Below are 55,895 nucleotides of genomic sequence, written 5' to 3'. Positions count from 1 at the left end.
TGTGCACGGACGGGCTCATAGAGACCGGCGGCCACGATCTCGACACGGGCTGGGAGCGGATCCGCGAAACCCTGGAACGGCACACCGGGGACAATCTGGAAATCCTCGCCGACGCACTGGTGCAGGCCGCGCACGGTCCGCCGGAGCACCACCACACCGGGCCGTTCTCCGACCGCCGCGAGGACGACATCGCCGTCCTGCTGATGTCCCGCGCGGGCGAGCCCGTACGGGCGGGCGCCACCCGGCACATCGCCCTGGCGATCGCGCAGGCCCAGCCGGAGCGCGTCTCGGCGGCCCGCAGCCAGCTGCGGCAGCTGCTGCACGACTGGGCGGACAGCGAACAGGTCGACTCGGCCGCGCTGATGGTCTCCGAGATGGCGACGAACGTCCTCATCCACACCGACGGCGACGCGACGCTGACCGCGGACGTCACCGGCGAGCCCGGCAGCCGGCGGCTGCGGGTCGAGGTCTCCGACGACAGCGACGAACTGCCGCACAAGCGGCGCCCGGGCGAGATGGCCTCGTCGGGGCGCGGGCTGCTGCTGATGGAGATGCTCGCGGACATGTGGGGAGTGGATCCGCGGGGCTCCGGCAAGTCGATCTGGTTCGAACTCTACGAGTCACGCGGCGGATCGAAGGACCGATCCGCCGGGTCCGGCGAGCCGGGCGACGACGCCGAGGGGCCGTCGTCCGATCTGCTGTCCGACTTCCTGGCCGACCTCGCACCGGACGAGCTGCTGGAGCCGGACGGCCCGCAGGCCGATGGCGCGCAGGGTGACGGAACACGGGATGACAGCGCGCAGGGTGACGGCGCGCGGAGTGACAGCCCGCGGAGTGACAGCCCGGGTGACGGCACACGGAGTGGGGACCGGCCGGGAGACATCCCGCCGGGAACGGAGTCCGGATCGGCTCACGCGTCCCCGTCGGGTGCCGGGCCGGGCGCAGGACCGGGGCCGGCTCCCGGGTCCGGGTCCGACTCCGGGTCCGACTCCGGCGGGTAGCGCTTCCGCAGTTCGCCGATCACCCCGAAGGCCGCAGCCGCCACCGGCACGGCGAGCAGCATCCCGAGGAGCCCCGCGATGCTCGCACCGGCCGTCAGCGAGATCATCACCATCGCCGGGTGCATCTGGACCGTACGGCTCTGGATCACCGGCTGAAGCACATGCCCCTCCAGCACCTGCACCAGCAGCACCACGCCCAGCGCCCAGAGCGCGATCGCGAACCCCCGGTCGGCGAGGGCCACCAGCACGGCGACAGCACCGGAGATGAACGCGCCGAGGTACGGGATGTAGGCCCCGACGAACACCAGCGCACCGAGCCCGACCGCACCCGGCACCCCCAGGATCAGCAGCCCGACCGTGATGCAGAGGGCGTCGATGAGCGCGATCAGTGTCGTGCCGCGCATGAACCCTTCGACGGCCTCGAAGGCCCGGCGGGCCATGGCCTCGATGGTGGCTCCGGCCTTGCCCGGAGCGATGGCGTACGCCAGTCCGCGGGCGTGGTCCGAGTCGCGGAGGAAGAAGAAGGTGAGCAGCAGCGCCAGCACGCTGGTCGCGATGAGCGTGCCGATCAGGCTCAGTCCGTTGAGCAGCCCGCCGGCGGCGTTCGCGCCGAACTTGCCGAGCAGACTCTTGGCGTTGTCGGCGATGTTGGTGATGCCGTCGCCGGTCGCCACCCCGAAGTGGTCGGCGATCCACTTCCCGGCGTCCTTCAGCGACGCCACGATCTGGTCGCCGGTGTCGATGAGCGCGGTGATGACGATGTACGCGGCCCCGCCGACGACGGCGACGAGCACGGCGCAGGTGAGCCCGGCCGCGAGCGACCTGTTCAGCCGCATCCGGACCAGCCACCGGTGGACGGGCCCGAGGAGCGCCGTACCGAGCAGGGCGAGCATCACGGGGGTGACGGCGGTCTTGAGCGTGACACAGAGCCAGACCCCGACCGCTGCCACGCCCGTGACGAGCAGCGCGACGACACACCAGGCAGCCAGCCGGCGGGCGTGGGCGGGGAGAAGCGGCTTCTGGGTATGCACGCCCCCAGCCGATCACGGGAGCCCGGCGACGGCTCGTTCGCCGGGGCCGGGCGGGTGGTTGGGGGAATCGCCCCCCAACCACAACCCGCGCATGCACTACATCCCGTGCACCGCCGGCACCGTCCCCAGCCGGCCGCGCTGGAAGTCCTCGAAGGCCTGCTTCAGTTCGGCCTCGCTGTTCATGACGAACGGCCCGTAGTGCGCCATCGGCTCCCGTATCGGACGCCCGCCCAGCAGGACGACCTCCAGGTCCGGGCTCTTCGCGTCCTGGGCCTCGTCCGCGCGGACGGTCAGCGAGGAGCCGGTGCCGAAGACGGCGGTCTGGCCGGTGCGGACCGGGCGGCGGTCCGTACCGACGGAGCCGCGCCCGGCCATGACGTACGCCAGGCCGTTGAAGTCCTCGCGCCACGGCAGCGTGACCTCGGCGCCCGGCCGTACCGTCGCGTGGATCATGGTGATCGGGGTGTGGGTGATGCCGGGGCCGTCGTGGCCGTCCAGCTCGCCCGCGATGACCCGCAGCAGCGCACCGCCGTCGGCCGATGTGAGCAGCTGGACCTGGCCGCCGCCGATGTCCTGGTAGCGCGGGGCCATCATCTTGTCGCTCGCCGGGAGGTTCACCCAGAGCTGGAGCCCATGGAAGAGCCCGCCGCTCACGACCAGCGACTCCGGCGGCGCCTCGATGTGCAGCAGGCCGGAGCCCGCCGTCATCCACTGGGTGTCGCCGTCGTTGATCGTGCCGCCGCCGCCGTTGGAGTCCTGGTGGACGAAGGTTCCGTCGATCAGATAGGTCACGGTCTCGAAGCCGCGGTGCGGGTGCCAGGGCGTGCCCTTGGGCTCTCCGGGTGCGTACTCCACCTCGCCCATCTGGTCCATCATGATGAACGGGTCGAGGTACTGGTAGTTGATCCCGGCGAACGCGCGGCGTACCGGGAACCCCTCGCCCTCGAAGCCTCCCGGCGCGGTCGTCACCGCCAGCACGGGTCGCGGCACGGCGCCCTCCGGCGCGTGGACGCGCGGCAGGGTCAGTGGATTCTCGACGGTGATGGCAGGCATGACGGCCCTCCTGGCGGGATGCTCGGCATTCAAAGTAGTTGAATGGTGAACATCTAGCAAGCCATGCGCATTCCCGGAGCGGGCCGGAGCCCGTGGTTCAGCGTGGTTCAAGCCAGAGATTGACCGGATCACCCCGGGTGCGACGAGCCCTCAGCCGCACGTCCGCCGCAGCGACGAGCCCTCAGCCGTACATCCGCCGCATCGCGAAGTCGACCATCTGCTCCACGGCCTTCGCGTCGAAGACCATCCGGTGCTCGCCCTCCATGTCGAGGACGAAGCCGTACCCGGTGGGCAGCAGGTCGATGACCTCGGCGCCGGTGATCACGAAGTACTTGGACTCCTTGCCGGCGTACCTGCGGAGTTCCTTGAGCGAGGTGAACATGGGGATCACCGGCTGCTGGGTGTTGTGCAGGGCGAGGAATCCGGGGTTGTCGCCGCGCGGGCAGTAGACCTTCGACGTGGCGAAGATCTGCTGGAAGTCCTCGGCGGCCATCGAACCGGTGGTGAAGGCCCGCACGCCGTCGGCGAGCGAGGGCGGCGACGGCTCGGGGTACAGCGGCTGGTCACCGTAGCCGGGCTGCGGCGCGGTGTACTGCTGCTGGGCGCCCTGGTTCGGGTTCGAGTCGTAGCCGTACATGCGCGCAAGAGTACTGAGTAAAGGGGCCCCGCCGCAGGGGCGGTCTCGTCACACTTGCCCGATAGGGGTTGCGTCTTATTACTGGCGGGTAGCATCATCGTAGCTACTTGCTGGTATTCGTTACAGGTACGCGTTACGAGAGGGCTGTCGCCATGGGGCACTACAAGTCGAATCTCCGCGACATCGAGTTCAACCTCTTCGAGGTCCTCGGCCGCGACAAGCAGTACGGCGCCGGGCCGTTCGCAGAGATGGACGTCGACACCGCGAAGAGCATCCTCGACGAGGTGGCCCGGCTCGCGGAGAACGAGCTCGCCGAGTCCTATGCCGACGCCGACCGCAACCCGCCGGTCTTCGACCCGGAGACCAACACGGCACCCGTGCCTGACACGTTCAAGAAGTCCTACCAGGCCTTCATGGAGTCCGAGTACTGGCGTCTCGGCCTGCCCGAGGAGATCGGCGGCACCACCGCGCCGCGCTCCCTGATCTGGGCGTACGCGGAGCTGCTGCTCGGCGCGAACCCGGCGATCTGGATGTACTCCTCCGGTCCGGCCTTCGCCGGAATCCTCTTCGAGGAGGGCACCGAGGAGCAGAAGAAGATCGCGGAGATCGCGGTCGAGAAGCAGTGGGGCTCCACGATGGTCCTCACCGAGCCGGACGCCGGCTCGGACGTGGGCGCCGGCCGGACGAAGGCCGTGCAGCAGGACGACGGCTCCTGGCACATCGAGGGCGTGAAGCGCTTCATCACCTCGGGCGAGCACGACATGTCCGACAACATCATCCACTACGTGCTGGCGCGCCCCGAGGGTGCGGGCCCCGGCACCAAGGGCCTCTCGCTCTTCATGGTGCCGAAGTTCGAGTTCGACTGGACCACCGGCGAACTGGGCGAGCGCAACGGCGTGTACGCGACGAACGTCGAGCACAAGATGGGCCTCAAGGCGTCCAACACCTGCGAGATGACGTTCGGCGACCGTCACCCGGCCAAGGGCTGGCTGATCGGTGACAAGCACGAGGGCATCCGCCAGATGTTCCGCATCATCGAGTTCGCCCGGATGATGGTCGGCACCAAGGCCATCGCGACGCTCTCGACCGGCTACCTGAACGCCCTGGAGTACGCCAAGGAGCGCGTGCAGGGCCCCGACCTCGCGCAGTTCATGGACAAGTCCGCGCCGAAGGTCACCATCACGCACCACCCCGACGTGCGCCGCTCGCTGATGACGCAGAAGGCGTACGCCGAGGGCATGCGCACCCTGGTCCTCTACACGGCATCCGTCCAGGACGCGATCCAGGAGAAGGAAGCCGCGGGCGAGGACGCCAAGGCGCTGCACGGCCTCAACGACCTGCTGCTGCCGATCGTGAAGGGGTACGGCTCGGAGAAGTCGTACGAGCAGCTGGCCCAGTCGCTCCAGACCTTCGGCGGCTCCGGCTACCTCCAGGAGTACCCGGTCGAGCAGTACATCCGGGACGCCAAGATCGACACCCTCTACGAGGGCACGACGGCGATCCAGGGCCAGGATTTCTTCTTCCGGAAGATCGTCCGCGACCAGGGCGCCGCGCTGAACACCCTCTCCGAGGAGATCAAGAAGTTCCTCGCGGGCGGCAGCGGTGGCGAGGAGCTGACCGGCGCCCGTGAGCAGCTGGCCAAGGCCGCGGTGGATCTGGAGGCGATCGTCGGCGCGATGATCACCGACCTGACCTCGACCGGCGAGGACGTCAAGAACATCTACAAGGTGGGGCTCAACACCACCCGCCTGCTGCTGGCTTCGGGCGATGTCGTCGTCGCGTACCTGCTGCTCAAGGGTGCGGCGGTGGCCGCCGAGAAGCTGCCGACCGCCTCCGCGAAGGACGTCGCCTTCTACCAGGGCAAGATCGCGGCCGCGAAGTTCTTCGCCGCCAACGTCCTGCCCGGCGTGAGCGCGGAGCGCGCCCTCGCCGAGACCGTCGACACCTCGCTGATGGACCTGGACGAGGCTGCGTTCTGAGCAGTACTGGCTGAGCAGCAGTACTCGCTGAGCAGGTCAGGCCGAGCAGCGGTCCGGCTGAGCAGTTCTGGGCAGCCCAGCGGCGGCGTGGTCCCCGGTCTCCGGGGGCGCGCCGCCGCTGTGTGTTCTCGCGGGCGTCCGCTCCGGGCGCGGGGGCCTGCGGGAGCGGGCAGTTGCGGCGATCAGCACATGCTGCAGGATCTCGCCCAGCAGCACGGGCTCCCTGGTGTCGGCACCGTATTCGACCATGCGCCGATAGTCGCACCCCCCACTGACAGCGGCCGGAATCCGTCCCGCATGTCCCCTGCGCCCACCGGCCCCACAGCCCCGTTCCGTTCCGGCGGGCGGGGCCGCCGCCGCGGTCGTTAGGGTGGCTGCCATGAGCACATCCGCCCGCTTCGACCGCGGCCACACCGACGACCTGATGTCCTTCCTCACGGCCAGCCCGTCGCCCTATCACGCCGTGGCGAACGCCGCCGGGCGGCTGGACAAGGCAGGCTTCAGGCAGGTGTCGGAGACCGACGCCTGGGACGCGTCCGCGGGCGGCAAATACGTGTTGCGGGGCGGGGCGATCATCGCCTGGTACGTGCCGGAGAACGCGGCGGCGCACACCCCGTTCCGGATCGTCGGCGCCCACACCGACTCCCCGAACCTGCGCGTCAAGCCCCTCCCGGACAGCGGCAGCGACGGCTGGCGCCAGGTGGCCGTCGAGGTCTACGGCGGCACCCTGCTCAACACCTGGCTCGACCGGGACCTGGGCCTCGCCGGTCGGCTCACCCTGCGCGACGGCAGCCACCGGCTGGTCGACGTGGACCGGGCGCTGCTGCGCGTACCGCAGCTCGCCATCCACCTGGACCGCTCGGTCCACACCGATGGACTCAAGCTCGACAAGCAGCGCCACATGCAGCCGGTCTGGGGCCTCGGGGAGGTCCGCGAGGGCGACCTGATGCGATTCGTCGCCGATGAGGCCGGGGTCGCGGCCGACGACGTGACCGGCTGGGACCTCATGGTGAGCCCCGTCGAGGCGCCCTCCTACCTGGGCCGCGACCGGGAACTCGTCGCGGGCCCCCGGATGGACAACCTGCTCTCCGTGCACGCCGCCACCGCCGCACTGGCCGCCGTCGCTTCCTCCGACAACGAACTGACGCACATCCCGGTGCTGGCCGCCTTCGACCACGAGGAGAACGGCTCCCAGTCCGACACCGGCGCCGACGGGCCGCTGCTCGGCACCGTCCTGGAGCGCTCCGTCATGGCCCGCGGCGGCACGTACGAGGACCGGGCCCGCGCGTTCGCCGGGTCGGTCTGCCTCTCGTCCGACACCGGTCACGCCGTACACCCCAACTACAGCGAGCGCCACGATCCGACGCACCACCCGCGCGCCAACGGCGGCCCGATCCTCAAGGTCAACGTCAATATGCGGTACGCGACGGACGGCAGCGGCCGGGCGGTGTTCGCCGCCGCGTGCGAGAAGGCCGGGGTGCCCATGCAGCACTTCGTGTCGAACAACTCCATGCCGTGCGGCACGACCATCGGCCCGATCACCGCGGCCCGGCACGGCATCAGCACCGTGGACATCGGCGTCGCGATCCTCTCCATGCACAGCGCGCGCGAGCTGTGCGGGGCCGACGACCCGTATCTGCTCGCCAACTCCCTGACGGCGTTCCTGGAGGGCTGAACCCCGCGCCGCCGCCCCCGCTCCCCACTGAATTCCGTTGCTCCGAAGCTGCGTTGATTGGCCGTACAGGTCCCGGGTACGCGACCTGTACGGACCCAACAGCCCCAACAGTTCGGAGGCGAACACCGATGGGCCTTGGCGGCTGCATCATCCTTCTCGTGGTGGGGGGCATCCTCACCTTCGCGACCAACTGGCACATGAACGGTGTCAACCTGGACATGGTCGGCATCATCATGATGCTCGTCGGTGTCATCGGCATCGCGGTCTACACCAGCGTCCTGCGCCGTCGCCGCCCGACGGTGCCGACGTCGACCACCGTCGTCGAGGACGACCACCACCACCTGGGCTGACGACCGGGGCCTTCCATCTGGATCAGGCCCGGCCCGGCCCACGTATCCTCGCTGTCCCGGGGAGAGACGCGGGACAGCGAGGATCGGGGTGGGCACACCGTGGAGTTCCGGCTGCTCGGAGCGGTCGCCGTGACGACGGAGGACGGCGACCTCTCCCTCGGCCCCGCCAAACGGGCCGGTGTCCTCACCACCCTGCTGCTGCGACCCAACGCAGCGGTGTCCGTGGATCAGTTGACCGCCGCGCTCTGGGAAGAGGCGCCGCCCACCCACTCCAGGACCGTGCTGCACGGCCATGTCTCACGGCTGCGCGCCCTGCTCACCGCGCACGGCGCCCAGGCGTACGGGGTCGAACTCGCCACCCAGGGCTCCGCCTACGTCCTGCGGACGCCGGAGTCCCTCATCGACGCGCACCGCTTCGACGAGCTGGTCTCGCTCTCGCGCGTGCAGCGCAGGCCCGCCGACGCCGTCCTCATGCTCCGCGAGGCCCTGTCCCTGTGGCGGGGGCCCGCGCTCACCGGCACGGTCCCCAGCCCGCCGCTGGAAGCGGCCGCCCACGCCCTGGAAGAGCTGCGGCTCGCCTCGGTGGAGGCGCTCGCCGATGCGTACGGGCAGCTCGGCGAGCACGAGCGGGCTGCGGCCGTCCTGCGGACCGAGGCGGTCACCCACCCGCTGCGGGAGTCGCTGGCCGCCGCGCTGATGGTCGCGCTCAGCCGCTCGGGGCGGCAGTCCGACGCACTGGACTGGTACCACCGCACCCGCAGGCTCCTCGCCGACGAGCTGGGCGTCGACCCGGGGGCCACCCTCACCGGCGCCTACACCGCGATCCTGCGGGCGAAGGAACCGGCGCGGGTGCCGCAGGCCGCCGCACCTGCCGCGCCGGAGCGGGTGCCGGATCTGCTGCCCCGGGCGCCCCGGGGATTCACCGGGCGCGGCGACGAACGGTCCGCCCTGGCCAGGGCGGTGGCATCCGGCGACGGCCCCGTCTGTCTGGTGACCGGCCCCGCCGGGGTCGGCAAGACGGCCCTGACCGTGCACTGGGCGCACGAGCGGCGCGACGACTTCCCCGACGGGCGGCTCTTCGCCGACCTGCGCGGCTTCAGCGACACCCCGGCACCCGAAACCCACGCCGTACTGCGGGAGTTCCTGCTCGCACTGGGTGTGCCCGTGCGGGGCATCCCGGAGACGGCCGCGTCGATGGGCGCGCTGTACCGCTCGCTGACGAGTGGTCTGCGGCTGCTCGTCGTCCTGGACAACGCGCTCAACTCCCAGCAGGTGCGCCCGCTGCTGCCCGGCGGCGACCAGTGCGTCACCCTGGTCACCAGCCGCGACCGGCTCGGCGGTCTCGTCGCGTCCGACGCGGCCCGCCCGGTGCCCCTGGCGCAGCTGCCTGCGGCGGACGCCGCCGCGCTCCTCTCGGCCGTACTGGGCGCGGAGCGGATCGCGGCGGAACCGGCCGCCGCCGCCCGGATCGCCGCCCTCTGCGACGGGCTTCCGCTCGCCCTGCGCGTGACCGCCGCCCGGCTGGCCGGCAGCCCGCAGTGGACGCTGGACACCATGGCCGGTGAACTGGCCGACGAGCAGAACCGGTTGAGCCTGCTCGCCGTCGACGACACCGGCGTCGCGGCGTCCCTGCGCCTCACCGTGCAGCAGCTGCACCCGAAGGCCGGCCGGATGTTCCGCTGTCTCGGCCTGCACACCGGCCCCGACCTGGACCGCTACACGGCGGGCGCGCTCGCCGGGACCTCCCCCGCACAGGCCGCGGCCGCCCTCGACCTGCTGGCCTGCGCCCACCTGGTCACCGAGTCACCGCGCGGCCGCTACGCACCGCATGACCTCGTACGCCTCTATGCCCGCACGACGACGGCCCCGGAGGCCGGGGCAGAGGCCGAGCCAGGAGCCGGACCCGGAGCCGGACCGGAGGCGGAGCCCGGAGCCGAGCCGGACGGCCTGCGCCGCCTCCTCGACCACTATCTGCACACCGCGCTCGCCGCGGGGGCCGCGGCCGAACCGGGCAGCCAGCCCTGCTGCACACTGCCCGCCGACGCCCTGCGGCCGCCCGCGGTCCGGGAGTTCGCCGACCGGGAGGCGGCGGTCGACTGGTACGCGGCCGAGCGGGCCGCGCTGCGGGGCGCCGTCGAGGCGGCGGCCGCCGCGGGGCTGCACGACCGGGCCTGGCGGCTGGTCCTGCTCCAGTGGCCGCTGATCCTCTGGCGGATCAGGGACGGCTGGGTGCCCCTCCTGGAGCAGGCACTGATATCGGCCCGCCACGAGGACCACGCCGACGCGCAGGCCAGGGCGCTGGCCCTGCTCGGCTGGGTGCTGCACAGGGAGGGCCGGGACACCGAGGCCCTGGCCCATCTGGAGCAGGCTCCGGCGCTGGCGGTACGCGCGGGCGACGTGATCAGCGAGGCCATCGCCCTGCTCAATCTGGCGGTCGTCCTGGACGGCGCGCAGGACAGCGCGGCCGACAGCGCACGCGCCGGTGAGCTCCTCTCGTACGCCCTGACGCTGGCGACCGGCGCGCACCATCCGCCGACCGAGATCCTCGCCCTCCAGCATCTGGCCGACCACTGCCTGACCACCGGTGCGTACGCGGTGGCCGGGGAGCACGCGGTACGGGCGCTCGGTCTCGCCACCTCGCCCGAGGCGGCGGCCTGCCGGGTCCAGCTGCGCACCACGTTCGGCGCGGCGCTGGCCGCACTGGGCCGGGCGGACGAGGCGGCGGAGCAGCTGGGCCGGGCGGAGCGGGAGGCCGCGGCGGCGGGCTTCCTCGACGGTGCGGTCCTGGCGCGGCAGCGGCTGGCGGAGCTGTCAGCGAAGCGTTAGCGATACGCAAGCGGAACGACAGGGCGTGGCCGGAGACTTGGAGCTGCCGGGGACGGAGCTGCCACGGACGGAGCTGCCAGGGACACCGGGGCAGACCGGCCGCGCCGAGCATCTGCGGCCGCTTCTGCGGCACGTGCCGCACGGCCCCCGCCCCGGGCACCCCGGGCACCCCTGAACCGGACGGCTGGCCGGCCCACCCCTTGTTTCCGGCCGGTCAGCCGTCCATCCCCGCCAGCACCAGCGGGAGCCGGGCCGTCCCCTCGTCCGTCACGCGGACGGGGACGCCCCAGTCCTGCTGGTGCACATGGCAGGCGGGATATTCGTTGGCCGGGTCGTCGTCGCAGGAGGCGGCCATCGCCGACACATGGAGTACGCCCTCGGTGACCCCGGGGTTCAGCGCCACGTCCCGGAAGAGGTCCGTACCGGCCCCGTCCCCGTCGAGCAGCAGCTCGGGCGGGGTCGCGGAGACCAGCAGCCGGGTGGACGGGCCGTACCGCAGGTCCAGCTTCTGCCCCGCGGGCGCCTGGAAGATCACGTCCACCCGGAGCGTGCCCGGCGCGACATCGGTGGCGGCCCGCTGCGTGCGGTGGGCCACGCTCTCCACCCGTACCGCCTCGTCCGGCAGCCGCAGCCGGGTCAGCCGGTGCCGCGCGGACTCGACCACCACGATGTCGTCCCCGACGAGCACCGCGTCGCTCGGCTCCCGCAAGTCCGTGGCCAGCGTGCTCACTTCACCGGTGGCCGGGTCGTAGCGGCGCAGCGCGTGGTTGTACGTGTCGGACACCGCGACCGAACCGTCGGGCAGCGCCGTCACGCCCAACGGGTGCTGGAGCAGGGCCTGTCCGGCGTCGCCGTCCCGGTGGCCGAAGTCGAAGAGCCCGGTGCCGACGGCGGTGTGCACCACCGCGCCCCCGGTGGCGTCCCGGTCGATCCAGCGCAGCGCGGACGTCTCGGAGTCGGCGATCCACAGCCGGTCCCCGGCGGCCGAGAGACCGGACGGCTGCGCGAACCACGCGTCGGCGGCCGGCCCGTCGACCAGCCCCTCGTTGGTGGTCCCGGCCGCCACCCCGACGGTGCCGCTCTCCGGGTCGTACGTCCACAGCTGGTGGACACCCGCCATGGCGATCCACAGCCGCCCGCCGAACCAGGCGAGGTCCCAGGGCGAGGAGAGCGCCACACCGAGAGCGGGCCCGCTGGTCGGCGACCCCTGCCACCACTGCTTCCCGGTCCCCGCGACGAGCGCGATCTCGCCGCTCTCCGGGTCGTACGTGCGGATGGCGTGGTGGACGGTGTCGGCGACCGCGACCTTCCCGTCGGGCAGCAGCGCGAGCCCCTGCGGCTCGTTGAACACGCCGTCGCCGCCGATCCGCCGTACGACGGTCTCGCCGTCCGGCTCCAGCTCGACCAGCTGGTGGCGGGTGGTGTCCGACACCAGCAGATTGCCGCCGGGCAGCTCGATCGCCTTGCCCGGGAACCGCAGATCGGTGGCGACCGGCTCGGGCGCGACGTACGGTCCGTCGCCGCGCCGCAGCGTGCCCTTCGCGGCGTGCTCGGCCTCCAGCTCGCTGACCAGCGCCTCAATGGCGTGGGCATGCCCCTCACCGGCGTGCTGGGCGACGATGTACCCCTCGGGGTCGATCACCACGAGCGTCGGCCAGGCCCGGACGGCGTACTGCTTCCAGGTGGCCAGCTCGGGATCGTCGAGGACGGGGTGGTGCACCCCGTACCGCTCGACGGCGTCGACCACGGCCTGGTGCTCGGCCTCGTGCACGAACTTCGGGGAGTGCACCCCGACGATCACGACGGTGTCGCTGTGCCGCTGCTCCAGCTCACGCAGCTCGTCGAGGACGTGCAGACAGTTGATGCAGCAGAAGGTCCAGAAGTCGAGGATCAGTGTGCGACCACGGAAGTCGGCGAGTTTCAGATCCTTCCCACCGGTGTTGAGCCAGCCGCCCTTGCCGATCAGCTCGGGGGCACGGAGACGGGCACGGCGGGGCGCGGGGGTGGGCGCCGGAGCGGCATCGTTCATACGGTCAAGGGTGCCACCTGAACCCGTGTGACCTGCGGCACAGCACCCTGTGGAGGCTCCTGGGAAGGGGTCGGCTCCGCACAGCCGGGCACCGGGCACGCCGCGTGAGCGGTCCCTGGGTGCTGGACAGTCTGGCCTGTCGCTCTACTTCCGCGCGGGCCGCGTCCGGGCCGGTGACCGTCCTGACGTCCGACGTGGACGACCTGGTGCCGCTGTGCGGCAAGGGCATCACGGTGCTCAAGGTCTGGCATTCTCCCGGGAGTTCGCCCCACGGGTCCGCCCGGTCCTGATCCGGTCCGCCGTCCGGCGGTAACGTCATCCGCATGAAATTCCTTGTGCGCGACCGAATCTTCGACATCGGCGACGACTACTGGATCGAGAACGAGAACGGCCACAAGGCCTACCTCGTCGACGGCAAGGTGATGCGCATCCGCGACACCCTTGAGCTCAAGGACCTCGACGGGCAGGTGCTGATCACGCTCAAGGAGAAGCTGATCGCGATCAGCGACACGATGACCCTGAAGCGGGACGGCGAGGAACTGGCCACCGTCAGGAAGAAGAAGCTCACCCTGATGCACGACCACTACCGGGTGAAGCTGGTGGACGGCACCGAGCTGGAGGTCAGCGGGAACATCCTGGACCGCGAGTTCGCGGTCGAGTACGAGAACGAGCTGCTGGCCGACATCTCGAAGAAGTGGTTCAGCGTGCGCGACGCGTACGCGGTGAACGTGGTCCGTGAGGACTCCGACCCGGCGCTGATGATCGCCATCGCGGTCTCCGTGATCCACATGCACGAGAAGGAACACGAGAAGGAGCACGCGGGCTGAGCAGTGCGGGCCCTCTCGACGGGGTCACTGCCCCGGCCGCCGCACCCGGCCGGGGCCTCGCTGTCAGGCCGTACGGCGCTTCAGGACCCAGAAGGCGACGCCGACGGCGAGCGCGGTCAGGGCGAGGAGTACGCCGCTCTCCAGCAGCTGGCGGGGCCAGAAGTCGGAGGACGGGAGATAGGTGCGGGTGAAGCCGGTCACGTCGTGCTGGGCGAGGCAGCGCACCTTGTCGTAGCACTCGGGGTCGGTGATCCGGGCGCCGGTGGACGTGATCGCCCGGCTGTGTACGGAGAGTTCGGGCACCTGGTAGGCGCGCTGGAACGGCCACAGGCCGCTGCGGACCGCCGTGACCGCGTACTGGATGACGGCGGCGGCGAGCATGGCGGGCAGGGTGCGGCGCAGCAGCATTCCGCAGAGCGCGCCGAGGGCCAGCGCGAAGAGCGGGGCGACGACGGCGGCGGGTCCGATCGAGAAGTACAGCTGCCGGGGCTGGTAGCCGGCGACCAGCAGACCGCTGTGGGATGACCACAGCAGCCGGTAGAGCACGATGAGCACACCGGTGCTCACGACCAGGACGACGGCCGGTACGGCGAGTTTGGCGGCGAGCCAGCGCGCCGGGGAGACGGACTGGGACCAGGCGAGCCTGGTGGTGCCGCTCTCCAGCTCGCGGGCGATCAGCGGGCCTGCCGCGAAGACGGCAACGCAGAACGTGGCAGCGCTGATCAGGGTGGCCGGGTCGTAGAAGAAGCTGTCGAAGCCGGAGAAGTAGGTCCTGGCCGCCAGGTCGTGCCAGGCGGCCTGTTGCACTCCGGCGTAGCCGAACTTGTCGAACAGCTTCTGGGTGGCGTTCGCGCCGGGCCCGTACAGCCAGAGCAGCAGCCCCGCGGTGACGACCACGTAAGCGGTCCAGGACCACAGCGCCGCCCGGTGCAGGCGCAGTTCGGCGCGGAACAGGTCGAGGCCCGAGGGGCGGAGCGAGGGCGCGGGTTTGTCCAGGGATGCGGTGGTCATGAGACGTCCTTGTGGGCAGTAGTGCGGCGGTGGGGGAACGCGAGACGGGGAACGGGCGTGGTGGGGGGGATCGGGGAACGGGCGTGGTGCGGCCGGTCCCGGGCTGCGGGCTGCGAGGGGGCGGGGCGGTGGTCAGGCCGCGGCCGTGGTGTCCCCGTTCATGTCCGGGGTGAGGAACGCCGGGGACGTCGGCGTGCGGAGGTGGGCCAACAGCAGCTCCTCCAGGGTCGGTTCCGCTGTCTGCCAGGTGTCGGCGAGCGGGCCCCGGGGGCGGATCAGGGCGCTGAGGCCGCGGCCGGTGGGGTGCGACTCGATGACCGTGTGCGGGGACAGGTCGGTACCCCGGCCGGTGACCACGGTGTGCGCGGCGAGCAGCGCCTCGACGGAGCCGCCCAGCTGGACGCGGCCGCCGTTGAGGAGCAGCACGTGGTCGCAGGAGTAGGTGAGTTCGGAGACGATGTGTGAGGAGAGCAGGATGCTGGTGCCGTTCTCGGCGGCGTCGGCGAGGAGCAGGCCCATCAGCTGCTGACGGGCCAGCGGATCGAGGTCCGCCATCGGTTCGTCCAGCAGCAGCAGGTCGGGCCGCTTGCCCAGGGTGAGGGCGAGTGCCACGCGGGTGCGCTCGCCGCCGGAGAGCCCGCGGATCCTGCGCCGGGGGTCGAGGCCGCCCTGTTCCACGATCCGGGCGGCGTAAGCGGTGTCCCAGCGGCCCGCGTTGAGGCGGGCGCCGATGCCGAGGGTGTCGGCGATGGAGAGATGCCCGTAGAGCGGTTGGTCCTGGTCCAGATAGCCGACCCGGTCCCGGTGGGTGCCGGGAGCGGCGCCCAGGACGTTCACGGCGCCGGCGTCCGGCCGGATCAGGCCGGCGGCGATCCGCAGGAGCGTGGACTTGCCCGCACCGTTGGGGCCGACCAGCGCGCAGACGCTGCCCGCCGGGACGCGGAAGGAGCAGTCCTCCAGGGCGAGGGACGTACGGCGGCCGCGCCCAAAGCGCTGGGTGACCCCGGTCACCTCTATCGCGGCCGGGGCGCCGCTGCTGGTGCTCACTGGTCCTCCTTCGGGAAATGCTCGTCCAGTACCGAGGTCAGCAGTGCGGCGGCGCTCTCCCGGCCGACACCGGCGGCGCGGGCCCGCAGGGCCCAGCCGTCGAGTTCTGCCCGCAGAGGGGATTCGGCGCCGTTGCCGTCGAGCGTTCTGAGCACGAACGTGCCCACGCCCCGCCGCGCCTCGACCAGGCCCGAGCGCTCCAGCTCGCGGTACGCCTTGAGCACGGTGTTCGGATTGATGGCCGTGGCCTCGACGACCTCTCGGGCCGTGGGGAGCTTGTCCCCCGGTTCGAGGAGGCTCATCCGCAGCGCCTGCTGGGTCTGCTGGACGATCTGGAGGTAGGCGGGGATGCCGCTGTGCCGGTCGATGCGGTACTCGACATGGTGATCGGCCACCGGCGCACCCTCTTTCACTAATTGACTAGTGAAACTTTGCACAGCGGCGGGAGAAGCGTCAAGTCCGGGGTGCGTGACGCCACGAGGGCCGGGCCCGCGATCGGACCCGGCCCTCGTGGCGCGGTGGCGTGGTGGTGGCTTGGTGGCACGGTGGTGCGATGGCGCGGTGGTGGCGGGCGTCGTGGCCCCGGCTCAGTGGCCCCTGGTCGCCTGGAGGTACGCCTGCGGCTGCTTCTCCTGCGGGTCCGGCTCGCGCAGCAGCTGGGCCCGTAGGTCGAACCCGGCGTCGGCCAGCCACCCGGCGACCCGGTCCGGCGGCAGCCAGTGGACGTCGAGCGAGAGGTCGTGGCCGTAGGCGTGGTCGAGGTGGCGGCGTTCGTCACCGGCCTTGAAGGCGAGCAGCAGCCGGCCGCCCGGCGCGAGCACCCGGTGGAACCCGGCGAACACCGACGGCAGCAGCTCCGGCGGCATATGGATGATCGAGTACCAGGCGACCAGGCCGCCCAGCGAGCCGTCCGCCAGGTCGAGTGCGGTCATCGACCCGACGTCGAACCGCAGGCCCGGATACGTCCGGCGGGCCACATCGACCATCCCCGGCGAGAGGTCGACGCCGAAGGCCTCCACCCCCAGCCCGGCCAGATGCGCCGTCACCCGGCCGGGACCGCAGCCGATGTCGGCCACCGGGCCACCGCCGTCCATCCGCACCTGCTCGGCGAACGCGGCGAGCATCGCGCGGTCGTAGGGGCTGACCGCGAGGTGGCCACGGACGAGTTCCTCGTAGGCGACCGCGACGGTGTCGTAGGACGCGCGGATGGTACTCAGGCAGCCGGGTTCGGTCATGGCGGTGCTTCCTGCTCCGTAACTTCGCGTTCGGCCGTACTGTCAGCGCGGCGGGGCCGGCACTGTCAGTGCGGCGGGGCCAGCCCGAGTCGCCGGTCCTTCAGTGCGGGGAACTGCTCGCGGGTCCTGGTGACGAGCTCCGGGTCGAGTTCGACCGTCAGGACCTCCTCGCCCTGGCCCGCCTCGGCGAGCACCTCACCCCAGGGGTCGACCACGATGCTGTGGCCCGCCTGCTCCACGCCGGCGTGCGTACCGGCGGATCCGCAGGCCAGGACGTACGCCTGGTTCTCCACCGCGCGCGCCTGCGCGAGCAGTGTCCAGTGCGAGCGACGGCGCTCCGGCCAGCCCGCGGGGACGACCAGGAGACGGGCGCCCGCGTCGGTCAGGCCGCGGAACAGCTCGGGGAAGCGGAGGTCGTAACAGGTGGCCAGGCCGAGCGTGGTCGCCGGCAGGTCCACCGTCACCAGCTCGTCGCCCGCTCCCATCAGGACCGCCTCGCCCTTGTCGAAGCCGAAGCGGTGGATCTTGCGGTAGACGGCGGCCCGTTCGCCCTCGGGCGTGAAGACCAGCGAGGTGTTGTAGAGGGCTCCTTCGGGGTCCCGCTCCACGATCGAGCCGGCGTGCAGCCAGACTCCGGCGTCGCGGGCCGCCTCCGCCATCGCCTGGTGCGTGGGTCCTTCCAGCGGTTCGGCCTCGGCCGCGAAGGACTGGTACGCGAAGGCCCCCACGGGCCACAGTTCGGGCAGTACAACGAGATCCGCACCGGACTGTTCACGTACGAGATCCGCTACGCGCAACCGGCGCGAAACGGGCGATTCCGCAGGATTCACTGCGATCTGGAGGAGAGAGGCGCGCACAGTACCACCGTCCTGGCATTCGGGCCGTCAACGCGGGCCTACGATCGTCACACGAAAGCACTGCCGGGGTGCCACTGGGCAGCGTACTGTGCCTTCCGGGGGGATGCCCCCAGACCCCCAGCAGCGCCTCGAACACCAGCAGGTCTACGCCCGCCGTACCGCAGAACACCGCTCCGAGGGGTCCCGTGACAGTCCATCCAAGCCTTCAGACCTACGCCGACGCCTGGACCCACTCCGCAGACGCCATATCCGAGTTGGTCAAGCCGCTCGTCGAGGGCGAGTGGAACCGTGGGACGCCGTGCCCCAACTGGTCGGTGCGCGACATCATCTCCCACATCATCGGCATGGAGAACGAACAGCTCGGGGACCCTCGGCCGATCCACACCCTGCCGCGCGACCTCTTCCATGTGAAGACGGACCACCAGCGGTACATGGAGATGCAGGTCGACGTGCGGCGCCACCACACCTCGCCGGAGATGACCGCGGACCTGGAGTACACGATCATCCGGCGCTCGCGGCAGCTGCGGAACGAGACCCGGCAGCCGGACACCATGGTGCGCGCGCCGCTCTCCGCGGAGCAGACGCTGGAACAGGCGCTGCGGATGCGCGCGTTCGACGTCTGGGTGCATGAGCAGGATCTCCGCACCACCCTGGGCAAGCCGGGCAATCTGGACTCGCAGGGGGCCTATGTGGCCCGCGACGTCCTGGTGCAGGCGCTGCCGAAGGTCGTCGCCAAGGAGGCGGGCGCGCCGCCGAACACCGCGGTCGTCTTCGACATCACCGGCGCCGTCGAGTTCATGCGGACGGTCCGGGTGGACGCCGAGGGCCGGGGCACGGTCGACGGCTCGCCCTCGCTGGGGCCCGCCGTGACGATCGCGATGGACTGGGACACGTACTTCCGGCTGGCCTGCGGGCGGGTACGGCTCGCGTCGGTCTCGGACCAGATCAAGGCCGAGGGCGACCAGGAACTGGCCGCGGCGATCCTCCAGTCGTTCGCCGTGACGCCGTGAACCCCGCGACGCCGTAGAGCCTTACGGAGTCACGGGCTTACGGAGTCACGGGCCCACGCCGCCGTAACAGACTCACGCCGGGACGTGTACGGCCTCCACCCGGCTGGTCACCAGCCGCTCGCTCTCGCGGCGCGCGCTGCGCCGCCGCAGCCGGAGGATCTGGGTGACGCCCAGCGCCTCCAGGACGAACACGGAGCAGAAGGCGATCCGGTAGTTGTCGTCCGTCGCGTCCAGCAGGACCCCGACCGCGAGCAGCGTCGTCATCGACGCGATGAACCCGCCCATGTTGACGATGCCGGACGCGGTGCCCTGGCGCTCCGGGGGGTTGGCGGGGCGCGCGAAGTCGAAGCCGATCATCGAGGCGGGACCGCAGGCGCCGAGCACCGTGCAGAGCGTCAGCAGCAGCCACATCGGCGCGTGATCGCCCGGGTAGGCGAGGGTGCACGCCCAGAGCAGCGCGGTCGCACCCACCGTGGACAGCGCGATGGGGGCGCGGGCGCCCTGGTGCCGGGCGATGATCTGCCCGTAGACCAGGCCGACGACCATGTTCGAGAGCACGATCAGGGTGAGCAGTTCGCCCGCCGTGGCGCGGGACAGGCCCTCCGCCTCGACGAGGAACGGCATCCCCCACAGCAGCAGGAAGAACATCGCGGGGAACTGCGTGGTGAAGTGCACCCACATCCCGAGCCGGGTGCCGGGCTCGCGCCACGCGGCGGCGATCTGCCGGCGCACGGATGCGGCCCCCGGGTGCGGGGCGGGCGGCGGTTCGAACCCCTCGGGGTGGTCCTTCAGGAAGAGCAGCATCACGACCAGCACCAGCACCCCGGCCAGCGAGCTGCCCGCGAAGGTGGCGGTCCAGCCGAGGCCGTGCAGCGTACGGGAGATGACGATGGTCGAGACGAGGTTGCCGGCCATCCCGACGAGCCCCGCGAGCTGCGCGACCATCGGCCCGCGCCGGGCCGGGAACCAGCGGCTGCCGAGCCGCAGCACGCTGATGAAGGTCATGGCGTCACCGCAGCCGAGCAACGCGCGGGAGGCGAGGGCCGTGCCGTACGTGGGGGAGAACGCGAAGCCGAGCTGCCCCAGCGTGAACAGCACCACGCCGAGGGTCAGCACCTTCTTGGTGCCGAGCCGGTCCACGAGCAGGCCGACGGGTATCTGCATCCCGGCGTAGACGAGCAGCTGGAGTATGGAGAAGGTGGAGAGGGCGGAGGCGTCGATGTGGAAGCGGTCGGCGGCGTCCAGACCGGCCACGCCCAGGCTGGTACGGAAGACGATCGCCACGAAGTAGACGGCGACGCCGATCGACCACACGGTGACCGCGCGCCTGCCTCCCGGCGGATCGCCGGGCAGCGCGACGCCGCTCATCGGACCTCCCCCCGGGCCAGGTCACGGACCCTGCTGACGTGCCGGCGGACGACCGCGACGGCGCCTTCGGTGTTCCCGTCCCGCAGCGCCTCCAGGATCTCGCCGTGCTCGGCGAGGGTGGTGGCGGTGCGGTCGGGGTGGGCCTGGAGCACGGCGACGCCCATCCGCAGCTGCCGGTCGCGCAGCTGGTCGTAGAGGCGGGAGAGGATCTCGTTCCCGGCGCTGCGGACGATCTCCGCGTGGAAGCAGCGGTCGCTGACGGCGGCTCCGGCCAGGTCACCGGCCGCCACCTGCGCGGTCTGCTCGGCCAGCAGCTCCGTCAGCCGCTCGATGAGCTGGGGAGCGGCGGGCACGGCCTTGCGCGCGGCGAACTCCTCGACCAGCAGCCGGGTCTCCACCACGTCGTGGATCTCCTGCGCGGAGACGGCGAGAACCAGGGCGCCCTTCTTCGGGTAGAGCTTGATGAGCCCCTCCACCTCCAGCTTGAGCAGCGCCTCCCGCACGGGCGTCCGGGAGACGCCCACGGCGTCGGCCAGCTCGCCCTCGGTGAGGAGCGTCCCGCCCTCGTAGCGGCGGTCGAGTACGGCCTGCTTGACGTGTGCGTACACGCGGTCGGCGGCGGGGGGCTGTTTCAGCGGGGCGACTGGCATGCGCACAGCATAGATACAACAGGTATGCGTAGGGGAGCGATGTCCGCATGGCGGGACGTGGCGTGGGCGGATGGGTGACTTTCCGGGCATTCGACCCCGACCCGGCCGTCCGGAATCCCCTCCCGGCTTCTGCCGCACGGGCAGGTCGGATCACCTGGTACCTTGTTATGCATGGAACGCGGTAAAGCAAGTCACCAGACCCCGGGGAAGGTCGAGAGCCAGCTCCGTAAAGGGGTTCTGGAGTACTGCGTTCTCGCGCTGATGCGTGACGGGCCCAAGTACGGGGTCGAACTGCTCAGCGCGTTGCAGGACACCACGGCCCTGACGACCAGCCAGGGCACCGTCTATCCGCTGCTGTCACGGCTGCGGCGGGACGCGCTCGTGGACACCGCCTGGCAGGAGTCGGCCTCCGGCCCGCCCCGGCGGTACTACTCGCTGACCGAGGCCGGACACGCCGCACTCGAAGAGTTCGCCGGGATCTGGCCCGGATTCCGTGACGCCGTCGACCACCTCCTCCAGCCGAACACCAGCCCTCGGCCCCACCCGGGAAAGGCACACCCATGAAGACCGACGACACCCTGGTCCAGGACTACATCGCCGCAGTTGAGCGGGAGACCTCGACCTTGCCGCCGGCCGCACGCCAGGAGCTCATAGCCGACCTGAACGAGCACATCCAGGTCGCGCTCGCCGAACGCCCCGGCAGCACCCGCGAGATCCTGCACGAGATCGGCGACCCCCGCACGATCGCCGCCACCGCCCTCCAGGAACTGGGCCCCACCGCCGGCTCTCAGGGCAGCAGGCCCAGTCGCCGCTGCTCCCCGGCCTGGCTGCCGATCGTGCTCCTGATAGTCGCCAACGTGCTGCCCTACGCCGGAGGCTTCGCGTTCCTCGCCATCCTCGCCTTCGCCGCCGAGATCACCGCCGTCGTCATGGTCATCCGCTCCAGCCACTGGACAACGACCCACAAGCGCAACGGCCTCATCATGACCCCCGTCATCCCCGTGGTCGCCCACCTCATCTGGTACGCCGCCTTCATCGTCCCCGACGGCAAGATCGCCGGATTCGACGTGATCCGCTGGACACTCGTCGTCCTGCTGTTCATCCTCACCCTGATCGGCGCCAACTACCTGTGGCGCACCAAGCGCGCCTGACGCAGGACGGCGGCCCACACCGACGGCGGCCCACACCGGTGGATGACCTTCACTGTGCGACGCCGGGCAACAGCCAGCGCCGCACGGGGACCTGAAGCAGTACGCGTCCCCCGTCCGGGCGGTGGGGAACCGTGACATCCCAGGCGTACTTCGCCGCGAACGCGGCCGTCACCTCTTCGGGGAACCCGTCATGGCGGAGCTGGACATCTCCCTCCGCGACGACGGGGACCCGGCCGTCCTCCAGCGCCAGGGACACCCGGGGGTTCTCCCGGAGAACGCGCACCTTGACCGAAGCGCTGTCCACCCCGATCCACCAGCTGCCCCGGAGGAAGACGAACCACACGGGCGTCACATGGGGTGACCCGTCGGGACGGACACCGCACAGCCAGACGGTGCGCTCGGTGGCCAGACGGTCCAGGACGGCGGGGTCGGCCGGATGCGCGGCAGTGCTCATCCGCCCATCCCAGCCCACACGGCCGCCGCCCCGCTTCGGTCCACAGCCCCTGGCGCCCCGGACTTTCGGCGTACGCCCGGTCATGTCACATCTCGCCGCCCCGCTCCGTCGTACTCATGCAGGCATCGAAAACGACAGAGGAGTCCATCATGGGTGGCCGTATCAACATGTTCGAGAACCCGGTCGCGGGCAAGGTCTGGAAGCACATCATCGCGGCGAACAAGGCCATCGTCGACTCGTCACTGCTTCCTGTCGCGACGCAGGAGCTGGTGAAGATCCGCGCGAGTCAGATCAACGGGTGCGGCGGCTGCCTCGACATGCACACCAAGGACGCAGCCGCGGCCGGTGAGACCGCGGTACGCCTCAACCTGGTCGCCGCGTGGCGCGAGGCCACGGTCTTCACCGAGGCCGAACGCGCGGCGCTGGAGCTGACGGAGCAGGGCACCCGCCTCGCCGACGCGGCCGGCGGTGTCACGGACGAGGCCTGGGCGAACGCCGCCAAGCACTACGACGAGGACCAGCTCGCCGCCCTGGTGTCCCAGATCGCCGTCATCAACGCCTTCAACCGTGGCAACGTCATGATCCAGACACCGGCCGGCAGCTACGAGCCCGGCATGCTCGGATAAAAAGGGAGACCATCCCGGCCGGGCCCCGGAGGCGTTCCTCCGGCCCGGTCGGCTCCCTTCCGTTCGCACCCGCACGCCCGCCCGCGGAGGCGGTACGCACCTGAACGAAGCCGCCGCGGGTACAGCAACTCTCGGATGGCCCTTCTGGGGTCACGTCCCAGAACATCGGCCTACAGCGGGCTCGTCCTGCTGGTCAACCCGTTGATGGCTGCCCGAGGATCTCCGCCCCGGGCCGCTGCGGGTCGTAGGGAGCCCAGCCCGGGTTCCCGGTGCCGGCGAACGCCACCCACGCGCCGTGTACTTGGGCCGCGAGTCCTGCTGGAGCGGGGTCGGGGCCGAGCAAGCTGGTGTCCCCGTGCAGCCAGGGCTTGTCCGCCATGTCGAACACGAAGGGCAGTTCGACGGTGTGGGCAGCGCCGAGCCGACCGCCCAGAGCCGTCGAGCGATACCCGAACGAGTAGAGGTGCGTGCGGCCGCCCGAGATCCGCGCGTGGGCCCGTGCCATGCGCGTCGTACCGTCCGCGAACAGGGCCTGCCCGAGCACGGCGGAGCGCAGCTCGCCCGGTGTCGCGCCCGGCCGTGCCGTGCGGTGCGCGGCGAGGGCGCTTTCCGGATCTGCATGGACCCGGGTCGTGACGGTCAGCACATCGGCTTCCGTGGTGGACTCCAGATCACCCTGCGGTACGAGGTACAGGTGCCCCTCTTCGGTGTTGGTGCCGATGAGCAGGTCGACGTCGGCGGCCGGGCCGTCGGCGAGACCGTCGGCGGGCTGGACCGGAAGGACCAGGCTGAACGGGCTGAGCCCGGCCAGCGGGTCCCGGGCAGTGCTGGTGCAGAGGTCGAGACCGGCCAGTGCGGGCAGGATCGCCAGGAAGCGCTCGTCCGGGATCGGGGCGAACGCCTCGGCGGTCGGTTCGACGCCCAGCGCGGCGGCCGCCGCGGAGGTGACCCGCTGCGCCTGCTCCGGGGTGAACGCGCCGGTGCCGCTGCCGCTTTGGACGATCGCCCGGCGGAACAGACCCTTGGCCTCCGGTGTCGCGAGCAGCGCGCCGGTGAGCGTGGCGCCCGCGGACTGGCCGAAGAGCGTGACGTTGCCGGGGTCGCCGCCGAATGCCGCGACGGTGTCCTGTACCCAGCTGAGGGCGGCGAGCACGTCCAGCAGTCCGCGGTTGGCCGGAGCGCCCGCCAGATCGAGGAACCCGGGGATGCCGAGGCGGTAGTTCACCGTCACGAGCACGACGTCGTCGCGGGCGAACGCGCTGCCGTCGTAGAGCGCGGCGCGGCTCGATCCGGTGACGAACCCGCCGCCGTGCACGAAGACCATGACGGGGCGTCCGCCGTCGTCGGCGGCAGGCGTGTGGACATCGACGGTCAGGTACTCCTCGCCGGGCACCCAGCCCGGCCCGAAGTAGGGGGCCATGTCGAGCCGGCCGAAGTCGCGGGCCGGCTGGGGAGCCGTGGGTCCGGGCTGTGTGCCGTCGCGGACACCGGACCAGCCCGGGTGCGGTGCGGGTGGCGCGAAACGGCCGGCGCCGGCCGGCGCCGCCGCGTAGGGGATGGCGCGGTAGCGCTCGCCGGATCCGTCACGGACGCCGCGCACGGCGCCCGCGGGGGTTTCGACTACCGGATCTTCCTGTCGGGGCACGGGAGACTCTTCCTGTGTGGAGCGGGCATCGGGAGATGCGGCTCTTCCTGTGTGGAGGGGCGTCAGGCGAGGCGGGAGAGGGGCGCCCACTCCTTGATCGCGAACTTCGACCCGGTGCGGGTGACCTCCGCGGCACCTCGGCCGCCGAAGTGCGCCGGGAACACCAGCGCGTTGTTCTCGGCGGCGCGGCCGAGCAGCTTGCGCCGGGTGGCGCGGGATTCCAGCGGGTCCTCGCAGAAGCAGGAGTTGGTCTCGGGCTCGGCGATCTGCAGCGCGGTGTGCACCAGGTCCCCGACGAACAACGCCCGGTCGCCGCCGGATTCCAGGGTGAGCACGGACGAGCCGGGGGTGTGCCCGGGAGCAAGTTCGAGACGAAGGTTCTTGTCGATCCGGTACGTGTCCTCCCACAGGTGGGTGAGTCCCGCCTGGTGGACCGGCGTGACGCTGTCCTCGAAGACGTTCTGGTTCCCGCGGCCCAGTACGGACTTGTTCTCGTTGGCCGGGTCCCAGAAGTCGAAGTCCCGCCGGTTCATCAGGTACGTGGCGTTGGGGAAGGTCGGGACCCAGTCCCGGCCTTCGAGGCGGGTGTTCCAGCCGACATGATCGATGTGCAGATGGGTGTTGACCACGATGTCGATGTCCTCGGGCCGCACCCCGGCGGCGGCGAGGTTGTCGAGGTAGTTGGTGTCCAGGCGGCTCCACACCGGTGCGTAGGGCCGCTCCTTGTGGTTGCCCACGCCGGTGTCGATGAGGATGGTGCGTCCCTCGCTGCGCAGCAGCCAGGACTGGAGCGCCGAATGGCACTCGTCCGTCTCCGGGTTCCAGAAGTCGGGCGCCAGCCAGGCGCGGTGCTCGTCCCACGAGCCGTTCTGGCTGTCCGGAAAGAACTGGGCCGGGGGCATCCCGACCGAGCCGTAGAACTCTTTGATGCGGGTGACGGTGACGTCGCCAAGGGTGAGCTGATCCGGGTTCTGATCCGGGTTCTGATCCATGTGTCCGCTCCTCGGGTCCGGGGTGTGTGGCCGAATGAGACCAAGCCTGGGCAGGCGGACGGGTACGCACCACTCCCGGGTTGTCCTACCCCTGGCAGGGTGTGGCTGGGATCCGGTCGCGCACCGAATACTGGGGTGATGACCGAACCCGGACCGCTCGGCACCTTCCTCCAAGCCCGACGCGCGCGGCTGCGCCCCGCGGACGTCGGCCTGCGCGACCTCGGGCCCCGCAGGCGGGTGGCCGGGCTCCGCCGCGAGGAAGTGGCCCAGCTGGCGGGCGTCAGCGTCTCGTACTACGCACGGCTCGAACAGGGCCTGTCCCGCGGGGCGTCGGCCGAGGTGCTCGGCGCGATCGCCCGCGCTCTCCAGCTCGACGCCCCGGAGCGCGAGCACCTCGACCGGCTCGCCGGCGCCGCCCGTCACACGCCCCGGCTGCGCCGTCCGCGCCCCGAGAAGCTCGCCGACGAAACCCGCGACCTCCTCCGCGCCGTCGACGGCGTCCCGGCGATAGTGCTCGGCCGCCGTACGGACGTACTGGCCTGGAACGCCCTCGGGCACGCTCTGCTCGCGGGCCACCTGGACCTGCTCGGCCCGGACGACCCGGCGCGACGCCCGAACATGACCCGGATCCTGTTCCTGGACCCGCACTGCCGGGAGCTGTACACGAACTGGACGCGCAAGGCCCGCGCCGTGGTCGGCAATCTGCGCATCGCCGTCGGCAGGCACCCGGACGACCCGCTGCTCGCCGAACTGATCGGTGAACTGACGATGAAGAGCCCGGAGTTCGTCGCGCTGTGGGCGGACCACCGCGTGGAGCCGTGCGACGCCGCCTCCTACGATCTGCACCACCCCGTCGTCGGCAGCGTGACGGTGACCCAGCAGACCCTGTCCGTCGCCCGCTCACCGGACCAGGCGCTCATCGTGTGCACCACCCCCGCCGGTTCCTCTTCCGAAGAGGCCCTCGCGCTCCTCCGGCAGGTGACCGACGACCGGACGCCGCACGCGAACAGCGCCGGCGTTTCCAAGGAGCCAACTCGACAGTTCTGAGGCGGTTCCGGCCGACCGCCTGTGGTGGCCGACCGCCCGTGGTCCACGAAGCGCGCTGGAACCAGGCCGGTTCACGGATCGCCCCTCACGCGCGCCCCAGGACACGCCCTCCTTCGTCAATTGTCAGAGGCGTGTCACAGAGCTTGTCGAACCTTGGGGCGGCAGTTGCTGGTGTGATCGAATGCAAATGCTCCGGGAAATCCCGGAGCGCACCGGTGCTTTGTGCGGTCGGGACACCTGGCCGCACCGGGTGCGAGGCGTATCCCGCACGTCAGCACTTCCCGGGGCCATGCCATGGCGACTCGGATCCGTACGGCGAATTCGTGATGACCCGCACCCGACCCCACCCAGCGGCCGTGCGCCTTCTGGCGTATGTGCCCTCAGGCGAAAGGGAGCGAACAATGCAGAAGACCTTGAAGAAGGCCGTAGTTGTCGGCGCCAGCATTCTGGCGTTCTCCGGCGTCGCTGCCGGCGTGGCTCAGGCGACGCCGCGGCAGGGCGCGGACATCAAGGGGAACGGAACCATTCAGGACTGCACCGACTGGGGCAACGCTCTGCAGAAGGATGGCACGATCGTGGGCTTCGCCTGTATGGAGGACCAGGACGGCAATACCTACGAGCTGACGCCGTACTACGCCAACTGATCCCCCAAGAGGGCTGACGGCCCTGCCGGCTTCCCCGACGGAGCGCGCACGCCGGGGAAGCTGTCGGCCGCCCCGCCGCACCAGGTCGCCTACGGCTCGCCCGTCACGCCTGACCGGAAGGCGGCCCAGGCGGCGGGCGAGACCTGGACGACGGGGCCTGCGGTGTCTTTGGAGTCGCGTACAGCCACGGTGCCGGTTACGTTCAGCGCGACCTCGACGCACTCTTGCCCAGCGTTGCCCCCGCTGAAGCTGGACTTGACGAACTCGAACGGGGTCACGCGCTACAGCTCCTTGAGAATGCTCTCTACCAGCCTGACCGAAGTGCGCTGAGCCAGCCCCAACCGGGTGATCCGCTCGAACAGTTGGCCGTGAAGCGCGGCATCAGTATCGCCCTCCAACCACAGAGTGGTCGACGTGGTGTCCATGTGCACCACGTCGAGCGCACCCGGTTCGGCGAACGAAACAATCGTGAAGGCGCTGGTCATCCCCGGATGAGCACCAGCGAGGTACGGCACCACCTGCAACTTCACGTGCGGCTGTCGTGTCATGTCCAGCAAATGGCCAAGCTGCTCGCGCATGACCTCCCGGCCGCCGACGAGCTGCCGCAAACAGCCCTCGCTGACGACCGCCCACAGTTCCAGCGGGTGCTCTCCTACGAGCCGCGCCTTGCGCGCCATGCGGGACTCGACGAACGGGTCGATCTCATCGAGGTCGGACCAGGAGCCGTTGCCCACCGCGAGGGCGCGTGCGTAGTCGGCAGTCTGGAGCAGACCTGGGACCACGGCCAGTTGCCAAGTGCGTACGAGGGTCGCGATGTCCTCCAGCGCCACGTACTCGCCCATCGCCTGGAGCTGCGGATACTGGTTCCACCACCCATGCGCCTTGCGCCGTTCCCGGTCCGTCTTGGCAAGGGCCAGCAGCCGGCTGAGAGCCTCCGGGTCGTCATTGCCGTACAGATGACACAAAGCGCGGACATCCGGATCACGCACCGGCACAAGTCCGCGCTCTATCTTCGCGACCTTGGCAACGGATGCCGTCAGCGCGTCAGCCGCGTGCGACTGGCGCAGGTCACTCGCCTCGCGCATTCGTAGCAGCTCGCCCCCGAGGCGTCGTCCCAGGACGGTGGAGACCGTCCTGCCTCGGTCAGGACTCGTACCGGCCATGTGCCGTCCCTTCCCCGCGATTCGCTTCAGTTTGCTGTCGCCCCAGGCGCAGCACAACAAGGACAGAGAACTTTCTGCCCGAACAACTTGCTGCCCTGCAAGTCGCACCGCTACGGTCAGTACTCAACCGCTCGCACAGCGGCGCCAGTTGGCGGAAGTGCACCGCTCCGGCCTGCCCGGCCGGCGCGGCGATGCCACCGCCGCACTCGCATGAGGAGGCACGTGTCATGACCGTCCGGCACGACAAGGTCAGCTACCCCCCGTACCCGCGCAGCGTCCCCCTGGCCCGCAGACGCGTCGCCTCGCTCGTCGCCGACTGGGGACACCCCGAACTCGCCGGTGACGCCGCGCTCGTGGCCGGTGAACTCTGCGGGAACGCCGTGCTGCACGGGTGTCTGCGGGACCGGCTCTTCCGGGTCGACGTCACGCTCGGGGGGAACACTCTCCGGATCGCGGTGACGGACCCTCGCGGGGAACGGCTGCCAGTGCCACGGGTCGCCGACCCCGACGACCAGTTCGGGCGCGGGCTGCTCATCGTCGATACGGTCGCGGCCCGCTGGGACGTACAGACCCTGACCGTGGGCAAGGCCGTCTGGGCCGAACTGGACGTGCAGCCCGTAGCGTTGATCTGCCCGTAGCGCCTCTCACACGGTCGGGACAGCGGACCACACTTCACCGAGGGCGTGCCGGGCGATGTCGCCGAACTCACCGGTCTTGCCCGGGTCGCTCCACCGCTCGTAGGCCATCTTCATGGCGAGCTCTTGGCGAGTCCGGCGCGCTTCGCGATGTCGAGCACGGTCGTGTTCCCGTACCCGCGCTCCGCGAACAGTTCGAGAGCGGCGTCAGCGAGTCGTTGCGATGCGCTCTCGGTGGCGGGGATGACCGCCTCGGCGGCGCTCGCAGCGGCCGATGTGAAGGCTGACGACACCGTCTTGATCGGGGGCGCCGCCGGTGGTGTCGGCGTGCTCGCCGTCCAGCTCGCCGGGCTCAAGGGTGCCCGGGACCAGGAGGCCACAGCCGACGTCGCGGCACAGCGCGGCCCCCGGACGCACCGCGCGTCCGGGGGCCGTTCAGCTGCTCGGGCCACTGCGCCCGGCTACGCCCAGGTGATCAGCCGCTTCGGCTGCTCCAGGATCGCCGCGACATCCGCGAGCACCTTCGAGCCGAGTTCACCGTCGACCAGACGGTGGTCGAAGGAGAGCGCCAGCGTGGTGACCTGACGGGGCTTCACCTTGCCCTTGTGAACCCACGGCTGGAGCTTGATCGCGCCGACCGCGAGGATCGCGGACTCGCCCGGGTTGATGATCGGCGTACCGGTGTCGACGCCGAAGACGCCGACGTTGGTGATGGTCACCGTCCCGCCCTGCATCGCCGCCGGGGACGTCTTGCCCTCGCGGGCCGTGGCGACCAGTTCGCCCAGCGCACCGGCCAGTTCGGGCAGCGTCTTGGCGTGCGCGTCCTTGATGTTCGGGACGAGCAGGCCGCGCGGGGTCGCCGCCGCGATGCCCAGGTTGACGTAGTGCTTCTGGACGATCTCCTGGTTGTCTTCGTCCCAGGCGGAGTTGACCTCCGGGTTCCGCTTGATCGCGACCAGCAGCGCCTTGGCGATCAGGAGCAGCGGGTTGGCCCGCAGCCCCTCGAAGGCCTTGTCGGTCTTCAGTTCGGCGACGAGCTTCATCGTGCGGGTGACGTCGACCGTGACGAACTCGGTGACGTGCGGCGCGGTGAAGGCGCTGCCGACCATCGCCTGCGCGGTGGCCTTCCGTACGCCCTTGACGGGGATACGGGTCTCCCGGGCATCGGACGGGACGGACGGGGCAGGGGCCGCGACGGCCGCCTGCTCCGGGGCCGCGGCCTGCGCCGGTTCCTGCGCCGCCGGGGCCACGGCCGCGTGGACGTCCTCGCGGGTGATGATCCCGTCCGGGCCCGAAGGCGTGACCGTGGTCAGGTCGATGCCGAGGTCCTTGGCCAGCTTGCGGACCGGCGGCTTGGCCAGCGGGCGGGACACGGTGTGGCCGTTGACCGGCGCCGCGACCGGCGCAGCGGCGACCGGTGCGGCGGCGGGCGGAGCGTAGTACGTGCCCTCCGGCGCGGCCTCCGGCTCCGGCGCCGCGCTCTTGCGCGCCCGGCGCTTGGTCGACGCCTCCGAGACCCCGTACCCGACCAGGACCGGCTGGCGGGCGGCGGGCTGCGCCTCCTGCCCGGAATCCTGCCCTGCCTCCTGTGCGGCGTCCTGTTCGGCGGGCTGCTCGATCTGCTGCGGGACGGCGGCCGGCTCCTGCTCCGAACCCGGTGCCCCCACCGTGATGATCACCTGGCCGACATCGACCGTGGTGCCCTCCGGAAAGCGCAGCTCGCGCACCACACCGTCGAACGGAATGGGCAGCTCCACGGCCGCCTTCGCCGTCTCGACCTCGCACACGACCTGGCCGTCGGTGACCGTGTCACCGGGCGCGACGTACCACTTGAGGATCTCCGCCTCGGTGAGTCCCTCGCCCACGTCGGGCATCTTGAACTCCCGGACCGGGATCGCGATATCAGTCATGGTCACGGCGCTCCTCAGTACGCAAGCGAGCGGTCGACGGCGTCGAGCACCCTGTCCAGGCCCGGCAGGTACTCGTCCTCCAGGCGCGCCGGCGGGTACGGCACGTGGTACCCGCCGACCCGCAGCACCGGTGCCTCCAGGTGATAGAAGCACCGCTCGGTGATCCGGGCGGCGATCTCCGCGCCCGTACCGAGGAAGACCGGGGCCTCGTGCACCACGACCAGCCTGCGCGTCTTCTCCACCGAGGTCTGCACGCTGTCGAAGTCGATCGGGGACATCGACCGCAGGTCCACGACCTCGACGGACTTGCCCTCCTCGGCCGCCGCTGCCGCAGCCTCCAGGCAGACCTTCACCATCGGGCCGTACGCGGCCAGCGTCAGGTCGGTGCCCTCACGGGCCACTCGCGCCTTGTGCAGCGGGTGCGGGATCGCGTCGGTGTCGACCTCCCCCTTGTCCCAGTATCGCCGCTTCGGCTCGAAGAAGATGACGGGGTCGTCGCTCTGGATGGCCTGCTGCATCATCCAGTACGCGTCCGACGCGTTGGACGGCGAGACGACCTTCAGGCCCGCCACGTGCGCGAAGAGCGCCTCGGGCGACTCGCTGTGGTGCTCGACCGCGCCGATGCCGCCGCCGTACGGGATACGGACGACGACCGGCAGTTTGATCTTGCCGAGCGCACGCGCGTACATCTTCGCCAGCTGCGTGACGATCTGGTCGTACGCGGGGAAGACGAAGCCGTCGAACTGGATCTCCACGACCGGCCGGTAGCCGCGCAGGGCCAGCCCGATCGCGGTGCCGACGATGCCGGACTCGGCGAGCGGGGTGTCGATCACCCGGTCCTCGCCGAAGTCCTTGTGCAGCCCGTCCGTGACCCGGAAGACGCCGCCGAGCTTGCCGACGTCCTCTCCCATGATGAGGACCTTGGGGTCGGTGTCGAGCGCCGTGCGCAGCGACTCGTTGAGCGCCTTCGCGATGCTCATGTTCTTTCCGGCCATGATCAGTTGCCCTCCTCGGCGGAGTCCGCGAAGGACGCCTGGTAGGCGGCGAACTGCGCGCGCTCCTCGTCGACGAGCGCGTGGCCGTCGGCGTGGGTGTTCTCGAACATGGCCATCGGGTCCGGGTCGGGCATCGCCCGTACAGCCTCCCGCACCCGCTTGCCGAGCGTCTCGCTCTCGCTCTCCAGGCCGGTGAAGAACGCCTCGTCGGCGAACTTCTGCTTCTCCAGGTACGTCTTCAGCCGCTGGATCGGGTCCTTGGCCTCCCACGCCTGCCGCTCGTCGTCCGTGCGGTACTTGGTGGGGTCGTCGGACGTGGTGTGGGCGCCCATCCGGTAGGTGTACGCCTCGACCAGCGTGGGGCCCTCGCCCCGGCGGGCGCGCTCCAGAGCCGACTTGGTGACGGCCAGACAGGCCAGTACGTCGTTGCCGTCGACCCGGACGCCGGGGAAGCCGAAGCCCTGGGCGCGCTGGTAGAGCGGCACCCGCATCTGCTTCTCGGTGGGCTCGGAGATCGCCCACTGGTTGTTCTGGCAGAAGAAGACCACCGGGGCGTTGTAGACCGCCGAGAAGGTGAACGCCTCGGCCACGTCGCCCTGGCTGGACGCGCCGTCGCCGAAGTAGGCGACGACCGCGGAGTCCGCGCCGTCCTTGACGATCCCCATCGCGTACCCGGTCGCGTGCAGCGTCTGCGAGCCGATGACGATGGTGTACAGGTGGAAGTTGTTGCTGTTGGGGTCCCAGCCGCCGTGGTTCACACCGCGGAACATGCCCAGCAGATTGGTCGGGTCGACGCCGCGGCACCAGGCCACGCCGTGCTCCCGGTAGGTCGGGAAGACGTAGTCGTCGTCCCGCAGGGCCCGGCCCGATCCGATCTGGGCGGCCTCCTGGCCGAGCAGCGAGGCCCACAGGCCCAGCTCGCCCTGGCGCTGGAGTGCGGTGGCCTCGGCGTCGAAACGGCGGGTCAGGACCATGTCCCGGTACAGACCGCGCAGCTCTTCGGGTGTGAGATCCACTTCGTACTCGGGGTGCTCGATGCGCTCGCCATCGGGCGTCAGCAGCTGTACGAGCTGCGGCTCGTCGGGCGCCTTCGGCGTCCGTGCGGCGCCGGCTCGCTTGCTGCTGCGTCGCGGCTTGCGCGTCGCGGCAGTGCTCTCCACGGTCACGTGCGTGCTCCTCCGTCGGTCCGGCCCCCGGGGTTGCCGGTAAGGCCAGTGCGGCTCGCCCGAATCCGGATCCCCCGCACGGGGTGGGTGCGATGCGAACCGGGAACAGGCGTGACAGGTGCCCCGGCGAGCACCCTCTCAAAGGCACGTTACCCAGTGCGTCGCAGAACTGCGAAACCCCATTTGACCTGCGATTTTGCTTGGATTTCCAAGTAAATCGAGAAATGGGCGAACAATCACTGGTCACAGCCTTGCAGGCCGCCGGAACAGGGGCACGTTATACCGGGCACCCCGGGCACGGGAAGAGTTCATGTGTGAAACTGATTCCGTGCCCGAAGATGGAAAAATCAGCGTTTTTCTCCTTGACGACCATGAAGTCGTACGACGCGGAGTTCATGAACTTCTGGCGATGGAGGACGACATCGAGATCGTCGGCGAGGCGGGTACCGCCGCCGACGCCCTCGCCAGGATCCCGGCCACCCGGCCCGACGTCGCGGTCCTGGACGTCCGGCTGCCGGACGGCAGCGGGGTCGAGGTCTGCCGGGAGATCCGCTCGGCCGACGAGAACATCAAGTGCCTCATGCTCACCTCGTTCTCCGACGATGAGGCGCTCTTCGACGCGATCATGGCGGGCGCCTCCGGCTATGTGCTGAAGGCGATCCGCGGCAATGAGCTGCTGTCGGCCGTACGGGATGTCGCGGCCGGCAAATCACTGCTCGACCCGGCGGCCACGGCGCGCGTTCTGGAGCGGCTGCGCGACGGTGGCACCAGCAAAGGCGATGCCCGCCTCGCGAGTCTCACCGATCAGGAACGGAAGATTCTCGACCTGATCGGCGAGGGTCTGACCAACCGCGTCATCGGCGAACGGCTGCATCTGGCCGAGAAAACGATCAAGAACTATGTCTCCAGCCTGCTCGCCAAACTGGGCATGGAGAGGCGCTCGCAGGCGGCCGCGTACGTGGCCCGGATCCAGGCCGGACAGGAGCGGAGCGAGAACTGATCCGGGGCGCGCGACGGCCCGGGACCAGTGCCCGCCGGTCCGGTCCGCCGTTCGCCGGTCCGGTCCGCCGGTCGCCGCTCCGGTCCGTCGGTCCGGCCCCTCGGCACCCCGGAAGTCCGGTCCGATTGGCCGGTCCGGAATGGTTTGAAATAGCTTCGAATGGGTTTGTTCGGCCTTATTCGGGACCTACGTCCTCAATGATCGGGCAGCTGTCCCCTTACCGGCACGGCGCCCGGCGCGGACAGTGGAAGCCATGCCCATCGAGGAACAGCGCGCCATCGCCCTGCTCAGCGGAGTGCCGTACGGCCGAGTCGCCGCCAGTATGCGCGCGCTCCCCTTCCTGGCCATCGCCCGGCACATCGTCTCGGACGGCTGCGTCATCCTGCGGATGCACGCGGGCCACGGGCACCACGAAGCCTGCGCGGGCAGCGTCGTCGCCTACGCGGCGGACAACCTGGCCTCCGGGGACGAACACTTCTGGTCGGTCCAGTTCACCGGGACCGCCGAGCTGACCGTCCCGGCCCCCGAAGAGGTCGCACAGTTCGAAACGGCGCCGGCCCAGGTGAACGGCGAACCGTACGAAGCGGTCTATCTGCGCATCAGGCCGCAATTCGCCACGCTGGACCGGATGGAGTACACCGCTCCGGAATCAGCCGGTGCCTCCCGGTGATCTAACATCTGGCGAGTGCCGCGCTCATATGCAACACCGCCTGTCGGGGAGCTGCTGCGCCGCTACCGGTCCACCGGTGCCGCGCTCTCCTGCGAGCCCGTCGCCCAGGGGCTGCTCAACCGCGGCTACCGGCTCGCCACCACCCACGGCGACTACTTCCTCAAACACCACCTCGACGGCGACCCTGCCTCGATCAGCCGCCAGCACCGCGCCACCCAGCGCCTCCAGGTGCTCGGGGTCCCGGTCGCGCCGCCGCTGGCCGACACGGACGGCGACACCGTCACGGTGATCGGCGGCCGCTGCTACGCGCTGCACCCCTGGATCGACGGCCGGCACCGGGAGGGCGCCCAGCTCAGCACGGCGTGCTCGCGGCGGCTCGGCGCGCTGCTCGGGCTCGTCCACACCGGTCTGGAGCGGGTGATGGAGGCCGAGTCGGCGCCGCCCGAGCACGAGAGCGCCGACCCCGCCGACACCTTCGCGGTCATCGAGGAACTGCTCTCCAGGCTGGCCTGCCGGCAGTCCGGCCGCGACACCTTCGACGAGCTCGCCGAACACCGGCTGCGCGAGCGCCGCCGCCTTCTGGAGCGCCATGCGCACCGGCGCCCGCCGCCGGGCACGGCGGGCGGCTGGGTGCACGGCGACTTCCATCCGCTGAACCTGCTGTACCGGGGCGCCGAGCCGGCCGCGATCATCGACTGGGACCGGCTGGGCGTGAAGCCGCGCGCCGAGGAGGCGGTCAGGGCCGCGGTGATCTTCTTCGTGCAGCCCACGGGCGAGCTGGAGCTGGCGAAGGTACGGGCCTACGCGCGCGCCTACCGGCGGGCCGCTTCGGCGGGGCCGGCGGAGCTGGCCGCCGCGGTCCACCGGGTGTGGTGGGAGCGGCTCAACGACTTCTGGACGCTGCGCTGGCGCTACCAGCTGCACGACCGCAGGGCCGACCCGCTGTTTCCCGCGGCGTCGGCCCTGGTGGTGTGGTGGACCCGTGAGTACGAGGCGGTCTGCGAGGCGTTCTCGGGGTGAGACGCCGGGGCGGGGGCTCCTGAACTCCCGGCCGCACGCACCCTTTTCCGGGGCTCAGCCGCCCGCCGCGGCCTTTCCTCCGGCTGTCAGCCGCCCGTCGCGCCCGCAGCCGCGTCGCCCGCGGTGGTCCCCGCCGCGGTGCCGGCCGTGCTCGATCCGTCCGTGGTGCTGCCGCCGTCCGGGCTGCCGCCCGCGGTCGTCGAACCGGACGACGTACCGCCGTTGTCGCTGCCGCCGTCCGTCTTGCCACCCGTGGACGAGGAACCGCCGTCCGACGACGTACCGCCGTTGTCGCTGCCGCCGTCCGTCTTGCCACCCGTGGACGAGGAACCGCCGTTCGACGACGTACCGCCACCGCCCGATGTGGACGGGGACGGCGGGGGCGTCGAGGGCGTGTCGTTGCTCGGGGTGTCCGACGGGGTGAACGAAGGCTGCTCGGTGTACTGACCGCCACTGGACGCGCCCGGGTCGGTGCTGGTGTCCGGCGACGAGTCGTCCGTCGGGGTGTCGCTCGGCCTGTCGCTCTTCGAGTGGGCGGGCGCGGGCGAGTGGTCGGTGGACGTACCGCCGGAGTTACCGCTGCCCGGCAAGCCGTTCGCCAGGACGAAGCCCGCGCCGATGGCGACCACCGCGAGCACGGCGACCACCCACATCCAGCCACGGCCGCCACGGCTCCGGCCTCCGCCGTCGTACGAACCGTCGTCCGGGTTCATCGGCGGCAGGATCGGGCCCTGCGAGGTGTCACCGTGCTGCGGGTGGCCGAGCGCCGTGGTTGCCGCTGTGCCCATCGCGGGGGTGGAGCCGCCCTCGTGCATCACGACCGGGCCGGTGTTCCACGTACCCGTGTGACCACCCTGCTGCTGGAGCATCTGCAGCGAGTAGGCGACCAGCCCCCGCATCTCCTCGGCGCTCTGGAACCGGTCGTCCGGGTCCTTCGCCAGGGAACGCATCACGAGCCCGTCGAGCTCCGGCGGCACCGCTTCCGACACCTGCGACGGCGGGATCGGCATGTCCTGGACATGCTGGTAGACCACCGAGAGCGGGGTCTCCCCGGTGAACGGGGGCCGCATCGCGAGCAGTTCGTACAGCAGGCAGCCGGTCGCGTACAGGTCGGAGCGGTGGTCGACGGCCTTGCCGAGCGCCTGCTCCGGGGAGAGGTACTGGGGCGTGCCCATGACCATGCCGGTCTGGGTCATCGTCGACTGCGCGCCGTGCAGGGCGCGGGCGATCCCGAAGTCCATCACCTTGACCGCGCCGCCGTCCGTGATGATCACGTTGGCCGGCTTGATGTCACGGTGCACGATGCCGTGCTGGTGCGAGTAGGCGAGCGCCTCCAGCACACCGGAGACGATGATCAGCGCCTGCTCGGGCGGCGGGGCCTCGGCGTTGATCAGCAGATCGCGGATGGTGCGGCCCTCGACCAGCTCCATCACGATGTAGGGGACGGTGTTGCCGCCCCAGTAGTCCTCGCCCGAGTCGTACACGGCGACCACGGCGTGGTGGTTCAGGCCCGCGACCGACTGTGCCTCGCGGGTGAACCGGGCCTTGGAGACCGGGTCCTCGGCGAGGTCGGACCTGAGCAGCTTGACGGCGACGGTGCGGCCGAGCCGCACGTCCTCGGCGGCGAACACCTCGGCCATGCCGCCACGGCCGAGGCGGTGGGTCAGCCGGTAGCGGCCGTCGCCGACGAGTCCGCCGACGCCCCACGACTCCGGCACGTCCGACACCCCGCCGCCGCCTGCCTCGGATTCGGGTGCCATCAGTCCTCGCCGTCGTGTAGGTCCGCGTCAGCGGTGGTACGCGGGTGATGCTCGGTGGTCCTCGCGGCCCAGTGCCACGCCACGCTACAGGCTCAGGGAGAGGGCCCGGTCCGGCAATGACCGGCTATCAAACCCGGAATCGCGTCGCCCATGCAAATCCTGCGTCCTTCCTGTAACGCTTACGAGACGCTTGGTACGCGTACGGTCACGGAACGGGCCCCCTGGCTTGACGTGTCAGTGGCCTCGGGCAGACTTTGCCCCGTGGGGGCCGGGGTCACAGCAGACCGGCGCCACATCAGTACGCAGAGCGCCATATCAGTGCGCCATAGGGGGAGCCACGCCATGAGCCAGGACGGCGCGCAGGGGCGCTACGCGGGAGACTCGGTCGCCGGGGGGCGCTATCAGCTCCGTGACCTGCTCGGCGAGGGTGGTATGGCGTCGGTGTACCTGGCGTACGACCAGGCGCTGGACCGGCAGGTCGCCATCAAGACGCTCCACACGGAGCTGGGGCGCGAACAGTCGTTCCGCGAGCGGTTCCGGCGCGAGGCACAGGCGGTCGCCAAGCTGTCGCACACCAACATCGTCTCGGTCTTCGACACCGGCGAGGACACCCTCGGCGACGCGCTGATGCCGTACATCGTCATGGAGTACGTGGAGGGGCAGCCGCTCGGCTCCGTACTCCAGGCGGACATCGCGCAGTACGGCGCGATGCCGGCCGACAAGGCGCTGAAGATCACCGCCGATGTGCTGGCCGCGCTGGACACCAGCCATGAAATGGGCCTGGTCCACCGGGACATCAAGCCCGGCAACGTGATGATGACCAAGCGCAACATCGTGAAGGTCATGGACTTCGGCATCGCCCGCGCCATGCAGTCGGGCGTCACGTCGATGACGCAGACCGGCATGGTCGTGGGCACTCCGCAGTACCTCTCGCCCGAGCAGGCGCTGGGCCGCGGGGTGGACGCGCGCTCCGACCTCTACTCGGTCGGCATCATGCTGTTCCAGCTGCTGACGGGCCGGCTGCCGTTCGACGCGGACTCGCCGCTCGCGATCGCGTACGCCCATGTACAGGAGGAGCCGGTCGCTCCTTCCTCGATCAACCGCTCCATCACACCGGCCGTCGACGCGCTGGTCGCCCGCGCGCTGAAGAAGAACCCGAACGAGCGGTTCCCGTCGGCCGAGTCCATGCGCGACGAGTGCCTGCGGGTCATGGCGTCGGGGCACACCGGCGGCGCCCCGATGGTCGTCGGGGGCGCGGCGCCGAACAGCGGCGCGGGCGTCGGCTCGGCGGTCTTCCCGCCGGTGGACTCCTCGATGCCGCAGAGCGGCCAGGTCCAGACGCCCTACCAGCCGGGCCCGTACGGCACGCCGGCCCCGGGGCCGGCGTACGGCTACCCGCAGCAGGGCGGCTACCAGACCCCGCCGCCGCAGAACGGGTACCAGACGCCCGCCGCCCAGCCGTACGCCGCGCAGCAGTACGGGGCGCAGACCCCGCCGCCGTACGGTGTCCAGCCCGCCGCTCCGTCCTCCCCGGCCCCGCAGGGCGGCTCCGGCGGGCGGCGGACGCCGATGCTCGTGGGCGCTGTCGTGGTGGTGCTGCTGGCGATCGGCGGGGTGATAGCGGCGCTGCACTTCAGCGGCTCGGGCGACAACACGGCGGGCAGCGCGACGGACTCCAGCACCACGGACTCCACGTCGGTGAAGGCCGGGCACAAGGGGCCCGAGCGGGACCGGACGATGGAGACCACGGAGTGCTCGGGCGCGCAGCCGGGCGTCACGGACCCGAACAAGATCGAGCTGCCGGACTTCACCTACAAGGACATCCTGTCGGTGAAGGCGTGCGCCCAGGCGGCCGGCTGGCACATCACGACGAAGAAGGAGCCCAGCGGGCAGTGGGGCCAGGACGTCGTTCTCGACCAGTACCCGCTGGCGAAGACGGACGTCAGCCCCAAGGACCTCACCATCACGCTCGGGATCTCGACGGGCGATCCGAACTGACGCACTTCGCCGGCTGACAGGCCCCTTAGCTGACAGGCCCAGTACACGTATGGCGTGTGCTGGGCCTTTTGCCGCTCCCGGGATGCCGGACTTACGGGGAGATGTGACGCTTAGTCCGTCGTTCTTCTGCTTTCTGCTGCCGGTGGGTCCGGCAGGAATGAGGGGGCATTCAGTGATCGGTCTGGTGGCGCTTGCGGTGATGCTGTCCCCGATTTCGGTGGACACGGAGGCGCCGCCACCGGCAGCCGGCGTCACGGTCACCCAGGGCGCGTCCCCGGGCGCCGCCCCGGGCGATGCGGCGGGCACGGTCACGGACCCACCGGGAACGGCGGCGGGCGTGGACGGCGGAGCCGCCGACGGGAGCACGGCCGGAGTCGCGGGCGACGAGCCTGGTGCGGCGGGCATGGCGGGCATGGCGGATGTAGCGGGTGTTACGGGTGATTCGGCCGGCGCGGCCACGGGGGCCGACGGGGCGCGCGGCGGGCCGGGCACGGCCGGGCAGCCGGACAGCGGGGACGCCGGGGGTGTGACCGCCGGCAGCGTGGGCGGCGGCATCGCGGGAACGGCCCTCGGCGCAGGTGGACCGAAACCGTCCGTTACCGCATCCGGTGCCGCCGCATCCCGCCCCTCATCCGGCAGCAGCTCCTCCGCGCACCCTTCACCGCGCACCTCACTGGCGGGCGACCCGGCGGGTCAAGGCCGTCCGCGGCCGGGCAGGAACTCGGGCGCCTCGCTCTCCCCCTCGGGCGTACCGAGCCTCCCCGCCCACCCGCGCACCTCCGCCCGGGTGATCCGCCCCTCCCTGCCCATGCGGGCGCCCCACCCACCGGCCGCCCGGCACCGGCACTCCTGGGCGCCGCGCAACGACGAGGGCACCGGGCGGGCGACGGAGCCCGCTCCGGACACCCCGGCGCCCAGGGGCAGGGACATGGAAGCGGCAGGCAGGCACTCCACGCAGCAGACCGCTTCGCGCGCAGCCGACCTTCCGCTGCAAGTGGGGGCGATGGGCGCCGGACTTGCCCTGATCGGTCTCGGTCTGGGCTTCCTGGGGCTGCGGCTGCGCCGGACGCAGTAGCTTGCGCTGGGGAACATACTCGGTATACATACTGAGTATGTCGATCCGCCACGGGCTACTGGCCCTCCTGGAACACGGCCCCCGCTACGGCTCTCAACTCCGTACCGATTTCGAGTCCCGGACCGGTGCCACCTGGCCGCTCAACGTCGGGCAGGTCTACACGACGCTCGCCCGCCTGGAGCGCGACGGCCTGGTGGCGCAGGACTCCGAGGACGGCGCGGGCCACGCGCTGTACGCCATCACCGACGAGGGCCGCGAGGAACTCCGCAGCTGGTACGGGGCCCCGGTCGACCGCACCAGCCCGGCCCGCGACGAGCTGGCCATCAAGCTGGCGATGGCCGTCGGAGCGCCCGGCGTGGACATCCGCGCGGTGATCCAGGCGCAGCGCCACCACACGGTGAAGGCGATGCAGGACTACACACGGCTGAAGGCACAGGCCCTGGACACCGCCCCGGCCAACCGCGACGAGGTCGCCTGGCTGCTCGTACTGGAACAGCTGATCTTCCAGGCGGAGGCCGAGGCCCGCTGGCTCGACCACTGCGAATCCCGCCTGGTCCGCCTGGCGGCCGCGGCCCGGACGGACCCCGCTCCGGCCGCAGCGGGAAAACCCCGCACGAAGACCCGCCGCTGAACCGTCACTCTCACCGCACCGCCGCTGACGGCCCGTTCGGGCATCCGTCCCGTCCGTTCGGGAACGCGGCAAGCCCGTTCGGGCACCCGCCGAGTCCGTCCGGGAACGCCACAGGCCCGTTCGGGCACCGGACGGGCCCCAACCGGGCACCGCACCGAGCACAACCGGGCACCCGCCCGGCCCGTACAGCCACTTGCCCGCCCGGTCCGGACAACTGCCCGGCCTCCACCGCCACTTGACCACCGGCGGCGGGCCGGGCCGCAGCCGGACACCCAGCCGACCGATCACCCGTACCCAGGGGGACCCATGCCCGCGCAGTCCACCGCACCACCCGTACTGGAACTCAGGAGCCTCACCCGTACCCACGGCACCGGAATCGCCGAGGTGCACGCCCTCCGCGGTGTGAACCTCACCGTCCGGGCCGGTGAACTGGTCGCCGTCATGGGCCCGTCGGGCTCCGGCAAGTCCACCCTGCTCACCCTGGCCGGCGGCCTGGACACCGCGAGCACCGGGCAGGTGATCATCGAGGGTCAGGACATCGCCACCCTCACCCGCAAGCAGCTCGCTGCCCTGCGCCGCCGCAGCGTCGGGTACGTCTTCCAGGACTACAACCTCATCCCCGCGCTCACCGCCGCCGAGAACATCGCCCTGCCCCGCGAGCTGGACGGCATATCCGTACGCAAGGCCCGCAAGGAGGCCAGGGAGGCGCTCAGCGGGATGAAGCTGGCCGAGGTCGCCGACCGCTTCCCGGACGAGATGTCCGGCGGGCAGCAGCAGCGCGTGGCCATCGCCCGCGCCCTCGTCGGCGACCGGCGGCTCGTACTGGCCGACGAACCGACCGGCGCCCTGGACTCCGAGACTGGTGAGGCCGTACTGGCCCTGCTGCGTACCCGCTGCGACGCGGGCGCGGCAGGGGTCATGGTCACCCACGAACCCCGGTACGCGGCCTGGGCCGACCGGGTGGTGTTCCTGCGGGACGGTTCCGTCGTCGACCAGACGCTCAGCACGGACGCCGGTTCGCTGCTCGCCGCCGAGGGCGCCCAGTGAACGTGTTCACGGGCTGGCGCGCCGCCCTCCGTATCGCCCGCAGGGACGCACTGCGCGCCAAGGGCCGCAGCGCCCTGGTCGTCGCCATGATCGCGCTGCCGGTGCTGGGCGTCACGGCGGCGGACATCACGTACCGCAGTTCGGTCCCGACGCGGGCGGAGAAGCTGACCTCCGCGATGGGCGCGGCCGACGCGCTGTTCAGGGATCCGGGCATGGGCGGCGGCCCGATCGAGCAGATGCCGGACGCCGAGTCGTACCAGCAGGCCGACGGCGAGCACGGCGGCGCATCCGGCAGGACGGCGGCCCAGCGCACCGTGCCGACGGACCTGAAAACCGCGCTCCCCGAGGGGGCGCGCGCCATCACCCGGCAGACCGTGCTGTCGACCCTCACCACCAAATACGGCATCACGACCACCGATGTCACCGAACTGGACACCTCGGACCCGCTGGTCAGCGGGATGATCAAGCTGGTGCGCGGCGCGTACCCGAAGACGGACAGCGACATCGTCGTCAACGACGCCTTCCTCAAGTCGGCCGGGCTGCACGTCGGTTCGCACACCACGGTCCGGGGCGTCGGCAAGACCTTCACGATCACCGGCGCCGTCGAGGTGCCCGCGAGCCTGAAGGACAGCTTCCTGTACGTGCGGCCGGGCGCCCTCATCAAGCCCTGGCAGCGGGCGGCCGCCGCCGACCACACCATCACGCAGCCCAGCCCCGGTGACCGGTCCCTGTTCGTCAAGGCGGCCGGAACCTCGGGGATCAGCTGGCAGGACGTCCTCGCGGCCAATAAGCACGGCGTACTGGTCGAGTCCCGCAGCGTCGATCTCGACCCGCCGCCCAACTCCCAGGTGCCCATGGCGTCCCACATCAGCGGCACCGGAACGAGCCCCGGGTTCAAACTGACCGCGGCGCTCGCGACCGTCGTCGCCATGGCGATGCTGGAGATCGTGCTGCTGGCGGGCCCCGCCTTCGCGGTCGGTGCGCGCCGCTCACGCCGCCAGCTCGGCCTGGTCGGCACCTGCGGCGGCGACCGGCGGCACATCCGCGCCGTGGTGCTCGCCGGGGGAGCGGTGCTGGGCGGTGCGGGCGCGGTCGCCGGTACCGCTGCGGGTCTCGCCCTGACGGTCGCGCTGCGCCCCGTGATCGAGGGGTGGGCGGGCCAGCGGTTCGGCAGCATCGCGATCCGCCCTGTGGACCTGGTGGGTATCGCGGCGATCGGCCTGGTCACCGGTGTCCTGGCGGCGCTCGCACCGGCCGTCGTGGCGGGCCGGCAGCCGGTCGTCGAATCGCTCACGGGCCGGCGCGGGGTGCGCCGCTCCTCACGGGTGATGCCGCTGCTCGGGACCGTCGCCATCGTGCTCGGGGGCGCCGTGGCCGTCGTGGGCGGGCTCAAGGGCCGCGCGGTGCCCGTCGCCGTGGGCTCGGTCGTCGCCGAACTCGGCGTCCTCGCCTGCATCCCGGTGATCGTGGGCTCCCTCGGGCGGCTGGGACGCTTCCTCCCGCTGGCCCTGCGCGACGCGGCCCGCAACCGGGGCCGTACGGCACCCGCCGTCGCCGCGGTGATGGCAGCGGTCGCGGGCACCGTCGCCGTCGCCACGTACACCGCGAGCACCCAGGCGGAGCAGGCGTACAACCTCCATCTCTCGCTGCCGCCCGGCGTCGTCGCCATCAACGCCGACACCTATTCGGAGCACGCGAACCCGGCGAGGGCGCTGGAACTGGCCCGCGGGCTCGCCCGGCGCGACCTGCCGGTGCAGGGCGCCCCCGCGACCATCAGCCGGGTGTGGGCGGGCAGCGACTGCAACAAGTTCAGCGAAGCGGAGGCCGGCGCCTGCGGCTCGCTCACCATGCCCAAGCCGGACGCCAACATCTGCCCGCTGCAGGCGCCGGGCGGCAAGGACCTCGCGGCCAGGCTCTCCCCCGCCGGGCACAAGCGGCTGATGAACTCGCCGAAGTGCAAGGACGCGGAGTACGCCGCGAACTACTTCGGCAATGAGTCGGAGATCGTCGTCGGTGACAGCGCGATGCTGCGCGTCTACGCCGGGCTGAAGGACCCGGCAGCCGCCAGGGCGCTGGCCGCCGGCACCCCCGTACTGCTCAACAACGCGTACACCGGGCCGGACGGCAAAGTCACCCTGAAAGCCGTCCACCGCTACGTCGCCGCGGACAAGGCGAACCGCGAACGGCACCCCGGAAAGGCCAGGACGACCGTCAGCCACCTCACGGTCTACCGGGCTGCCGACCGGTACGCCGCCACCCCCGGGGTCCGCATGATCATGCCGCAGGCCACCGCCGACCGCCTCGGGCTGCACACGGGCCCGGTGGCTGCCGTCTACCGGACCGCACACGCGCCGACCGACGCGGAGAAGCAGCGCTTCAACGACGGGATGTCGCAGGCCGGGAACGGTGCCTACCTCTGGCAGAACGAGAAGCCGGACGGCGACGACACCACCATGCTGATCCTCGCGCTGTTCTCGGGCATGGTGACGCTCGGCGCGGCCGCCATCACCACGGGCCTGGCGAAGGCCGACGCGGAAGCCGACCTGACGACCCTGAGCGCGATCGGCGCGCCGCCCGGTGTACGGCGCACGCTCAGCGGCTTCCAGTGCGCGGTGGTCGCGGGAACGGGCGTCCTGCTCGGGACCGCGGCGGGTGCGATGCCCGCGGTCGCCGTGCGGCTCACGGACCTCAAGAGGGCGCTGGACCAGATGCGCGCGCACCCGATGGACTCCGCGTACACACCGATCGTGCTGCCGTGGGAGACCATCGGCATCCTCGCCGTGGCCGTACCGGTCCTGGCCGGTCTGCTGGCCGCGGGCTTCACCCGGTCCCGTCTGGTCCTGGCCCGGCGGGCAGGCTGACGCGGCGCGCGCGGTGGATCAAGCCGGATCGGGGGCACAACCCCTCATGAAGTACGTGTGCGAGACAATGGCGGCATGGAGATGCCGAGGAGTGAACGGTCGGAACAGCCGGAGGAGCACCCCAAGGTCCTCATCGTGGGACAGGACGGGATGGCGCTCGGCGGCGGGGCCGGCGGTGACGACGAGTCGCGCGAGGTCCCAGTGACAGAAATGGTGGAACAGCCCGCCAAGGTCATGCGCATCGGCAGCATGATCAAACAGCTTCTGGAGGAGGTCAGGGCAGCTCCTCTCGACGAGGCGAGCCGGGTCCGGCTCAAGGACATCCATGCCTCGTCCGTGAAGGAGCTGGAGGACGGACTGGCCCCTGAGCTGGTGGAGGAGCTGGAACGCCTCTCGCTGCCGTTCACCAACGAGGCCATCCCGTCGGAGGCGGAACTGCGCATCGCGCAGGCCCAGTTGGTCGGGTGGCTGGAAGGTCTGTTCCACGGCATCCAGACGGCGCTTTTCGCCCAGCAGATGGCCGCGAGGGCCCAGTTGGAGCAGATGCGCCGGGCGCTTCCCCCGGGCGCGGGCGGCCAGGAGGAAGAGGACGGGGACGGCGGCCACGGAGCGATCCGCTCAGGCCCGTACCTCTGACCCCGTACCTCTGACTTCTGACCCGGTCAGCGCCACTTCTGGTTCTGCCGGCAGCTCTTGACCTGTTCGACCTTCACCGAAACGAACCCCCGAGGCCCGGCCTCCCGCAGCGACAGCGAGCGGGGGCCGGGCCTCGGGGGTGATGGCGGGCGTTTCGGTCGGCCGGGGGGCGGGCCTCGGGTGTGAACCTTTCAGGGGCCGTACGCCCGCAGGAGGCCAGGAGGCCCAGGAGGTCGGGAGCCGCCAGGCGGCCGGGAGAGAAGAACGGGAGAACTCTGGCGGGGTACTACGCCTGCAGCAGGACCTTCCCCACGTGCACACCGGAATCCAGCACCCGGTGCCCCTCCGCCGCGAGAGCCATCGGCAGCACCTGATCCACCACGGGCCGCACCCGGCCGCCGGAAATCAGCGGCCAGACATGCTCACGGACCGCGGCGACGATCGCCGCCTTCTCCCCCAGCGGCCGTGCCCGCAACGACGTGGCCGTAACGGCGCCCCGCTTCCCCAGCAGTACCGCGAGGTTCAACTCGCCCTTCACGCCGCCCTGCATACCGATCACCGCGAGCCGCCCGCTGGTCGCCAGCGCCTCCACGTTCGGGTCCAGGTACTTCGCGCCGACGATGTCGAGGATGACGTCGGCCCCGGCCCCGCCGGTCGCCTTCCGGATCTCCTCGACGAAGTCCTGCTCGCGGTAGTTGATCAGTACATCGGCGCCCAACTCCGCACAGCGGGCCAGCTTCTCGGCGCTGCCCGCGGTCACGGCGACCCGGGCGCCCACCGCCTTGCCCAGCTGGATCGCCATCGTGCCGATCCCGCTCGCCCCGCCATGCACCAGCAGCATCTCGCCGGGCCGCAGATGGGCGACCATGAACACGTTCGACCAGACGGTGCAGGTGACTTCCGGCAGCCCCGCCGCGGTGACGAGATCGATCCCGTCCGGCACCGGCAGCAGCTGCCCCACCGGTACGGCGACCCTCTCCGCGTAACCGCCGCCGCCCAGCAGCGCACACACCTCGTCGCCGACGGCCCACCCGGACACCCCGGGCCCCAGGGCCGTGATCCGCCCGGAGCATTCCAGGCCGGGATACGGCGATGCTCCGGGAGGCGGGTTGTAGAAGCCCTGACGTTGCAGTAGATCGGCGCGGTTGACTGCGGACGCCACTACCTCGACGAGGACTTCGCCCTCGCCGGGGACAGGGTCGGGCACTTCGGCCCAGACAAGCGCCTCGGGACCGCCGGGTTCGGGGATCGTGATCGCATGCATGATCGCGAGGCTACTCCGCACCGGCTCCGGCTGCCTTGGGGGAGACCCGGACAATCGCGATCACCCGGTCGGTGAGCTGAAGCGGACTGGCGTCGGGGTCGTCGTATCCGATCAGCCGGTGACCGCGCTTCACGCTGACGACCAGATCGTCCGCGTCCCGGACGCTCCGTCCCACCTCGGCCTTTATGACCGGCCGCTCGACCAGGTCGAGCCCGCTGCCCTGCTGGATCAGATCCTCCATCACGGTTCCCGCGCTCGGGCTGAGCACGGAGAGGCCGAGCAGCCGCCCCGCCGCACTGGCGCTCGTGATCACCGCGTCAGCCCCGGACTGGCGCAGCAGCTGAGCGTTCTCCTCCTCGCGCACGGCGGCGACGATCTTCGCCCCGCGGTTGAGCTGCCGCGCGGTCAGGGTCACCAGTACGGCGGTGTCGTCGCGCTGGGTGGCGATGACGATCTGCCGGGCACGCTGCACCTCGGCACGGAGCAGTACGTCACTGCGGGTCGCATCCCCGATGACGCCCGCGAAACCCTCCGCGTTGGCGGCCTCGATGACCTTGCTGTTGGGGTCGACGACGACGATCTGCTCCCGCTTCAGGCCGGTCGCACACAGCGTCTGCATCGCGGAGCGGCCCTTCGTACCGAATCCGACGACGACGGTGTGGTCACGCAAGCGGAGCCTCCAGCGGTTCAGCCGCCACTCCTCCCGGGTGCGCTCGGTGAGCACTTCGAGAGTGGTGCCGACCAGGATGATCAGGAAGAGCACGCGCAGCGGCGTGACGACAAGGATGTTGGTGAGCCTGGCACCGTCGCTGTACGGGACGATGTCGCCGTAACCCGTGGTGGAGAGGGTGACCGTGGCGTAGTAGAAGGAGTCGAGCAGGTCGACTTTGCTGTCGGCGTTGTCGTGGTAGCCATCGCGGTCGAACCAGACGATGAGCGCCGTCACCGCCAGCACCAGCAGTGCGATCAGGACCCGTCTGCCGACCTGCCGGAGGGGCCGCTCGACCACCCGGCGGGGCAGTTTCACCCGGCGGGTGACCAGCTTCTCCCCCACCTGCCGGTCGAGGGCATCATGACCGGGCAGTTTCACGTGAAACACTCCTCCGCCCACGGCAGATCGAGGATCTCCAGCAGCTGACCGGGCCGCGCGCCTCCGGACGGTACGACGGCGAGCCCGTCCGCGGCAGCGATACCCCGGAGCATCGCCGGTCCATGGAAGTGCAGCGGAACCACCTCATCGGTCCGGCGCACGACTGGCACGAGCCGGGTGTCGTACGGGTGGCCGTGCACCTCTTCACTTACGGGCATGGCGTAAGCCTCAACGACGGCGCGGCCGGCGAGCCCGCGGATCAACGGTTCGGCGAGCGTCAGCAGCCCGGATACGGCGGCCAGCGGGTTCCCGGGAAGTCCGACGAGATGGCGTCCGTCGGCGAGCCGGGCGAGCAGCATCGGGTGGCCGGGGCGCACGGCGACGCTGTCGACCAGCAGCTCGGCGCCGAGCTTGTGGAGGATCGGATGGACATGGTCGACGGGCCCGGCGGCGGTGCCTCCGGTGGTGATGACCAGATCGGCCTCAGAGCCCGCGACGGCTTGCCGGAGAGCATCGGCGTCGTCACCGAGACGCCGCGTGGTCAGGACCTCGGCGCCGAGCGTCCGCAGCCAGGGGCCGATCATCGGTCCCAGAGCGTCCCGGATCAGTCCGTCGTGCGGGAGCCCGTCGGCCAGCAACTCATCGCCGAGGACCAGGACTTCCACCCGGGGACGGGGAAGGACCGGCAGCTCGTCGTAGCCTGCCGCGGCTGCCAGGCCGAGCACCGCGGGGGTCACCAGCCCCCCGGTCGGCAGCAGCTGGTCGCCGGTGCGGCACTCCTGCCCCCGGGGCCTGATGTCCTGCCCGGTGACGACGTGGCGCTGCGCGTGCAGTTGCTCGGTGCGGTCGTCCGTCCGGGCATGTTCGGTGCGGACGACGGCGGTCGCGTCGCGCGGGATCCGAGCGCCGGTGGCGATCCGTACGGCATCTCCGTCGGCGAGCTGCCCGGGTCCGGCCTGACCGGCGAGGATGTCGTCCCGGTCGCTGATCCGCCAGGGCCCCGGCCCGGAGACCGCCCAGCCGTCCATGGCCGAGGTGTCGAAGGACGGCAGATCGGTGAGCGCGGTCAGCGGCCCGGCGAGGGTCAGACCCAGCGCCCGGTCCAGCGGCGCCCGCCGCGCGGACACCGGCACCGCACGTCCGGCCCGCGCCGCACCCGCGCGGGCATCGGCCCAGGGCGCGGCGCGGTGCTTCTCCGATGCACCGGACGGCTTCCCGTGCCGCGTCCCTGTCTGCTTCCCATGCTGCGCCCTGGTCTGCTTCCCGGTCCGCCTCTCGGTCTCGGCGCAGCTGTTCTCGGATACGGCGGCGGGCGGCGGCACGGCCGGTGGCTCCCTGCGGACCAGCGCCAGCGCTTCGTCGAGGTCGCGGTCCTCCGCCTCGTCGAGGTCGCGGTCCTGCTGCCCGGTCATCCGGCGTCGGTCCCCTTGGCCTCTCCGGCCTCGTCAGCCCACCGGTTGGCGAGAGCGGCGGCCTTGCGTGCGGCCGTGGCGACAGCCTCGGGTCCGTCCATTTCCCCCTTCGCCGCGGCATAGCCGACGAGGAAGGTCGTCAGCGGCGCGGCCGGCCTGGCCACGCCGTGTGCGGCATCGCGGGCCAGGTCGAGGAGGACGCCGGTGTCGACATCCAGCTCGATGCCCAGCTCGGCCTTGACTGCGGTGATCCATTCATCAAGCACGTACCCATGCTCCCTGATGTGGGCCCGCGCCGATGCCACGGCCTGCCAGGTGTCGCAGTCGAACGAGGCCAGGGGGTCCGCAGCGATCCGGGCGAGGTCGAGTCCGGCGGTGAGCAGCCGCAGGGGCAGCCCGGCGAGCGAACCGTGCTCGGCGGCGAGCAGCGCGAGTCCGCGACGCAGTGCGTCGGTGCGGTAGGCGGCGACGAGAGGCTGGTCCCGGCCGCCCGGATCGGTGAGCAGCACCCCTCCGTGGGGCCCCGTTTCGAGGGCGCCGATCAGCGCCGGCACGGTGGCCTCCCCGAGGAACGGCAGGTCCGCGGAGAGTACGAGCACCGCTCCGGCCGACACTCCGCGCACCCCGGCTCCGAGCGCCGCCAGCGGCCCGCCACCGGGCGGCTCCTCCCGCGCCCAGACCACGGGCCGTACGGTCTCCCGCCGTCCCCCGACGACAACGGTGGTCCCGGCCCCTCGGCAGGCCCCGAGCACCCGGTCGAGCAGCGTCAGCCCTCCGACCGTGAGGCCGGGCTTGTCAGCACCACCGAGCCGCTTGGCGGCCCCTCCGGCGAGCACCACGGCGTCATACAAGGTCATCCCGCGAGTATGGGCCGCGGCAGAGCTCTACGGAATGGCGCCGCGACATCCAGCCCGGACAGCAGCCCCGACAGCCACATGGGACATCCGCATGGGACATCCACCCGCGACAGCCACCGGTGACAGCCACACGGCGGTCGCGCAGGCCGACGGGCGGTGCGGCGGTCGCGCAGGCCGACGGGGCGGTGCGGCGGTCGCGCAAGCCGACGGGCGGTGCGGCGGACACCAGCGCGCACCCGGGATCCGCCACAGCGGCAGCGACGACCTGAGCCCACCGCGGTGACACCCCAGAATCCGCCACGCCGCCTGCCGTCCACTGCCCACCGCCCGGCAGGCCGACCGGCCCGGCCCGGCCCACCGCGATGACCACCGGAGCCTTGCCGCCCCGCCCGTCGGGCCGTGCCGCCCCACCCGCCGGGGCCGTGGCCGTGGCCGCAGGCGGGACTTTCACATCACGGCCTAGACCCCCCGCAGCAGCACCGCCGGCTGCTCCACGCAGTCCGCCACGTAACGGAGGAAGCCTCCGGCCGTCCCGCCGTCGCACACCCTGTGGTCGAACGTGAGGGACAGCTGCACCACCTGCCGTACAGCGAGCTCCCCCTCGTGGACCCAGGGCTTGGGCACGATCCTGCCGACGCCCAGCATCGCGGCCTCGGGGTGGTTGATGATCGGTGTGGAGCCGTCGACCCCGAACACCCCGTAGTTGTTCAGCGTGAACGTGCCGCCCGTCAGCTCCGCCGGGGTCAGTGCCCCGTTCCTGGCCGCCTCCGTCAGCCGTATGAACTCCTCGTTGAGCGACTCGGTCGTGCGCCCGTCGGCCTCGCGTACCACCGGCACCACCAACCCGCGGTCCGTCTGCGCGGCGAAGCCCAGGTTGACGGACGGCAGGCGCACGATCTCCCGCGCCTCCATGTCCACCGTCGAGTTCAGCTCGGGGAAACGCGCCAGGGCCGCCGTGCAGACCCGGGCAAGCAGTGCCAGCACCGAGATCTTCGGGACCGTCGGACCGGCCGCCGCGTTCATGGCCGCCCGCGCGACCATCAGCTCCGTGGCGTCCGCGTCGACCCAGCACGTCGCATCGGGTATCTCGCGACGGCTGCGTGCGAGCTTGTCCGCGACGGCACCACGCATCCCCCGCAGCGGAACCCGGCTCCCCGCCACCGCAGTCGAAGTCTCAGTCGTAGCCCCTGGCGCAGCCACGACCGCGGCCGCCACCGGTTCCGGGGCCGGGCCCGCGTCCACCCGCGCGGCCTGGTCGGTCCCTTCGGCCGCGGGCGTACGTATCGCCTGCTCCACATCGGAGCGCAGAATCAGTCCGTCCGGCCCGCTGCCCGCCAGCCCCCGCAGATCCACGCCGTGTTCGCGCGCCAGCCGCCGCACAAGCGGAGAGATCACCGGAACAGGACCGGCCCGGAGCGCGGACGGCGGAACAGAACCCGGCCGGGCGCCACCGGTCACCCGCACACGCCGCCGCCGCGCGGCCACCGCGCCGCCCGTCCCGTACCCCACGAGCACGTTCCCCGACGAGTCGTCATCAGCCCCCGAAGCCCCCGCGGAGTCGCCGGCACTGGCACTGGCACTGGCGCCGGCAGCACCCGTACGACTGGCACCACTCCCACGGCTGACACCACGGGCGTCATGGCCGGCACCCGCACCCACCTCCGGGCCCACCGTCACCGTCAGCAGCGGGGAACCGACCGGCAGTTCGGCGCCCTCCTCGCCGAACCGGGCCGTCACCATGCCCGCGTACGGACACGGCACCTCCACCAGCGCCTTCGCGGTCTCGACCTCCACCACCGGCTGGTCGACGACGACGACATCGCCGATCTCCACCAACCACCGCACGATCTCGGCTTCGGTCAGCCCTTCCCCAAGGTCCGGCAGCTTGAATTCCAGGCAGTTCACATCAGAAGCATCAGGGGCAATGGACATCAGCTCTGCGCCTCCCACTGCAATCGTGCGACCGCGTCCAGCACCCGGTCCACACCGGGCAGATGGTGCCGCTCCAGCATGGGCGGTGGATACGGGAGGTCGAACCCGGCGACCCGCAGCACCGGAGCCTCCAGATAGTGGAAGCAGCGCTCCGTCACCCGGGCGGCGATCTCCCCGCCGGGCCCGCCGAATCCGGCCGACTCATGGACGACGACCGCCCGGCCCGTGCGCCGCACCGAATCGCACACCGTCGCATCGTCGAACGGCACCAGCGAGCGCAGATCCACGACCTCCAGGTCCCAGCCCTCGTCACGAGCGGCCTCCGCCGCCTCCAGACAGACCGGCACCGAGGGCCCGTACGTCAGGAGAGTGGCGCTGCTGCCCGCACGCCGGACCACGGCCCGGCCTATCGGCTCCACGGTGGCAGGCGCGTCCGGCGACCACTCGGCCTTCGACCAGTAGAGCCGCTTCGGCTCCAGGAAGATGACCGGGTCGTCGGACGCGATGGCGGCGCGCAGCAGCCCGTACGCGTCGGGGACCGTGGCCGGCGTGACGACATGGAGCCCCGGAGTCGCCATGTAGTACGCCTCCGACGAGTCGCTGTGGTGCTCGACCCCGCCGATCCCGCCGCCGTACGGCACCCGCACCACGATCGGCATGGGCAGCGCGCCCCGGGTGCGGTTGCGCATGCGCGACACATGGCTGACGAGCTGCTCGAACGCCGGATAGGCGAAGGCGTCGAACTGCATCTCCACCACCGGCCGCAGCCCGTACATCGCCATACCGACCGCCGCCCCGAGAATGCCTGCCTCGGCGAGCGGTGTGTCCGTACAGCGGTCTTCCCCGAACTCCTTCGCGAGCCCGTCGGTGACCCGGAACACCCCGCCGAGTGTCCCGACGTCCTCCCCCATGACATGCACGGTGGGGTCCTCGGCCATCGCGTCGCGCATCGCCCTCTGCAGTGCCTGCGCCATCGTGGCCGGCTTCACCGCGACTGTGGTCACCGCCCGGCCTCCGCTTCCAGCTCGGCGCGTAGTTGCTCCGACTGTTCGCGCAGCTGCGGCGTCGGCGCGGCATAGACCTGCGCGAAGAGGTCCATGGGGTCGAGCAGCGGATCGGCGTTCATCCGTCCGCGGAGGTCCGCCGCCATCGACTCGGCGGCCTCGGTGGCCGCGTCCCTGCGCTCCTCGTCGAGCAGCCCCCGCCCGGTCAGCTCACGCTCCAGGAGCCGGACCGGATCGTGTGCCCGCCAGGCCTCCACTTCGGCGTCCGCGCGGTAGCGGGTGGCGTCGTCGGCGTTCGTATGCGCGTCCATCCGGTAGGTCACCGCTTCGATCAGCGTCGGGCCGCCGCCGGTACGGGCCCGCCGGACCGCTTCGGAGAGCACCTGGTGCATGGCCGCCGCGTCGTTCCCGTCGACGAGTCGGCCCGGCATTCCGTATCCCACGGCCTTGTGGGCCAGAGAGGGGGCCGCGGTCTGCTTGGCGAGGGGCACGGAGATCGCGAACCCGTTGTTCTGCACGAGGAAGACGACAGGAGCTCGCCACACGGCGGCGAAGTTCAGTGCCTCGTGGAAGTCGCCCTCGCTGGTCCCCCCGTCACCGACCATCGCCAGCGCGACCACGTCGTCCCCGGCCAGACGGGCAGCGTGTGCCAGGCCGACCGCGTGCGGAAGCTGGGTGGCGAGCGGTGTGGACAGCGGGGCGATACGGCGCTCACGCGGGTCGTACCCGGTGTGCCAGTCGCCGCGCAGCAGCGTCAGAGCCTCCACCGGGTCCAGTCCGCGCGCCACGGCCGCGAGGGTGTCCCGGTAGCTGGGGAAGAGCCAGTCCCGTTCCTCCAGGACCAGCGCCGCGGCCACCTCGGACGCCTCCTGACCGGTGGACGACGGGTAGACGGCGAGCCTGCCCTGCTTGGTGAGGGCCGTCGCCTGTGTGTTGAACCGCCGACCGTGCACCAGGGCGTCGTACAGCCGGAGCAGCAGCTCCCTGTCGAGCCCGGCGGCGGCCTCCGTACCGAGCACCCGGTACGGCTCCGGGTCCGGGAGCAGCGGAGCGGGGTCGGTACGGAGCCTCCATGCCGGGTAGGCAGTAGCACCGGGCAGCTCTTGGACCGTCATGCCAGACACCTCCTCATGGGAGCGGGAGGGGCGCACCGTCGTGTGATGCGCCTCACCTACCGATTGTTCGGTCGAAAGCGCATTTTGGCTACTGACCCCTTCAGCCTGTGGACAAACGGTTCTCCACAGCCTGGGATAGGAGCAGGTCGTCCATGGTAGAGAGGCGGGGGCAGGTGGCAGCTGAACAAATGGCCGACGAGGGCGAGCGTCCGCCAGCGCGCCCGTTGGACGGCATCGACCGCGACATCCTGCGGATCCTCCAGCAGGACGGCCGCGCCTCGATACGGTCCGTCTCCGACCGCGTCCATGTGTCGCGCGCCAATGCGTACGCCCGTATCAACCGGCTGATCGAGGACGGCGTCATCCGCGGGTTCAGCGCCCGGGTCGACCACGAGCGCGCCGGCCAGGGGTCGTCCGCCTACATCACGCTCAAGATCGTCCAGAACTCCTGGCGCACAGTCCGCAAGCAGCTCACCGAGCTGCCGGGCACCGCTCATATCGCGCTGGTCAGCGGCGATTTCGATGTGCTTCTGCTGGTGCACAGCGCCGACAACAGGGCACTGCGTGAGCTCGTACTGACGAAGATCCAGGCGATCCCCGAAGTGCTCTCGACCCGGACTCTGCTGGTTTTCGAGGAGACCGACCTGGATCCGGACAAACCGTCGGACGGGTGAGACCGGGTCACGGAGCCGGTGCGGTCGCACGACCTCAGGCCCACCCGGAACCGGGGGCGCCGCACGGCCGTCGCCTCAGCGGGAAGGCACTGTGCGCAGCCCTTCGAACGCGAGCTGTACGACGGTCTCGGCCAGCTGGTCCGCGTCGGGGCCCGCGCCCTGTGCCGGGCGGACCCACTCGACCAGCGAGTTGATCATCCCGAAGAGCAGCCGGGTCGCCAGCCGGATGTCCACGTCGGAGCGGAGATCGCCCTCGGACACCGCCGCCTTCAGCAGATCGGCCACCCGCTGGTCGAATTCCCGGCGCCGTTCCATCGCCCAGCGCTCGGTCTTCGTGTTGCCGCGCACCCGCAGCAGGAGCGTCACATAAGGGAGTTCCGCCATCAGCACGTCGACCGTACGGCGCGTGACGTACTCGACCTGCTGGATCGCGCGCCCCCGCGCCGCCCCCGGCTCGTCCAGGACGCCGAAGAGCCCGTCTATGGCGCGGCTGACCGCGCGCCGCAACAGCTCCTCCTTGCCCGCGACATGGTGGTAGATCGAGGACTTGGAGATGCCCGCGGCCCTGGAGAGGTGCTCCATGGACGTGCCGTCGTAGCCGCGCTCGTTGAAGATCCGCACGGCGACCGTCAGCAGGGTCTCGGGTGTGTACGTGTCCCGCTTGGGGGTAGTCATCAGACTGTCCCGCCCTTCTCCGGATGGACGTACGACTGCCGGTACAGCGCCAGCGAGGGCGCATAGCGGCCGCTGGGCACGCGCGCATGGAGCTCGTCGAGCAGTTCGTGCGCCCAGGCACGGCCGAGCCTGCGGCCCCATTCGACCGGCCCCAGCGGGT

Annotated in this window: 55 protein-coding genes (2 of these 55 only partly in view); 24 read left to right on the top strand and 31 right to left on the bottom strand. The window is 71.2% G+C overall.

From position 1 onward, the window contains the following. Positions 1-1,001: the 3' end of an ATP-binding SpoIIE family protein phosphatase gene (locus tag OHB13_RS19190; protein WP_328377918.1), read on the top strand. 1,486 nt of this gene lie to the left of the window's left edge; 1,001 of the gene's 2,487 nt are visible here — the last part of the coding sequence; the start codon falls outside the window, past its left edge; the stop codon is at positions 999-1,001. Here OHB13_RS19190 and OHB13_RS19185 read toward each other — a convergent pair. The 3 genes from OHB13_RS19185 to OHB13_RS19175 form a co-directional block, all read right to left on the bottom strand. Further along, on the bottom strand, positions 911-2,032 hold the full coding sequence (locus tag OHB13_RS19185) for an AI-2E family transporter (protein ID WP_266855129.1): 1,122 nt from the start codon (positions 2,030-2,032) through the stop codon (positions 911-913). The genes OHB13_RS19190 and OHB13_RS19185 overlap by 91 nt on opposite strands. Positions 2,033-2,128: 96 nt before the next feature. Continuing rightward, complete coding sequence (locus OHB13_RS19180; RefSeq protein ID WP_328377917.1) at positions 2,129-3,085, bottom strand: pirin family protein; 957 nt, start codon at positions 3,083-3,085, stop codon at positions 2,129-2,131. Between the two features lie 181 nt (positions 3,086-3,266). Continuing rightward, positions 3,267-3,722: an SseB family protein gene (locus OHB13_RS19175; RefSeq protein WP_266855131.1), complete on the bottom strand. Its 456-nt coding sequence runs from the start codon at positions 3,720-3,722 to the stop codon at positions 3,267-3,269. 152 nt (positions 3,723-3,874) lie between these two features. Between OHB13_RS19175 and OHB13_RS19170 the strand changes: the two genes are divergently transcribed. Beyond that, positions 3,875-5,701 carry an acyl-CoA dehydrogenase gene (locus OHB13_RS19170; RefSeq protein ID WP_266860860.1) on the top strand — a complete coding sequence of 609 codons (1,827 nt, stop codon included), beginning with the start codon at positions 3,875-3,877 and terminating at the stop codon, positions 5,699-5,701. Positions 5,702-5,737: 36 nt separating this feature from the next. Here the strand turns inward: OHB13_RS19170 and OHB13_RS19165 are convergent, their stop codons facing one another. Continuing rightward, positions 5,738-5,950 carry a hypothetical protein gene (locus OHB13_RS19165; RefSeq protein WP_328377916.1) on the bottom strand — a complete coding sequence of 71 codons (213 nt, stop codon included), beginning with the start codon at positions 5,948-5,950 and terminating at the stop codon, positions 5,738-5,740. Positions 5,951-6,080: 130 nt separating this feature from the next. On the opposite strand from OHB13_RS19165, the gene OHB13_RS19160 reads away from it, so the two are divergent. From OHB13_RS19160 to OHB13_RS19150, 3 genes are all read left to right on the top strand, one after another. After that, positions 6,081-7,376, top strand: coding sequence for a M18 family aminopeptidase (locus OHB13_RS19160; RefSeq protein ID WP_266855133.1), 1,296 nt, complete (start codon positions 6,081-6,083; stop codon positions 7,374-7,376). 128 nt (positions 7,377-7,504) lie between these two features. After that, positions 7,505-7,726, top strand: a complete 222-nt coding sequence (locus OHB13_RS19155) for a DUF6458 family protein (protein WP_266855134.1) — start codon at positions 7,505-7,507, stop codon at positions 7,724-7,726. Between the two features lie 99 nt (positions 7,727-7,825). Beyond that, positions 7,826-10,552 carry an AfsR/SARP family transcriptional regulator gene (locus OHB13_RS19150; protein WP_328377915.1) on the top strand — a complete coding sequence of 909 codons (2,727 nt, stop codon included), beginning with the start codon at positions 7,826-7,828 and terminating at the stop codon, positions 10,550-10,552. Between the two features lie 214 nt (positions 10,553-10,766). Here OHB13_RS19150 and OHB13_RS19145 read toward each other — a convergent pair whose 3' ends face one another. Continuing rightward, positions 10,767-12,581, bottom strand: coding sequence for an NHL domain-containing thioredoxin family protein (locus OHB13_RS19145; protein ID WP_328377914.1), 1,815 nt, complete (start codon positions 12,579-12,581; stop codon positions 10,767-10,769). A gap of 104 nt (positions 12,582-12,685) precedes the next feature. On the opposite strand from OHB13_RS19145, the gene OHB13_RS19140 reads away from it, so the two are divergent. Both OHB13_RS19140 and OHB13_RS19135 read left to right on the top strand, forming a co-directional pair. Next, positions 12,686-12,871 (top strand): hypothetical protein, encoded by a 186-nt coding sequence (locus OHB13_RS19140; RefSeq protein WP_328377913.1) that lies wholly within the window; start codon positions 12,686-12,688, stop codon positions 12,869-12,871. 33 nt (positions 12,872-12,904) lie between these two features. Further along, entirely contained in the window at positions 12,905-13,408 is a 504-nt protein-coding gene (locus tag OHB13_RS19135; RefSeq protein WP_266855139.1) for an LURP-one-related/scramblase family protein, read from the top strand. A 63-nt stretch (positions 13,409-13,471) separates the two neighbouring features. On the opposite strand, the gene OHB13_RS19130 is transcribed toward OHB13_RS19135, so the two are convergent. The 5 genes from OHB13_RS19130 to OHB13_RS19110 all read right to left on the bottom strand — a co-directional run bounded on the left by OHB13_RS19130 (position 13,472) and on the right by OHB13_RS19110 (position 17,558). After that, complete coding sequence (locus OHB13_RS19130) at positions 13,472-14,419, bottom strand: ABC transporter permease subunit (protein WP_328377912.1); 948 nt, start codon at positions 14,417-14,419, stop codon at positions 13,472-13,474. A gap of 132 nt (positions 14,420-14,551) precedes the next feature. Next, a complete protein-coding gene (locus tag OHB13_RS19125; RefSeq protein WP_328377911.1) occupies positions 14,552-15,466 on the bottom strand; it encodes an ABC transporter ATP-binding protein in 915 nt (304 codons plus the stop codon). Beyond that, positions 15,463-15,861, bottom strand: a complete 399-nt coding sequence (locus tag OHB13_RS19120; RefSeq protein ID WP_328377910.1) for a GntR family transcriptional regulator — start codon at positions 15,859-15,861, stop codon at positions 15,463-15,465. Before OHB13_RS19120 ends, OHB13_RS19125 begins: the two co-directional genes overlap by 4 nt. Before the next feature lie 192 nt (positions 15,862-16,053). Continuing rightward, entirely contained in the window at positions 16,054-16,701 is a 648-nt protein-coding gene (locus OHB13_RS19115) for a class I SAM-dependent DNA methyltransferase (protein WP_328377909.1), read from the bottom strand. 65 nt (positions 16,702-16,766) lie between these two features. After that, positions 16,767-17,558, bottom strand: coding sequence for a carbon-nitrogen family hydrolase (locus tag OHB13_RS19110; RefSeq protein WP_328377908.1), 792 nt, complete (start codon positions 17,556-17,558; stop codon positions 16,767-16,769). 185 nt (positions 17,559-17,743) lie between these two features. Between OHB13_RS19110 and OHB13_RS19105 the strand changes: the two genes are divergently transcribed. Continuing rightward, positions 17,744-18,568, top strand: coding sequence for a maleylpyruvate isomerase family mycothiol-dependent enzyme (locus OHB13_RS19105; protein ID WP_266855145.1), 825 nt, complete (start codon positions 17,744-17,746; stop codon positions 18,566-18,568). A gap of 72 nt (positions 18,569-18,640) precedes the next feature. On the opposite strand, the gene OHB13_RS19100 is transcribed toward OHB13_RS19105, so the two are convergent. Further along, on the bottom strand, positions 18,641-19,936 hold the full coding sequence (locus OHB13_RS19100; RefSeq protein ID WP_328377907.1) for an MFS transporter: 1,296 nt from the start codon (positions 19,934-19,936) through the stop codon (positions 18,641-18,643). Continuing rightward, on the bottom strand, positions 19,933-20,586 hold the full coding sequence (locus OHB13_RS19095) for a GntR family transcriptional regulator (RefSeq protein WP_266855147.1): 654 nt from the start codon (positions 20,584-20,586) through the stop codon (positions 19,933-19,935). Before OHB13_RS19095 ends, OHB13_RS19100 begins: the two co-directional genes overlap by 4 nt. Before the next feature lie 171 nt (positions 20,587-20,757). Here OHB13_RS19095 and OHB13_RS19090 point away from each other — a divergent pair, with 171 nt between their 5' ends. Further along, positions 20,758-21,150, top strand: a complete 393-nt coding sequence (locus tag OHB13_RS19090) for a PadR family transcriptional regulator (RefSeq protein WP_266855148.1) — start codon at positions 20,758-20,760, stop codon at positions 21,148-21,150. Next, on the top strand, positions 21,147-21,737 hold the full coding sequence (locus OHB13_RS19085) for an HAAS signaling domain-containing protein (protein WP_328377906.1): 591 nt from the start codon (positions 21,147-21,149) through the stop codon (positions 21,735-21,737). Before OHB13_RS19090 ends, OHB13_RS19085 begins: the two co-directional genes overlap by 4 nt. 49 nt (positions 21,738-21,786) lie before the next feature. Here OHB13_RS19085 and OHB13_RS19080 read toward each other — a convergent pair whose 3' ends face one another. Then, positions 21,787-22,191, bottom strand: a complete 405-nt coding sequence (locus OHB13_RS19080) for a pyridoxamine 5'-phosphate oxidase family protein (protein ID WP_266855150.1) — start codon at positions 22,189-22,191, stop codon at positions 21,787-21,789. Positions 22,192-22,340: 149 nt separating this feature from the next. On the opposite strand from OHB13_RS19080, the gene OHB13_RS19075 reads away from it, so the two are divergent. Then, positions 22,341-22,817, top strand: a complete 477-nt coding sequence (locus tag OHB13_RS19075; RefSeq protein ID WP_328377905.1) for a carboxymuconolactone decarboxylase family protein — start codon at positions 22,341-22,343, stop codon at positions 22,815-22,817. Positions 22,818-23,010: 193 nt separating this feature from the next. Here OHB13_RS19075 and OHB13_RS19070 read toward each other — a convergent pair whose 3' ends face one another. After that, entirely contained in the window at positions 23,011-24,462 is a 1,452-nt protein-coding gene (locus OHB13_RS19070) for a carboxylesterase/lipase family protein (RefSeq protein ID WP_328377904.1), read from the bottom strand. A gap of 62 nt (positions 24,463-24,524) precedes the next feature. After that, entirely contained in the window at positions 24,525-25,454 is a 930-nt protein-coding gene (locus OHB13_RS19065) for an MBL fold metallo-hydrolase (RefSeq protein WP_328377903.1), read from the bottom strand. A 138-nt stretch (positions 25,455-25,592) separates the two neighbouring features. Here OHB13_RS19065 and OHB13_RS19060 point away from each other — a divergent pair, with 138 nt between their 5' ends. Both OHB13_RS19060 and OHB13_RS19055 read left to right on the top strand, forming a co-directional pair. Continuing rightward, complete coding sequence (locus OHB13_RS19060) at positions 25,593-26,501, top strand: helix-turn-helix domain-containing protein (RefSeq protein WP_328377902.1); 909 nt, start codon at positions 25,593-25,595, stop codon at positions 26,499-26,501. A gap of 401 nt (positions 26,502-26,902) precedes the next feature. Further along, positions 26,903-27,145, top strand: coding sequence for a hypothetical protein (locus OHB13_RS19055; RefSeq protein WP_328377901.1), 243 nt, complete (start codon positions 26,903-26,905; stop codon positions 27,143-27,145). An 89-nt stretch (positions 27,146-27,234) separates the two neighbouring features. On the opposite strand, the gene OHB13_RS19050 is transcribed toward OHB13_RS19055, so the two are convergent. Both OHB13_RS19050 and OHB13_RS19045 read right to left on the bottom strand, forming a co-directional pair. Further along, entirely contained in the window at positions 27,235-27,423 is a 189-nt protein-coding gene (locus tag OHB13_RS19050; RefSeq protein WP_328377900.1) for a DUF397 domain-containing protein, read from the bottom strand. A gap of 3 nt (positions 27,424-27,426) precedes the next feature. Continuing rightward, positions 27,427-28,308, bottom strand: coding sequence for a helix-turn-helix domain-containing protein (locus OHB13_RS19045; protein ID WP_328377899.1), 882 nt, complete (start codon positions 28,306-28,308; stop codon positions 27,427-27,429). Positions 28,309-28,535: 227 nt separating this feature from the next. Between OHB13_RS19045 and OHB13_RS19040 the strand changes: the two genes are divergently transcribed. Continuing rightward, the gene (locus tag OHB13_RS19040) at positions 28,536-28,946 is read left to right on the top strand and encodes an ATP-binding protein (protein WP_328377898.1); all 411 of its coding nucleotides are present in this window, start codon (positions 28,536-28,538) and stop codon (positions 28,944-28,946) included. Positions 28,947-29,056: 110 nt separating this feature from the next. On the opposite strand, the gene OHB13_RS19035 is transcribed toward OHB13_RS19040, so the two are convergent. The 4 genes from OHB13_RS19035 to pdhA (OHB13_RS19015) form a co-directional block, all read right to left on the bottom strand. After that, positions 29,057-29,236 (bottom strand): helix-turn-helix domain-containing protein, encoded by a 180-nt coding sequence (locus tag OHB13_RS19035; RefSeq protein WP_406348307.1) that lies wholly within the window; start codon positions 29,234-29,236, stop codon positions 29,057-29,059. Positions 29,237-29,404: 168 nt separating this feature from the next. Further along, positions 29,405-30,853, bottom strand: coding sequence for a dihydrolipoamide acetyltransferase family protein (locus OHB13_RS19025; protein ID WP_328377897.1), 1,449 nt, complete (start codon positions 30,851-30,853; stop codon positions 29,405-29,407). A 14-nt stretch (positions 30,854-30,867) separates the two neighbouring features. Continuing rightward, entirely contained in the window at positions 30,868-31,848 is a 981-nt protein-coding gene (locus tag OHB13_RS19020) for an alpha-ketoacid dehydrogenase subunit beta (protein WP_328377896.1), read from the bottom strand. Positions 31,849-31,850: 2 nt separating this feature from the next. Further along, entirely contained in the window at positions 31,851-33,014 is a 1,164-nt protein-coding gene (gene pdhA, locus OHB13_RS19015; RefSeq protein WP_266855160.1) for a pyruvate dehydrogenase (acetyl-transferring) E1 component subunit alpha, read from the bottom strand. 328 nt (positions 33,015-33,342) lie between these two features. On the opposite strand from pdhA (OHB13_RS19015), the gene OHB13_RS19010 reads away from it, so the two are divergent. From OHB13_RS19010 to OHB13_RS19000, 3 genes are all read left to right on the top strand, one after another. After that, positions 33,343-34,014 (top strand): response regulator transcription factor, encoded by a 672-nt coding sequence (locus OHB13_RS19010; protein WP_328377895.1) that lies wholly within the window; start codon positions 33,343-33,345, stop codon positions 34,012-34,014. Positions 34,015-34,267: 253 nt separating this feature from the next. Beyond that, positions 34,268-34,684 carry a pyridoxamine 5'-phosphate oxidase family protein gene (locus OHB13_RS19005; RefSeq protein ID WP_328377894.1) on the top strand — a complete coding sequence of 139 codons (417 nt, stop codon included), beginning with the start codon at positions 34,268-34,270 and terminating at the stop codon, positions 34,682-34,684. A gap of 15 nt (positions 34,685-34,699) precedes the next feature. Continuing rightward, entirely contained in the window at positions 34,700-35,704 is a 1,005-nt protein-coding gene (locus OHB13_RS19000) for a phosphotransferase (RefSeq protein ID WP_266855163.1), read from the top strand. An 86-nt stretch (positions 35,705-35,790) separates the two neighbouring features. Here the strand turns inward: OHB13_RS19000 and OHB13_RS18995 are convergent, their stop codons facing one another. After that, a complete protein-coding gene (locus OHB13_RS18995; protein ID WP_266855164.1) occupies positions 35,791-37,464 on the bottom strand; it encodes a protein kinase domain-containing protein in 1,674 nt (557 codons plus the stop codon). Between the two features lie 342 nt (positions 37,465-37,806). Between OHB13_RS18995 and OHB13_RS18990 the strand changes: the two genes are divergently transcribed. From OHB13_RS18990 to OHB13_RS18965, 6 genes are all read left to right on the top strand, one after another. After that, entirely contained in the window at positions 37,807-39,462 is a 1,656-nt protein-coding gene (locus OHB13_RS18990; RefSeq protein WP_328377893.1) for a Stk1 family PASTA domain-containing Ser/Thr kinase, read from the top strand. 199 nt (positions 39,463-39,661) lie between these two features. Then, positions 39,662-40,537 carry a hypothetical protein gene (locus OHB13_RS18985; protein WP_328377892.1) on the top strand — a complete coding sequence of 292 codons (876 nt, stop codon included), beginning with the start codon at positions 39,662-39,664 and terminating at the stop codon, positions 40,535-40,537. A gap of 37 nt (positions 40,538-40,574) precedes the next feature. Beyond that, the gene (locus OHB13_RS18980) at positions 40,575-41,168 is read left to right on the top strand and encodes a PadR family transcriptional regulator (protein WP_266855168.1); all 594 of its coding nucleotides are present in this window, start codon (positions 40,575-40,577) and stop codon (positions 41,166-41,168) included. Between the two features lie 306 nt (positions 41,169-41,474). Beyond that, on the top strand, positions 41,475-42,215 hold the full coding sequence (locus OHB13_RS18975; RefSeq protein WP_266855169.1) for an ABC transporter ATP-binding protein: 741 nt from the start codon (positions 41,475-41,477) through the stop codon (positions 42,213-42,215). Further along, positions 42,212-45,076, top strand: a complete 2,865-nt coding sequence (locus OHB13_RS18970) for an FtsX-like permease family protein (protein WP_328377891.1) — start codon at positions 42,212-42,214, stop codon at positions 45,074-45,076. Before OHB13_RS18975 ends, OHB13_RS18970 begins: the two co-directional genes overlap by 4 nt. A 75-nt stretch (positions 45,077-45,151) precedes the next feature. Continuing rightward, entirely contained in the window at positions 45,152-45,712 is a 561-nt protein-coding gene (locus OHB13_RS18965; protein ID WP_323183763.1) for a bacterial proteasome activator family protein, read from the top strand. Positions 45,713-45,998: 286 nt separating this feature from the next. Here the strand turns inward: OHB13_RS18965 and OHB13_RS18960 are convergent, their stop codons facing one another. From OHB13_RS18960 to pdhA (OHB13_RS18930), 7 genes are all read right to left on the bottom strand, one after another. Then, positions 45,999-46,976 carry an NAD(P)H-quinone oxidoreductase gene (locus tag OHB13_RS18960; protein WP_328377890.1) on the bottom strand — a complete coding sequence of 326 codons (978 nt, stop codon included), beginning with the start codon at positions 46,974-46,976 and terminating at the stop codon, positions 45,999-46,001. 10 nt (positions 46,977-46,986) lie between these two features. After that, positions 46,987-48,066 carry a potassium channel family protein gene (locus OHB13_RS18955; protein WP_266855172.1) on the bottom strand — a complete coding sequence of 360 codons (1,080 nt, stop codon included), beginning with the start codon at positions 48,064-48,066 and terminating at the stop codon, positions 46,987-46,989. Then, positions 48,063-49,478: a molybdopterin molybdotransferase MoeA gene (locus OHB13_RS18950; protein ID WP_328377889.1), complete on the bottom strand. Its 1,416-nt coding sequence runs from the start codon at positions 49,476-49,478 to the stop codon at positions 48,063-48,065. Before OHB13_RS18950 ends, OHB13_RS18955 begins: the two co-directional genes overlap by 4 nt. Beyond that, on the bottom strand, positions 49,475-50,335 hold the full coding sequence (locus tag OHB13_RS18945; protein WP_328377888.1) for an NTP transferase domain-containing protein: 861 nt from the start codon (positions 50,333-50,335) through the stop codon (positions 49,475-49,477). The genes OHB13_RS18950 and OHB13_RS18945 overlap by 4 nt, the downstream gene beginning before the upstream one ends. A 459-nt stretch (positions 50,336-50,794) precedes the next feature. Continuing rightward, a complete protein-coding gene (locus OHB13_RS18940) occupies positions 50,795-52,267 on the bottom strand; it encodes a dihydrolipoamide acetyltransferase family protein (protein ID WP_328377887.1) in 1,473 nt (490 codons plus the stop codon). Continuing rightward, the gene (locus OHB13_RS18935; protein ID WP_328380335.1) at positions 52,267-53,241 is read right to left on the bottom strand and encodes an alpha-ketoacid dehydrogenase subunit beta; all 975 of its coding nucleotides are present in this window, start codon (positions 53,239-53,241) and stop codon (positions 52,267-52,269) included. Before OHB13_RS18935 ends, OHB13_RS18940 begins: the two co-directional genes overlap by 1 nt. A gap of 26 nt (positions 53,242-53,267) precedes the next feature. Next, positions 53,268-54,386 carry a pyruvate dehydrogenase (acetyl-transferring) E1 component subunit alpha gene (pdhA, locus tag OHB13_RS18930; RefSeq protein ID WP_328377886.1) on the bottom strand — a complete coding sequence of 373 codons (1,119 nt, stop codon included), beginning with the start codon at positions 54,384-54,386 and terminating at the stop codon, positions 53,268-53,270. A 152-nt stretch (positions 54,387-54,538) separates the two neighbouring features. Between pdhA (OHB13_RS18930) and OHB13_RS18925 the strand changes: the two genes are divergently transcribed. Beyond that, complete coding sequence (locus OHB13_RS18925; protein WP_328377885.1) at positions 54,539-55,060, top strand: Lrp/AsnC family transcriptional regulator; 522 nt, start codon at positions 54,539-54,541, stop codon at positions 55,058-55,060. Between the two features lie 75 nt (positions 55,061-55,135). Here the strand turns inward: OHB13_RS18925 and OHB13_RS18920 are convergent, their stop codons facing one another. Then, positions 55,136-55,735, bottom strand: coding sequence for a TetR/AcrR family transcriptional regulator (locus tag OHB13_RS18920; RefSeq protein ID WP_266855178.1), 600 nt, complete (start codon positions 55,733-55,735; stop codon positions 55,136-55,138). Then, on the bottom strand, positions 55,735-55,895 hold the 3' portion of the coding sequence (locus tag OHB13_RS18915; RefSeq protein WP_328377884.1) for a 3-hydroxyacyl-CoA dehydrogenase. The gene runs 1,372 nt beyond the window's last position; only the last 161 of its 1,533 coding nucleotides appear in the window; its start codon lies off the right edge, out of view; its stop codon occupies positions 55,735-55,737. Before OHB13_RS18915 ends, OHB13_RS18920 begins: the two co-directional genes overlap by 1 nt.

Origin of the sequence: Streptomyces sp. NBC_00440, from assembly GCF_036014215.1 — a bacterium.
GTDB lineage: Bacteria > Actinomycetota > Actinomycetes > Streptomycetales > Streptomycetaceae > Streptomyces.
This window is presented reverse-complemented; position numbering and strand designations above follow the sequence as displayed.

Excerpts from the sequence above, each read along its gene's own strand:
- pdhA (WP_328377886.1), bottom strand. The coding sequence starts at position 54,386 with ATGACGGTCCAAGAGCTGCCCGGTGCTACTGCCTACCCGGCATGGAGG.
- OHB13_RS19005 (WP_328377894.1), top strand. The coding sequence starts at position 34,268 with ATGCCCATCGAGGAACAGCGCGCCATCGCCCTGCTCAGCGGAGTGCCG.
- OHB13_RS18990 (WP_328377893.1), top strand. The coding sequence starts at position 37,807 with ATGAGCCAGGACGGCGCGCAGGGGCGCTACGCGGGAGACTCGGTCGCC.
- OHB13_RS18980 (WP_266855168.1), top strand. The coding sequence starts at position 40,575 with ATGTCGATCCGCCACGGGCTACTGGCCCTCCTGGAACACGGCCCCCGC.
- OHB13_RS18920 (WP_266855178.1), bottom strand. The coding sequence starts at position 55,735 with ATGACTACCCCCAAGCGGGACACGTACACACCCGAGACCCTGCTGACG.
- OHB13_RS19060 (WP_328377902.1), top strand. The coding sequence starts at position 25,593 with ATGACCGAACCCGGACCGCTCGGCACCTTCCTCCAAGCCCGACGCGCG.
- OHB13_RS19180 (WP_328377917.1), bottom strand. The coding sequence starts at position 3,085 with ATGCCTGCCATCACCGTCGAGAATCCACTGACCCTGCCGCGCGTCCAC.
- OHB13_RS19155 (WP_266855134.1), top strand. The coding sequence starts at position 7,505 with ATGGGCCTTGGCGGCTGCATCATCCTTCTCGTGGTGGGGGGCATCCTC.
- OHB13_RS19170 (WP_266860860.1), top strand. The coding sequence starts at position 3,875 with ATGGGGCACTACAAGTCGAATCTCCGCGACATCGAGTTCAACCTCTTC.
- OHB13_RS18965 (WP_323183763.1), top strand. The coding sequence starts at position 45,152 with ATGGAGATGCCGAGGAGTGAACGGTCGGAACAGCCGGAGGAGCACCCC.
- OHB13_RS19145 (WP_328377914.1), bottom strand. The coding sequence starts at position 12,581 with ATGAACGATGCCGCTCCGGCGCCCACCCCCGCGCCCCGCCGTGCCCGT.
- OHB13_RS19175 (WP_266855131.1), bottom strand. The coding sequence starts at position 3,722 with ATGTACGGCTACGACTCGAACCCGAACCAGGGCGCCCAGCAGCAGTAC.
- OHB13_RS18940 (WP_328377887.1), bottom strand. The coding sequence starts at position 52,267 with ATGTCCATTGCCCCTGATGCTTCTGATGTGAACTGCCTGGAATTCAAG.
- OHB13_RS19160 (WP_266855133.1), top strand. The coding sequence starts at position 6,081 with ATGAGCACATCCGCCCGCTTCGACCGCGGCCACACCGACGACCTGATG.
- OHB13_RS19135 (WP_266855139.1), top strand. The coding sequence starts at position 12,905 with ATGAAATTCCTTGTGCGCGACCGAATCTTCGACATCGGCGACGACTAC.
- OHB13_RS19095 (WP_266855147.1), bottom strand. The coding sequence starts at position 20,586 with ATGCCAGTCGCCCCGCTGAAACAGCCCCCCGCCGCCGACCGCGTGTAC.
- OHB13_RS18985 (WP_328377892.1), top strand. The coding sequence starts at position 39,662 with ATGCTGTCCCCGATTTCGGTGGACACGGAGGCGCCGCCACCGGCAGCC.
- OHB13_RS18995 (WP_266855164.1), bottom strand. The coding sequence starts at position 37,464 with ATGGCACCCGAATCCGAGGCAGGCGGCGGCGGGGTGTCGGACGTGCCG.
- OHB13_RS19100 (WP_328377907.1), bottom strand. The coding sequence starts at position 19,936 with ATGAGCGGCGTCGCGCTGCCCGGCGATCCGCCGGGAGGCAGGCGCGCG.
- OHB13_RS19045 (WP_328377899.1), bottom strand. The coding sequence starts at position 28,308 with ATGGCCGGTACGAGTCCTGACCGAGGCAGGACGGTCTCCACCGTCCTG.
- OHB13_RS19085 (WP_328377906.1), top strand. The coding sequence starts at position 21,147 with ATGAAGACCGACGACACCCTGGTCCAGGACTACATCGCCGCAGTTGAG.
- OHB13_RS18960 (WP_328377890.1), bottom strand. The coding sequence starts at position 46,976 with ATGCATGCGATCACGATCCCCGAACCCGGCGGTCCCGAGGCGCTTGTC.
- OHB13_RS18925 (WP_328377885.1), top strand. The coding sequence starts at position 54,539 with ATGGTAGAGAGGCGGGGGCAGGTGGCAGCTGAACAAATGGCCGACGAG.
- OHB13_RS18945 (WP_328377888.1), bottom strand. The coding sequence starts at position 50,335 with ATGACCTTGTATGACGCCGTGGTGCTCGCCGGAGGGGCCGCCAAGCGG.
- OHB13_RS18975 (WP_266855169.1), top strand. The coding sequence starts at position 41,475 with ATGCCCGCGCAGTCCACCGCACCACCCGTACTGGAACTCAGGAGCCTC.
- OHB13_RS19025 (WP_328377897.1), bottom strand. The coding sequence starts at position 30,853 with ATGACTGATATCGCGATCCCGGTCCGGGAGTTCAAGATGCCCGACGTG.
- OHB13_RS19115 (WP_328377909.1), bottom strand. The coding sequence starts at position 16,701 with ATGACCGAACCCGGCTGCCTGAGTACCATCCGCGCGTCCTACGACACC.
- OHB13_RS19040 (WP_328377898.1), top strand. The coding sequence starts at position 28,536 with ATGACCGTCCGGCACGACAAGGTCAGCTACCCCCCGTACCCGCGCAGC.
- OHB13_RS19090 (WP_266855148.1), top strand. The coding sequence starts at position 20,758 with ATGGAACGCGGTAAAGCAAGTCACCAGACCCCGGGGAAGGTCGAGAGC.
- OHB13_RS19055 (WP_328377901.1), top strand. The coding sequence starts at position 26,903 with ATGCAGAAGACCTTGAAGAAGGCCGTAGTTGTCGGCGCCAGCATTCTG.
- OHB13_RS19075 (WP_328377905.1), top strand. The coding sequence starts at position 22,341 with ATGGGTGGCCGTATCAACATGTTCGAGAACCCGGTCGCGGGCAAGGTC.
- OHB13_RS18950 (WP_328377889.1), bottom strand. The coding sequence starts at position 49,478 with ATGACCGGGCAGCAGGACCGCGACCTCGACGAGGCGGAGGACCGCGAC.
- OHB13_RS19130 (WP_328377912.1), bottom strand. The coding sequence starts at position 14,419 with ATGACCACCGCATCCCTGGACAAACCCGCGCCCTCGCTCCGCCCCTCG.
- OHB13_RS19165 (WP_328377916.1), bottom strand. The coding sequence starts at position 5,950 with ATGGTCGAATACGGTGCCGACACCAGGGAGCCCGTGCTGCTGGGCGAG.
- OHB13_RS19065 (WP_328377903.1), bottom strand. The coding sequence starts at position 25,454 with ATGGATCAGAACCCGGATCAGAACCCGGATCAGCTCACCCTTGGCGAC.
- OHB13_RS19020 (WP_328377896.1), bottom strand. The coding sequence starts at position 31,848 with ATGGCCGGAAAGAACATGAGCATCGCGAAGGCGCTCAACGAGTCGCTG.
- OHB13_RS18935 (WP_328380335.1), bottom strand. The coding sequence starts at position 53,241 with ATGGCGCAGGCACTGCAGAGGGCGATGCGCGACGCGATGGCCGAGGAC.
- OHB13_RS19080 (WP_266855150.1), bottom strand. The coding sequence starts at position 22,191 with ATGAGCACTGCCGCGCATCCGGCCGACCCCGCCGTCCTGGACCGTCTG.